The organism is Staphylococcus roterodami (assembly GCA_022493055.1).
GTDB classification, from domain to species: domain Bacteria; phylum Bacillota; class Bacilli; order Staphylococcales; family Staphylococcaceae; genus Staphylococcus; species Staphylococcus singaporensis.
Genome location: CP092781.1, coordinates 979,315 through 1,036,985, shown reverse-complemented (window position 1 = coordinate 1,036,985; position 57,671 = coordinate 979,315). Strand labels below are relative to the sequence as shown.

The 57,671-nt window shown below is 31.8% G+C and carries 56 protein-coding genes, 1 pseudogene and 1 riboswitch (2 of these 58 only partly in view); of the genes and pseudogenes, 25 read left to right on the top strand and 32 right to left on the bottom strand.

The window, feature by feature from the left end:
- The 3 genes from ML436_05150 to ML436_05140 form a co-directional block, all read right to left on the bottom strand.
- A protein-coding gene (locus ML436_05150; GenBank protein UMT79120.1) for a TrkA family potassium uptake protein crosses the window boundary here: on the bottom strand, window positions 1-127 show its start. The gene continues 536 nt to the left of window position 1, outside the view; the window shows 127 of its 663 coding nt (coding positions 1-127); its start codon is at window positions 125-127; its stop codon lies off the left edge, out of view.
- Window positions 128-258: 131 nt separating this feature from the next.
- On the bottom strand, window positions 259-1,278 hold the full coding sequence (locus ML436_05145) for a cytochrome d ubiquinol oxidase subunit II (protein UMT79119.1): 1,020 nt from the start codon (window positions 1,276-1,278) through the stop codon (window positions 259-261).
- Entirely contained in the window at window positions 1,275-2,636 is a 1,362-nt protein-coding gene (locus tag ML436_05140; protein UMT79118.1) for a cytochrome ubiquinol oxidase subunit I, read from the bottom strand. Before ML436_05140 ends, ML436_05145 begins: the two co-directional genes overlap by 4 nt.
- A 193-nt stretch (window positions 2,637-2,829) precedes the next feature.
- Between ML436_05140 and ML436_05135 the strand changes: the two genes are divergently transcribed.
- Together ML436_05135 and ML436_05130 are read left to right on the top strand one after the other, a co-directional pair.
- Window positions 2,830-3,063: a glutaredoxin family protein gene (locus ML436_05135; GenBank protein UMT79117.1), complete on the top strand. Its 234-nt coding sequence runs from the start codon at window positions 2,830-2,832 to the stop codon at window positions 3,061-3,063.
- A gap of 131 nt (window positions 3,064-3,194) precedes the next feature.
- Window positions 3,195-3,263: pseudogene (locus tag ML436_05130) on the top strand (hypothetical protein).
- On the opposite strand, the gene ML436_05125 reads toward ML436_05130, so the two are convergent.
- The 6 genes from ML436_05125 to ML436_05100 form a co-directional block, all read right to left on the bottom strand.
- Window positions 3,241-4,557: an ISL3 family transposase gene (locus tag ML436_05125; GenBank protein ID UMT79116.1), complete on the bottom strand. Its 1,317-nt coding sequence runs from the start codon at window positions 4,555-4,557 to the stop codon at window positions 3,241-3,243. The pseudogene ML436_05130 and the gene ML436_05125 overlap by 23 nt on opposite strands.
- Before the next feature lie 234 nt (window positions 4,558-4,791).
- On the bottom strand, window positions 4,792-6,510 hold the full coding sequence (gene ptsP / locus ML436_05120) for a phosphoenolpyruvate--protein phosphotransferase (protein ID UMT79115.1): 1,719 nt from the start codon (window positions 6,508-6,510) through the stop codon (window positions 4,792-4,794).
- A 2-nt stretch (window positions 6,511-6,512) separates the two neighbouring features.
- Window positions 6,513-6,779, bottom strand: a complete 267-nt coding sequence (locus tag ML436_05115; protein ID UMT79114.1) for a phosphocarrier protein HPr — start codon at window positions 6,777-6,779, stop codon at window positions 6,513-6,515.
- A gap of 153 nt (window positions 6,780-6,932) precedes the next feature.
- Window positions 6,933-7,475: a DUF697 domain-containing protein gene (locus ML436_05110; GenBank protein UMT79113.1), complete on the bottom strand. Its 543-nt coding sequence runs from the start codon at window positions 7,473-7,475 to the stop codon at window positions 6,933-6,935.
- A gap of 53 nt (window positions 7,476-7,528) precedes the next feature.
- Complete coding sequence (locus ML436_05105; protein ID UMT79112.1) at window positions 7,529-8,701, bottom strand: class I SAM-dependent rRNA methyltransferase; 1,173 nt, start codon at window positions 8,699-8,701, stop codon at window positions 7,529-7,531.
- Window positions 8,702-9,104: 403 nt separating this feature from the next.
- Entirely contained in the window at window positions 9,105-10,394 is a 1,290-nt protein-coding gene (locus ML436_05100; GenBank protein ID UMT79111.1) for a hypothetical protein, read from the bottom strand.
- A gap of 152 nt (window positions 10,395-10,546) precedes the next feature.
- On the opposite strand from ML436_05100, the gene graF reads away from it, so the two are divergent.
- The 4 genes from graF to ML436_05080 all read left to right on the top strand — a co-directional run bounded on the left by graF (window position 10,547) and on the right by ML436_05080 (window position 14,065).
- On the top strand, window positions 10,547-10,681 hold the full coding sequence (gene graF, locus ML436_05095) for a glycopeptide resistance-associated protein GraF (protein ID UMT79110.1): 135 nt from the start codon (window positions 10,547-10,549) through the stop codon (window positions 10,679-10,681).
- A gap of 417 nt (window positions 10,682-11,098) precedes the next feature.
- A riboswitch (TPP riboswitch) is annotated at window positions 11,099-11,199 on the top strand.
- Window positions 11,200-11,275: 76 nt separating this feature from the next.
- Window positions 11,276-11,851 carry an ECF transporter S component gene (locus ML436_05090; GenBank protein UMT79109.1) on the top strand — a complete coding sequence of 192 codons (576 nt, stop codon included), beginning with the start codon at window positions 11,276-11,278 and terminating at the stop codon, window positions 11,849-11,851.
- A gap of 14 nt (window positions 11,852-11,865) precedes the next feature.
- Window positions 11,866-13,266, top strand: coding sequence for an energy-coupling factor ABC transporter ATP-binding protein (locus ML436_05085; GenBank protein UMT79108.1), 1,401 nt, complete (start codon window positions 11,866-11,868; stop codon window positions 13,264-13,266).
- On the top strand, window positions 13,259-14,065 hold the full coding sequence (locus ML436_05080; protein UMT79107.1) for an energy-coupling factor transporter transmembrane protein EcfT: 807 nt from the start codon (window positions 13,259-13,261) through the stop codon (window positions 14,063-14,065). Before ML436_05085 ends, ML436_05080 begins: the two co-directional genes overlap by 8 nt.
- Window positions 14,066-14,285: 220 nt before the next feature.
- Here the strand turns inward: ML436_05080 and purD are convergent, their stop codons facing one another.
- Genes purD through purE form a run of 11 tightly spaced genes read right to left on the bottom strand, consistent with a single transcriptional unit; the run spans window position 14,286 to window position 25,509 of the window.
- Window positions 14,286-15,524: a phosphoribosylamine--glycine ligase gene (purD, locus tag ML436_05075; protein ID UMT79106.1), complete on the bottom strand. Its 1,239-nt coding sequence runs from the start codon at window positions 15,522-15,524 to the stop codon at window positions 14,286-14,288.
- 22 nt (window positions 15,525-15,546) lie between these two features.
- On the bottom strand, window positions 15,547-17,025 hold the full coding sequence (purH, locus tag ML436_05070) for a bifunctional phosphoribosylaminoimidazolecarboxamide formyltransferase/IMP cyclohydrolase (GenBank protein UMT79489.1): 1,479 nt from the start codon (window positions 17,023-17,025) through the stop codon (window positions 15,547-15,549).
- 14 nt (window positions 17,026-17,039) lie between these two features.
- Window positions 17,040-17,606, bottom strand: coding sequence for a phosphoribosylglycinamide formyltransferase (gene purN / locus ML436_05065; GenBank protein UMT79105.1), 567 nt, complete (start codon window positions 17,604-17,606; stop codon window positions 17,040-17,042).
- A gap of 2 nt (window positions 17,607-17,608) precedes the next feature.
- A complete protein-coding gene (purM, locus tag ML436_05060) occupies window positions 17,609-18,637 on the bottom strand; it encodes a phosphoribosylformylglycinamidine cyclo-ligase (GenBank protein ID UMT79104.1) in 1,029 nt (342 codons plus the stop codon).
- Complete coding sequence (gene purF / locus ML436_05055) at window positions 18,630-20,114, bottom strand: amidophosphoribosyltransferase (GenBank protein ID UMT79103.1); 1,485 nt, start codon at window positions 20,112-20,114, stop codon at window positions 18,630-18,632. Before purF ends, purM begins: the two co-directional genes overlap by 8 nt.
- Entirely contained in the window at window positions 20,093-22,282 is a 2,190-nt protein-coding gene (gene purL / locus ML436_05050; protein ID UMT79102.1) for a phosphoribosylformylglycinamidine synthase subunit PurL, read from the bottom strand. The genes purF and purL overlap by 22 nt, the downstream gene beginning before the upstream one ends.
- Window positions 22,275-22,946, bottom strand: coding sequence for a phosphoribosylformylglycinamidine synthase I (gene purQ / locus ML436_05045; GenBank protein ID UMT79101.1), 672 nt, complete (start codon window positions 22,944-22,946; stop codon window positions 22,275-22,277). The genes purL and purQ overlap by 8 nt, the downstream gene beginning before the upstream one ends.
- 1 nt (window position 22,947) lies before the next feature.
- Window positions 22,948-23,208, bottom strand: a complete 261-nt coding sequence (purS, locus tag ML436_05040; GenBank protein ID UMT79100.1) for a phosphoribosylformylglycinamidine synthase subunit PurS — start codon at window positions 23,206-23,208, stop codon at window positions 22,948-22,950.
- On the bottom strand, window positions 23,208-23,912 hold the full coding sequence (locus ML436_05035) for a phosphoribosylaminoimidazolesuccinocarboxamide synthase (protein UMT79099.1): 705 nt from the start codon (window positions 23,910-23,912) through the stop codon (window positions 23,208-23,210). Before ML436_05035 ends, purS begins: the two co-directional genes overlap by 1 nt.
- 3 nt (window positions 23,913-23,915) lie before the next feature.
- On the bottom strand, window positions 23,916-25,040 hold the full coding sequence (gene purK / locus ML436_05030; GenBank protein UMT79098.1) for a 5-(carboxyamino)imidazole ribonucleotide synthase: 1,125 nt from the start codon (window positions 25,038-25,040) through the stop codon (window positions 23,916-23,918).
- Complete coding sequence (purE, locus tag ML436_05025; GenBank protein ID UMT79097.1) at window positions 25,027-25,509, bottom strand: 5-(carboxyamino)imidazole ribonucleotide mutase; 483 nt, start codon at window positions 25,507-25,509, stop codon at window positions 25,027-25,029. Before purE ends, purK begins: the two co-directional genes overlap by 14 nt.
- Before the next feature lie 199 nt (window positions 25,510-25,708).
- Between purE and folD the strand changes: the two genes are divergently transcribed.
- From folD to qoxD, 6 genes are all read left to right on the top strand, one after another.
- On the top strand, window positions 25,709-26,569 hold the full coding sequence (folD, locus tag ML436_05020) for a bifunctional methylenetetrahydrofolate dehydrogenase/methenyltetrahydrofolate cyclohydrolase FolD (GenBank protein ID UMT79096.1): 861 nt from the start codon (window positions 25,709-25,711) through the stop codon (window positions 26,567-26,569).
- 404 nt (window positions 26,570-26,973) lie between these two features.
- Window positions 26,974-27,291 carry a DUF5011 domain-containing protein gene (locus ML436_05015; GenBank protein UMT79095.1) on the top strand — a complete coding sequence of 106 codons (318 nt, stop codon included), beginning with the start codon at window positions 26,974-26,976 and terminating at the stop codon, window positions 27,289-27,291.
- Between the two features lie 612 nt (window positions 27,292-27,903).
- Entirely contained in the window at window positions 27,904-29,004 is a 1,101-nt protein-coding gene (gene qoxA, locus ML436_05010) for a cytochrome aa3 quinol oxidase subunit II (GenBank protein ID UMT79094.1), read from the top strand.
- A complete protein-coding gene (gene qoxB, locus ML436_05005; protein UMT79093.1) occupies window positions 29,004-30,992 on the top strand; it encodes a cytochrome aa3 quinol oxidase subunit I in 1,989 nt (662 codons plus the stop codon). Before qoxA ends, qoxB begins: the two co-directional genes overlap by 1 nt.
- A complete protein-coding gene (gene qoxC / locus ML436_05000) occupies window positions 30,982-31,587 on the top strand; it encodes a cytochrome aa3 quinol oxidase subunit III (protein UMT79092.1) in 606 nt (201 codons plus the stop codon). The genes qoxB and qoxC overlap by 11 nt, the downstream gene beginning before the upstream one ends.
- Window positions 31,588-31,595: 8 nt before the next feature.
- Window positions 31,596-31,874, top strand: coding sequence for a cytochrome aa3 quinol oxidase subunit IV (gene qoxD, locus ML436_04995; GenBank protein UMT79091.1), 279 nt, complete (start codon window positions 31,596-31,598; stop codon window positions 31,872-31,874).
- Window positions 31,875-32,326: 452 nt separating this feature from the next.
- On the opposite strand, the gene fmtA is transcribed toward qoxD, so the two are convergent.
- On the bottom strand, window positions 32,327-33,520 hold the full coding sequence (gene fmtA, locus ML436_04990; GenBank protein UMT79090.1) for a teichoic acid D-Ala esterase FmtA: 1,194 nt from the start codon (window positions 33,518-33,520) through the stop codon (window positions 32,327-32,329).
- Window positions 33,521-33,961: 441 nt separating this feature from the next.
- On the opposite strand from fmtA, the gene ML436_04985 reads away from it, so the two are divergent.
- The 4 genes from ML436_04985 to ML436_04970 all read left to right on the top strand — a co-directional run bounded on the left by ML436_04985 (window position 33,962) and on the right by ML436_04970 (window position 40,264).
- A complete protein-coding gene (locus tag ML436_04985; protein ID UMT79089.1) occupies window positions 33,962-35,167 on the top strand; it encodes a polyisoprenyl-teichoic acid--peptidoglycan teichoic acid transferase in 1,206 nt (401 codons plus the stop codon).
- Between the two features lie 54 nt (window positions 35,168-35,221).
- Window positions 35,222-35,692, top strand: coding sequence for an osmotic stress response protein (locus ML436_04980; GenBank protein UMT79088.1), 471 nt, complete (start codon window positions 35,222-35,224; stop codon window positions 35,690-35,692).
- 152 nt (window positions 35,693-35,844) lie between these two features.
- Complete coding sequence (locus ML436_04975; protein UMT79087.1) at window positions 35,845-36,282, top strand: GNAT family N-acetyltransferase; 438 nt, start codon at window positions 35,845-35,847, stop codon at window positions 36,280-36,282.
- A 226-nt stretch (window positions 36,283-36,508) separates the two neighbouring features.
- Window positions 36,509-40,264, top strand: a complete 3,756-nt coding sequence (locus ML436_04970; GenBank protein UMT79086.1) for a glucosaminidase domain-containing protein — start codon at window positions 36,509-36,511, stop codon at window positions 40,262-40,264.
- Window positions 40,265-40,698: 434 nt separating this feature from the next.
- Here the strand turns inward: ML436_04970 and ML436_04965 are convergent, their stop codons facing one another.
- The gene (locus tag ML436_04965; GenBank protein UMT79085.1) at window positions 40,699-41,118 is read right to left on the bottom strand and encodes a MarR family transcriptional regulator; all 420 of its coding nucleotides are present in this window, start codon (window positions 41,116-41,118) and stop codon (window positions 40,699-40,701) included.
- Window positions 41,119-41,270: 152 nt separating this feature from the next.
- Between ML436_04965 and ML436_04960 the strand changes: the two genes are divergently transcribed.
- From ML436_04960 to ML436_04940, 5 genes are all read left to right on the top strand, one after another.
- Window positions 41,271-42,281, top strand: coding sequence for an acyltransferase family protein (locus ML436_04960; protein ID UMT79084.1), 1,011 nt, complete (start codon window positions 41,271-41,273; stop codon window positions 42,279-42,281).
- Between the two features lie 195 nt (window positions 42,282-42,476).
- Window positions 42,477-43,631: an aminotransferase class I/II-fold pyridoxal phosphate-dependent enzyme gene (locus ML436_04955; protein ID UMT79083.1), complete on the top strand. Its 1,155-nt coding sequence runs from the start codon at window positions 42,477-42,479 to the stop codon at window positions 43,629-43,631.
- 531 nt (window positions 43,632-44,162) lie between these two features.
- A complete protein-coding gene (gene sspA / locus ML436_04950; protein ID UMT79082.1) occupies window positions 44,163-45,203 on the top strand; it encodes a Glu-specific serine endopeptidase SspA in 1,041 nt (346 codons plus the stop codon).
- Between the two features lie 82 nt (window positions 45,204-45,285).
- The gene (locus ML436_04945; protein ID UMT79081.1) at window positions 45,286-46,476 is read left to right on the top strand and encodes a cysteine protease staphopain; all 1,191 of its coding nucleotides are present in this window, start codon (window positions 45,286-45,288) and stop codon (window positions 46,474-46,476) included.
- Window positions 46,477-46,513: 37 nt separating this feature from the next.
- Window positions 46,514-46,843: a cysteine protease inhibitor staphostatin B gene (locus ML436_04940; protein ID UMT79080.1), complete on the top strand. Its 330-nt coding sequence runs from the start codon at window positions 46,514-46,516 to the stop codon at window positions 46,841-46,843.
- A gap of 182 nt (window positions 46,844-47,025) precedes the next feature.
- Here ML436_04940 and menB read toward each other — a convergent pair whose 3' ends face one another.
- From menB to ML436_04915, 5 genes are read right to left on the bottom strand one after another with little or no spacing between them, the layout of a single operon-like run.
- Window positions 47,026-47,847 (bottom strand): 1,4-dihydroxy-2-naphthoyl-CoA synthase, encoded by an 822-nt coding sequence (gene menB, locus ML436_04935; protein ID UMT79079.1) that lies wholly within the window; start codon window positions 47,845-47,847, stop codon window positions 47,026-47,028.
- The gene (gene menH, locus ML436_04930; GenBank protein UMT79078.1) at window positions 47,840-48,643 is read right to left on the bottom strand and encodes a 2-succinyl-6-hydroxy-2,4-cyclohexadiene-1-carboxylate synthase; all 804 of its coding nucleotides are present in this window, start codon (window positions 48,641-48,643) and stop codon (window positions 47,840-47,842) included. Before menH ends, menB begins: the two co-directional genes overlap by 8 nt.
- Window positions 48,630-50,303, bottom strand: coding sequence for a 2-succinyl-5-enolpyruvyl-6-hydroxy-3-cyclohexene-1-carboxylic-acid synthase (menD, locus tag ML436_04925; GenBank protein ID UMT79077.1), 1,674 nt, complete (start codon window positions 50,301-50,303; stop codon window positions 48,630-48,632). The genes menH and menD overlap by 14 nt, the downstream gene beginning before the upstream one ends.
- Window positions 50,290-51,612 (bottom strand): isochorismate synthase MenF, encoded by a 1,323-nt coding sequence (locus ML436_04920; GenBank protein UMT79488.1) that lies wholly within the window; start codon window positions 51,610-51,612, stop codon window positions 50,290-50,292. Before ML436_04920 ends, menD begins: the two co-directional genes overlap by 14 nt.
- Entirely contained in the window at window positions 51,605-51,682 is a 78-nt protein-coding gene (locus tag ML436_04915; protein UMT79487.1) for a hypothetical protein, read from the bottom strand. The genes ML436_04920 and ML436_04915 overlap by 8 nt, the downstream gene beginning before the upstream one ends.
- A gap of 150 nt (window positions 51,683-51,832) precedes the next feature.
- Between ML436_04915 and ML436_04910 the strand changes: the two genes are divergently transcribed.
- Entirely contained in the window at window positions 51,833-52,771 is a 939-nt protein-coding gene (locus tag ML436_04910; protein ID UMT79076.1) for a 1,4-dihydroxy-2-naphthoate polyprenyltransferase, read from the top strand.
- Window positions 52,772-52,823: 52 nt separating this feature from the next.
- On the opposite strand, the gene ML436_04905 is transcribed toward ML436_04910, so the two are convergent.
- Window positions 52,824-53,375 (bottom strand): GNAT family N-acetyltransferase, encoded by a 552-nt coding sequence (locus ML436_04905; GenBank protein ID UMT79075.1) that lies wholly within the window; start codon window positions 53,373-53,375, stop codon window positions 52,824-52,826.
- Window positions 53,376-53,539: 164 nt separating this feature from the next.
- On the opposite strand from ML436_04905, the gene ML436_04900 reads away from it, so the two are divergent.
- Window positions 53,540-53,752, top strand: a complete 213-nt coding sequence (locus tag ML436_04900; GenBank protein UMT79074.1) for a TM2 domain-containing protein — start codon at window positions 53,540-53,542, stop codon at window positions 53,750-53,752.
- A gap of 244 nt (window positions 53,753-53,996) precedes the next feature.
- Here the strand turns inward: ML436_04900 and ML436_04895 are convergent, their stop codons facing one another.
- Window positions 53,997-54,956 (bottom strand): Fe(3+) dicitrate ABC transporter substrate-binding protein, encoded by a 960-nt coding sequence (locus ML436_04895; GenBank protein UMT79073.1) that lies wholly within the window; start codon window positions 54,954-54,956, stop codon window positions 53,997-53,999.
- 464 nt (window positions 54,957-55,420) lie between these two features.
- Between ML436_04895 and ML436_04890 the strand changes: the two genes are divergently transcribed.
- Window positions 55,421-55,777, top strand: coding sequence for a DoxX family protein (locus ML436_04890; protein ID UMT79072.1), 357 nt, complete (start codon window positions 55,421-55,423; stop codon window positions 55,775-55,777).
- 271 nt (window positions 55,778-56,048) lie between these two features.
- On the top strand, window positions 56,049-56,339 hold the full coding sequence (locus ML436_04885) for a hypothetical protein (GenBank protein UMT79071.1): 291 nt from the start codon (window positions 56,049-56,051) through the stop codon (window positions 56,337-56,339).
- An 88-nt stretch (window positions 56,340-56,427) separates the two neighbouring features.
- On the opposite strand, the gene ML436_04880 is transcribed toward ML436_04885, so the two are convergent.
- The 3 genes in view from ML436_04880 to ML436_04870 are tightly spaced (at most 2 nt apart) and all read right to left on the bottom strand, a layout consistent with a single transcriptional unit that may run on beyond the window.
- Window positions 56,428-57,069 (bottom strand): ABC transporter ATP-binding protein, encoded by a 642-nt coding sequence (locus ML436_04880; protein UMT79070.1) that lies wholly within the window; start codon window positions 57,067-57,069, stop codon window positions 56,428-56,430.
- A complete protein-coding gene (locus ML436_04875) occupies window positions 57,066-57,386 on the bottom strand; it encodes a YxeA family protein (protein ID UMT79069.1) in 321 nt (106 codons plus the stop codon). The genes ML436_04880 and ML436_04875 overlap by 4 nt, the downstream gene beginning before the upstream one ends.
- 2 nt (window positions 57,387-57,388) lie before the next feature.
- Window positions 57,389-57,671: the end of a bacteriocin-associated integral membrane family protein gene (locus ML436_04870; protein ID UMT79068.1), read on the bottom strand. The gene runs 1,682 nt beyond the window's last position; only the last 283 of its 1,965 coding nucleotides appear in the window; its start codon lies off the right edge, out of view; it ends in the stop codon at window positions 57,389-57,391.

Sequence of the window (57,671 nt, the reverse complement as noted above, 5' to 3'; positions counted from 1 at the left end):
CACTATATTCATTCACTCTATTTTCATCATAGTCAATAGCCATTACATCCATGTCTAATGCATTCAATTCGCGAACTATACTACCGCCAAATCGGCCAAGTCCAATGACAACATACTCTTTACCCATATTCGCCCTCCATCAAATTTTATTCATTAATTTTTAAATAAATTAAATCCGAACTAATATAAATGAGAACCCCAACAAATTAATCTAATTGCAAGAGCGCAAGTAAACGAATGTTGGGGTTACATCACAATTTATGATTTCTTTCCTTCAACATATTCTTTGTCGAAAACAAATAACCTTAATAATAATATTAACGATGGAAGTAATAAAAGTAAACCTAAAATAAAGACAATTACTAATGTCCAACCCATTTCAGGATTAACGTATGCATCTGTAATTTTTACAAACGGATATAGTAAGTATGGCAACTTACTTATACCATAACCAAAGAATGCGAACATCATCTGTAAAATAACAAATACAAATGCCCAACCATGATGTTTTTTCAAATATGTTAAAAGTGATGCTAAAGCAAAGAATACAAAACTTATAGCAAACATCCACCAATATTCAAAAACTGCTGAGTAAAAATGTTCTGCATTTTGAATTCTTAATGATAAAAATACAAATAAACAAATAATAATCATAGGTGGCCCTAAAAATATATGCCACTGTCTAGTTAAAAGATATGCTGGTTCATCGCTAGCTTTTTTCGCATAATATGTTAAAAATCCTGATGAAATATACAATACTGAAATAATTGCTAAAAAGACTACAGACCATGCAAATGGACTTAATAATAACTGAATCCAATCTAAATCAATCACATTATTTTTTACATTGATATAGCCACCTTCAGTAATAGTTAATGCTGTAGATAAGGAAGCTGGAATAAGCAATCCACTTAACCCATACATCATCATCCATGTTAATTTAGTATCTTGACCATAATTTTCAAAAGCGTAAAAGCTATTTCTTAATGAAATCATGATTAGAGCAATAGATCCTGGAATTAATAACACTGTACCTAAATATTTAATTGATTCCGGAAAAAATCCAACAAAACCAACAAAAAAGAAAACAAAGAATACATTCGTAACTTCCCATACTGGATTTAAGTAACGTGATATTAAATGATTAATTTTCTTTTCATCACCTGTTATTTTAGAATGCAATGCGAAGAAACCTGCTCCAAAATCTATAGAAGCAATAATGATATAGCAAAATAAAAACAACCATAAAACAGTTATACCAATAAATGCGTAAATCATTTTTCAACTTCTCCTCCTTGCTTCTTGGCTAAACGATCAACGTCTTCAAATACCGGCTTATTTTTAAACATACGAATCAAAACATAAGCGCATGTGTACATTAAAATGATATATAAAATGCCAAATAATATTGTAACAAAGGTTATACCGCCTGCTTGTGTTGCTGCTTCTGCTACGCGCATGTAACCACGTACAATCCATGGTTGTCTACCCATTTCAGTTAAGAACCATCCAAACTCAATCGCCAACATAGACGCAGGACCTGTTAGAAGTATTCCATAAAGCAACCATTTATGCGTTGAGAATTTTCTTAGCTTTTTAAAAATTAGCGTTAACACATAGATTCCTGAAATGACAAAACATAATATCCCCATCGCAACCATCAAATCAAAGAAATAATGGACAATTAAAGGTGGATGTAAACTTTTAGGGAAATCATTTAACCCTTGTACTTTTGTTTTAACACTATTATCTGCAAGAAAACTTAATAGCCCAGGCAATTCAATGGCACCTTTGACTTGATGTGTCTTCTCATCTAATACACCAAAAAGTAATAATTTGGCATGTGATGAAGTATCGAAATGCCATTCATATGCTGCTAATTTTTCAGGTTGGAATTTGTGCAAGAATTTTGCTGATAAATCTCCTGCCAGCATAGACAGTAATGTTGAAAAGAATCCAACAATCATGGACATTTTCAAAGCTTTTTTATGGTAGCCCGTATCCTTTGGCTGACGATTTCGTAATAATTTGAAAGCTGCAATTGATGCAATAACAAATGCCATTGTCATACCAGCTGTTGTAATTACGTGAAAAGAGCGCACAATAAATGATGGATTGAACATTGCTTCTAATGGCTGTACATTAACCATTTTCCCGTTTTTCAATTCAAATCCTGCCGGTGTATTCATAAATGAATTCACTGATGTGATAAAGAACGCTGAGAATGACCCACCAATGATTACCGGTATACTAATTATGAAATGTGTCCATTTATTTTTAAAACGATCCCATGTATATAAATATATACTTAAGAATATTGCTTCAAAGAAGAATGCAAATGTTTCCATAAATAATGGAAGCGCGATAACATGACCACCCATTTCCATAAATGTAGGCCAAATTAATGATAATTGAAGTCCTATAATTGTACCTGTAACAACTCCCACTGCTACAGTAATTGTATATGCTTTAGCCCATCGCTTAGCCATAGCTATATATTGTAAATCATTTTTGCGAATACCTAAAAATTCTGCAATTGCGAACATTAAAGGCATACCAACACCAATTGTTGCAAAAATGATATGAACTGCTAATGTCATGGCTGTCAAAAACCGACTGATCTCAACTGTATCCATATAAAAACATCACCTTTTTCTTTTTTTGATGACAACACAATGAACTTAATTATAATTGCTATAACGCGCATATTTGAAACATTATGCGCTATGAAATTGTGTATAATTTATGTCAGTTCACAATGTGTTCACAAATTTGTATTTCAAAGTATAATTGTGTATATTAATTTAGAAAAATGAAGGAGCGTTTCATATGACAAATATTATCATTTATACCCAAAATGAATGTCCACCTTGTACTTTTATAAAAAATTATTTAACAGAACATCAAGTGGCATTTGAAGAAAAAAACATCAACAATAATAAGTACCGAATTGAGATGATGGATTATGATGCATTTTCAACACCATTTATTTTATTAGATGGTAAACCAATGTATCATGTCGATTTAGAAGAAATAAACAGAGTGTTAAATATTCAACATTAAAGCTTCTATTTATAGCTTAAGCTTGTTTATTTAAAAATCTAGATCAGCCTTAAGATAAAATTTTCTTCGCTCTCAAACATCTGAAATTACTTAGCCTGAATCAACATCAACTATTTAAGTCTAATTTAAGAAAAATGGCTCTATGTCAAATTGGACTGATGAGTTCAATATCGGAAGTTAGGCAACTAAACATTGCTTAACTTCCTTTTTACTTTTTGGAGCGTAAAGTTTTGAACATAATAATATTCGATTGCGCAAATGATTGTAACTTCCATAACCAAAAGATGTACGTTTAATTAATTTTATTTTGTTATTTATACCTTCTAAAGGACCATTTGATAAATTGTAATAATCAAATGTATTTTTTATAAAGTCTACATGTTTGTTAAGTGTCTTAATTGCTCGTTGGACAACTGAATGCGTTTGGGATAATGGCATATGTTTTAATTCGTGAATAAAGCCTTCATAATCATTATGTTTAAGTTTGAATCGTAGCTGATTGATATATTGGTAGGCGTCATTTAACGAATCATCTTGATCTAATAAATACTTGACGATACCCTTTTGTGTCTTCCATTCCTTAAATAAAGCTACTTTACGATATTCAAATGCCTCTAAATCTTCTCCAGGTTTTAATAGTAATTTCGCATATCTTTTAAACTTATTATATAACGGTTGATTCGTCGTTCTTAATTCATTCATAACAGCGACTCGAATACCATTTAAAGCACGATTTAATAATTGAACAATATGGAATCGATCGATAACTATTTTAGCGTTCGGAAACATCTCTTTAATCAATGTCATATAGCCTTCATGCATATCAATGGAAACAGTCTTTACACGTTTTCTAGCTTTAAGTGAAAAACGATAAAAATACTTTTTCAACTCACTTAATCTACGATCTTCAACAATATCAATAATATGATGCGTTTGTGCATCAGCGTATATAAAACTCATTTTCCCAGAAACATTTTTAACACTTTTAAATTCATCCATCATGATATGTTCAGGAAGTGCAGAATACGGCGATTGATGAAGCGATTGAGCGGCCTCATCAATGATACGAGAAACTGTAGTAGCTGACACAGAGCAGGATTTCGCTATAGATTTTTCAGAACGAATTTCTGCTGCTTTATTAAGTACAGCTGATCGTGTTTTTTTTGATATAAAACAGTATTTATCAACTTCAGGTGTTTCGGCTGTAAAGTATCGTTCGCACGTTTTACATTTAAAACGTTGCTTACGCAACATGATATAAGTTGGATATTCGGAGATTTTAGGCATAGTGATTCTAGAAGTCTTAGATCCATTTTTGATTAAATTACCATTAATGTTTTTACAATTGCAGTTTGGGCACACCTCAGGTGTATAGATTAGTTTTGCGTAATAAAAGAAACACTTTCTCCCTTTATACTCAATTTTCTCAAGTTTACCGTCAAAAACAATATTTTTATCTTTAAAATCAAAGGTATTTAGTATAACATTATTCATAGGCGCATTATCTCCTTTAGTTATTTGTTTAGGCACTTTTAATTATAGAGATAATTGCGCTTTTTTTATATTCAAAATCAAAAAATCGGACAGATGAAAAGTAAAAAACTTTTCCATCAGTCCGATTTATTATAGAACCAGAAAAATATAAAGCAAAAAATCCGAAGTTTTCATATTCAAAGTATGAAAGCTTCGGATTTAATTTTGAAACTATCTTAATTAAGATAGCATTTTTTATTTTGCGTAATTGTTAACTAATTCAATCACTTCTTCTTGCGTTGCACAGTCAACTGCACGGTTTGCAAGTTCAGTCATTTCATTTTTACTTAAACCATTGATTTGTCTTCTAGCTTTAAGAATAGATGTTGCACTCATTGAGAACTCGTCTAATCCTAAACCTAATAACAATGGAATAGCTGTTTCATCGCCAGCCATTTCACCACACATACCAGTCCATTTACCTTCTTTATGTGACGCTTCGATAACTTGTTTAACTAAACGTAAAATTGAAGGATTATATGGTTGGTATAAATAAGATACACGCTCTGACATACGGTCTGCAGCTAGTGTATATTGAATTAAATCATTTGTACCAATACTGAAGAAATCAACTTCTTTAGCAAAGACATCAGCTAATGCTGCCGTTGCTGGTATTTCTACCATAATTCCTAATTCTATATCATCTGAAACATCATGACCTTCATTTTTAAGGTTTTCTTTTTCTTCTAATAATATAGCTTTAGCTTCTCTAAATTCATTGATTGTTGCTACCATTGGGAACATGATATTTAATTTACCGTATACTGATGCACGTAATAATGCTCGTAGTTGAGGTCTGAAAATATCTTGTTGTGCAAGACAAAGACGAATTGCTCTATAACCCAAGAATGGATTCATCTCTTCTGGTAAGTTTAAGTAAGAAAGTTCTTTATCTCCACCAATATCTAAAGTACGAACAACAACGCGTTTTCCGTCCATTGCTTCTAATACTTCTTTATAAGCTTCGAATTGTTCTTCTTCTGTTGGCATTTGGTCACGACCCATATATAAGAACTCAGTTCTATATAAGCCAATACCTTGTGCACCATTTTCAATAACACCTGGTAAATCATTAGGTGTACCAATATTTGCTGCAAGTTCAGCATGAACACCGTCAACTGTAACAGTGTCAGCATCACGTAGTTTTTGTAACTCTTTTTTGTCAGCAAAATAACGTTCACGTTTATCTTGATAAGCGATTAACTCATCTTCAGTTGGATTAATAATAACATCACCATTTAATCCATCAACGATAATCATGTCGCCTTGTTTAACTTCTTGTGTGATTGATTTTGTACCAACAATTGCTGGAATTTCTAAAGAACGACTCATAATTGCAGAGTGGCTAGTTCTTCCACCAATATTTGTAGCAAAACCTTGCACAAATTCTTTATTTAATTGAGCAGTATCAGAAGGTGTCAAGTCATTCCCTACAATAACAACGCTTTCATCAATCATGCTCGGATTTGGTAATTCCACACCTAAAATGTGTGATAATACACGTTTAGAAACGTCGCGAATATCTGCTGCACGCTCTTTCATGTATTCATTATCCATTGATTCAAAAATTGTTACAAATTGTGTTGTTACATCTGTTAATGCAGTTGCAGCATTAGCATTTTCATTTTTAATCTTATCTTGAATTGGTTGAATTAATTCAGGGTCATCTAAAACTAATAAATGTGCATCAAAGATTGCGGCTTTATCAGCACCTAGTTGAACCTCTGCATTATTTCTAATTTTAGTTAACTCAACTTTAGAAGCTTCGATAGCGCTATTGAACTTGGCAACTTCTCCTTCAACATCAGTGACTTTTTCATTTTTGTCGAATGTTAAGTCTGGCTCAACTAATAAGTAAGCTTTAGCAATTGCAACACCATCAGATGCAGCAATACCTTTAATTAATTTAGACATGATTATTTAGTCAATCCTTCTTTTGATAAGACGTCACTGATTGCTTGAATGGCGTCAGATTCATCACTACCGTCAGCATAAATTGTAATTTCAGCATCTTTACCAACACCAAGGCTCATAACACCCATGATTGATTTTAAGTTAACTTTTTTACCGTTATATTCTAATTGAATATCAGAATCAAATTTTGAAGCTGTTTGTACTAACATAGTTGCTGGTCTAGCGTGAATACCAGTCTCGTCGATGATTACATATGAATTTTGTTCCATAATTACATTTCTCCTTCGTATAGTTAGAATCTTCAATATCATTACAATACTAACTTAGTTTTATACCTTAACTTTACCAAAACCATGCTTTAAATTCAATTCGTTTAAAACCGGTTTCAGTAAAATTTGCAAATTGCAAAACTATTATAGCACCTACATGACATTTTTAATAACATTTTCGCATTTTTGTATGTGATCTTTTCCAATTTTATTCATAAAGTAGTAACTTATTGATGCTGAAACAGCTTGCCCTACAATTGGAAACCATTTTGTTTGTTTAGCTGCTGTACGTTTCGCAACATCTCTTATCACTATTTTTAAAAATGCACTTGAAATTCTCTTTCCAATAAATTGACTACCTTGAATTGCTGCCGCAGACATAATTCGTTCTTTAACATCATCGCCAAGACTATTAACTTGTTTATGGTCTAAACCATAAATTTTATTCACATCTTCGATAATGTCTTTCATAAGTTTTAAATCTACACCAAAGTCAAGCCCCGGAATTGGCACAACACTCATAGTAGAAGACATTAAAGACTTTCTTTTTACAATAGCTTCAGCACGTTCGCGTCTTTCTCTTAACTCTTTAATTGTTGACGGCATAGCGCCCTTTTCATTAACATTTTCTATTTTAAAAACTGAATTACCAATTTTATTAGTCAAATTTGATGTTAAATTATTTTTAAATCCCATAGTATTATCACCCTTCTTTTTATCAATAAAATACTATACCCCTTTTACAATATTTAATGTCTAATATTTACAAATACTGCTTTTAGATATTTTGACGGTTTGTAATGTGGATGTGTTTTAAAATCTTTTGGTAATCCCATGACCTCAGTTAATTCAAATTCCACACCGCTGTCTTCCAGTGTTTTTTTAATGGTATTTTTAAATTGTTTCAAAGGGTATACGCTTGCATTTGTACATAGCAATAAAGTCCCTTCAGAAGATAAAATATTTAAAGCACCATGAATTAATTTGTCGTAGTCTTTTTGCACTGAAAATGTACGCTTTTTACTACGTGCGAAGCTAGGTGGATCAATTACAATCGTGTCATAGCTGTGTCCATGACGCGCTGCGTATTTAAAGAAATCAAAGGTATCCATCACATAAATATATTGAGATTTAGGATCAATAGCATTTAATCCAAAATTTTCTTCAGTTAAACTTCGAGACCGATTTGCCAAATCTACACTTGTAGTCGATGTTGCTTCACTTGCTGCAATTACTGAAAAAGCACCAGTATAACTAAATAAATTTAGTACATGTCGTTCTGAAGCATATTGATCTCGTAATTTTTTACGAACTTCTTTTTGATCTAAAAAGATACCCGTCATTAAACCATCTTCAAGGTCTACATTATAGAACGTAAAGTTTTCTTCGATAACAATTGGAAAATCTGGTGCATCACCTTCAACAAATCCACCACTATACTCACTGTCTTTAAATCTTACTTTTTCATAAATAGATTTATAATTAAACACCTTTCTAACTGCTTCAAGAATTGCATATTTAAATTTATATATGCCTTTGGAATACCATTGAATTAAAAGATGTCCATCATAATAATCAATTGTTAATCCACCAATACCATCACCTTCAGCATTAAATAATCTAAAAGCATTCGTACCATCGATATTAAAGTAATATTGACGTTCTTCTATTGCGTCATTAAATAATTTAGTGAAAAATGCAATATCAATCTCCTGAGACTTATCATATGAAAGAACCCAACCTAATCCTTTGTGCTGTCTTCCAACATAAGCAGTTGCAACATATTGCGATTTATCTGTCACAATTTGGAAAATGTCTCCTTCTTTCAAGTGGTCATGAGAATATATATCCTCTTCATCTATCAATGGGTATCCATTGAAATATTTTGTTTCTTTACCTTTATTTAAAGTTGCTAACTTCATCTGACAACTTCCTTTCTATGTTTCGTTGTAGTTTTTCATATTTATAGACCAATTAATATTGTTCAATTTCGTCGTCATTAATTATTAAACTCAATATTGATTTTAACAAATTCATAATTCGAATGATATACAGGTGAATAATTGATATGAGTATGTTGCATATAACTTCAATCTTAAAAGCATCTAATCAAGTGATTGCTATTTAGGCACTTGAAAAACATTTTATAGTTAGTAAAATATATCATTACTATTTTTAAAATTACGCCTTTTCAATTAATAAAAAAGCACTATCTATAAACATCATTGAAATGTAACGAATTTAGTTAGTTTTTATTCTAACTAATAGCGTACACATCATATTGTTTAGTAGATAGTACTTTTAAATTCATGTCATTATTTATGGTCATTCTCGTAATTGCATTGAATAAGATATAATAATTGCCAATAACATTAAAAGTAATGTTGGTGTAATGAAAACTGAAAGAAGTAATCCATGAATCATTATATTAATAAATTCAGTTAACAACTTGAAGAACAATATACTTCCCATAAACAGTTGTAAATAATAAAAATTACCTTTCAAATGGAATGTTAATGTTGTAGCGATATAAGCAATGATGATAAATAACAAAATTAATAAAGTAACCCATTCGATGACATATTGTGTTTGAGACAACTTCCAATCACCAGACACAAATAATGCATTACGGTTATTAAATTCTAAAAATGTAAATAAGAAAATAACAGCACCACAAAATAGTTCAACATACATAGGTTTAACCCATTTTGGTTTTCTCATCCAATTTGGAATATCATCTTCCTGAATATCGATAATTTCATTAACTTTCGCTTTGAATTTATCTCTTTTAGCTCTAATTTTATCTAAATCGACACTTCTTCTTGTCTTACGTGCATATTCTGTAGTCTTATCTTGGAGTTGTTTCAAGTGAATTTTAGTTTGATTCGTAACATTTCCTTTACTCGTTCTTGATAATTCTGGCTCTTCTTCTCCTAATTCTTGTTTCGTTAATGGTAAAGCACGACGCAAGAATAAGAAATTCCAAATAGCCATTTGACCAAGTAACCACATAATAATAAAGAAAGCATTGACACTTAATATATCAATTGATTCTATCTCGTTAGCATCAATTCTGCCATATAATGCAATTTGTGTAATTAAATAACTTATACCATAACTTACGATAATCCACATGTAATGATTTTTAACATTTTCTTGATTCAATTCATCTTTATAAACGATATAACCAATATGAATCGTAAATGGAATAATAAAAATCACTGCAAAGAATCCATATACTTGAGTCATTAATATAAGTGTAATAATAAAGTACATGATACCGATAACTAAGAAAAAGATAGAAATATCATAGTCATACTTAATTGTTCTATATAATGTATGACCAATCAACATAACTAAAATACCGAATATAATTATCACAATTGCACTAACTATAGGGAAATTACCTATAAATCGACTCATTACTTTTACAATTTCGCTGAAAAATGCATTCAGAAATTCCCACACGTTATGAACATGTGTATCAACTTTTTTGCCACCTGTTAATTGTTTAATTAATGGCAAGTTGATTAAAATAATGAGACCAGTGAAGAGTGAAACGATACCGATTAAATAGCTAAAAATAATTTCGGCGTGTTTCCTAAGAAAAGACATTATGTTCACCTCAAAATCATTATATATTAATCTAATGTTGTTGTCTTTATATAAATGAATAAATAGTGCTATAGACTTAGAAAAGTTTATAAAAAGCATAACTGGGTAAAAACCATATGTAAATCATTATCCAACTTTGGGAGGAATTAATCATGACAAATGAAGATAAAAATAAAAAAGCTGCAGAAAAAGCTAAAGAAGTAGAAGAAAAATTAAAAGATAAAAAAGAAGAAAACACAGACGATATTAATCAAACAAAACAAGATATACAAGATACATTAAATTAAAGTTAAAGCCCCTAACATTCTTTAGTTGTTAGGGGCTTGCATGTGTGCTTAGAAAGCATTCCTACTCTTTCCCTTTCAACCTTTTTTGTAGGGGCTTATGTGAAATGAAACATGGCAATCGTCTGTACTCCTCACCTCTCGTTATTTTTAAAATTTCAAGAGGCTATTATGTAGTTAAGTATCATACATGTTTTATTTCTTTCTCATTACTTTATTACAAGCGCCTAATACAAGCATTTCCTTACTCTCAATACCAACTTTTCGTAATTTACACTTATATTCAATTATTTTCAAACATCACATTTCAACATACTAGCAAAACAAATATTATTATTTTGAAAATAAATTTAACTAGATTCAATTCGTCAGAGGTATTGACATTATTTTGCAAACGTCTTACAGTATAATTAAATAAATCGCACACACTAGGGGTGTTTTATACTGAGATGAGGCTTGCCCTCAAACCCTTCGAACCTGATCTAGTTTGAACTAGCGTAGGAAAGTGTTACTATACATATGCTTTAATGATATATATTGTGAACGCACAACTTTCCTATGGATGGTTGTGCGTTTTTTTATTAGGAGGATGTAAAAATGTCAAAAGGTTTAAAGCTATCTGAAATTCTAGTAACCGTACTTATTTCAGTAGTATTCGCAGTTATTTACAATTTATGGTGGTTTGTATACAATGGCGTACAAGCTACAGGACTTCACCTCGAGCAACTCACAAATGGGGTTTGGTTCATGGCAGCAATTGTCTGCTATTTAATCATTCCTAAACCAGGTATTGCACTCTTAGCTGAATTTGCTGCTGGTGCAGGTGAAACTATCATTATGGGCCGTTTCGATATTCCAACTATCGTTTACGCTTTTATTCAAGGTTTAGCTTGTGAACTTGTCTTTGCAATTTTTAAATACCAATCTCGTTCAGTTATGGTAGCTATGTTAGCAGGATTTTGTACTGCAATTGCAGCTTTCCCTATTGATTATTACTATGGCTACTTAAATGAAGTTGCAGGTTGGAATTTAACTTTATTCATCGTATTTAGACTAATTAGTGGCGCAGTTGTCGCGGGTGTATTCTCTTATCTTTTAGTAAAAGCATTAGATAAGACAGGAGTTACAAGATTATTTAGACCTGCTTCTAAAGAAGACTACGACAACTTATAAAAGGAGCATGCAAAGTGTTAAAGGTTAGTGATTTACGACTAAAATATCCGAATGGTCAGCGAAAGATTTTCGATCATCTAAACATCACCATTCAGGATAAAGAAAAAGTACTTTTATTAGGACCTTCTGGATGTGGTAAAAGCACCCTTCTCAATGTATTGAGTGGTATTGTTCCTAATTTAATCGAACTACCTATGAAATATGATGAATTAATTATCGATCCCTTAAGTGGCGTAATTTTCCAAGATCCAGATAGTCAATTTTGTATGCCAAAAGTTTACGAAGAACTAGCTTTCGTTTTAGAAAATAGACAAGTACCGCGTCAAGATATGGATCAGTTAATTATTGATGCTTTAAATATGGTTAACTTGAATGTTACATCTGCAACATACGTTAAAGATTTAAGCGGTGGAATGAAGCAAAAGCTTGCAATTGTTGAAACAATTCTTCAGCAATCAAAAACATTATTTTTAGATGAACCAACTGCAATGCTAGATGTTCAAGCAACAAAAGACTTGTGGTCCAAGTTAATTGAATTATGGGAAGATCAAACAGTTGTCATAGTTGAACATAAAGTGAATCACATATGGCAACATGTCGATCGTGTAATTCTAATGGATTATGCCGGTAATATTATTGCTGATGCAAACCCTAATACAATACTAAATGAATACGATAGTTTATTAACTGAGTATGGTGTCTGGCATCCTAATGCTTGGGACTATGCACCAAAGCCTATCGCCTTCCCAGCATCAAAAGATAATTTATTACACTTTAACGAAGGAAATATCATTCGAGGCAAATCTACATTATTTACTTTTTCAGATTTAAAAATAGATAAAGGTGAATGGATTACGATTACAGGAGCAAATGGTAGTGGGAAAACTACATTACTTGAATCAATTATGCAATTAATTAAATATCAAGGTAGTGTGCATTTTCAGAATCAGCGTTTAACTAAAATTAAACATGCTGCCCAAAATATGTATCTTGTTTATCAAAATCCTGAATTACAGTTCATTACAAATTCAGTTTACGAAGAAATTAATATTCACTTTAATCATCTTTCTAAGAATGAAAGTGATAATGAAACGATGCATCTTTTAAAATTATTGAATTTAGAAGATGTCAAAGACCAACATCCATTTGAATTATCTATCGGTCAAAAGCGACGTCTTAGTGTTGCTACAGCATTAAGTTCAAAAGCAGATATCATTTTTTTAGATGAACCCACATTTGGACTTGATAGTCATAATACATTCGAATTGATTAAACTTTTCCAACAACGCGTTCAAATCGGTCAAAGTATTGTGATGGTAACACATGATAATGAAATAATTGCACGCTATCCATCAAAAAGACTTAAAATTTCGGATGGTAAATTGCTAGATTGTGATGGTGATATTAATGTATGAACAATGGAAAATTAGACATTCATTCGTTGATGATGTCAATATTATAACGAAGCTTTTTCTAGGCATCTTACTATTTTTCTTCATTATATTTGTGCATAATTTTGATTTTATGCTTTATACCACCATCTTATTATTAGTATTTTTACTTCTATTTAATGGTACTCAGTTTAAAATCACAGCAATATTTATAGCTATAAGTGTTGGCTTTGCATTACTATCTTCCCTTTTCATGATTTTATACGGAAATGGAAGCCATACCATATTGAAATTTGGTTTTATCCATATTACGACAGAAAGTTTAATACGTGGTTTACATGTCTCTTTAAGAACGATTGCTATGTCTTTCTTCGGAATATTAATTGCATTAACATCACAAGTTGTTATGATTTTTTATAGTTTAATGCAACATTTAAAAGTTAAATCGAAAGTTGCATACGCATTTATGGCTGCTATAAGAATGTTACCTTTAATGATAAGTTCTTTGATACAATTACGCAGATCCTTAAAAATGCGCTATCAAATGATAGATGCATCAAACTATAGAGGACTTAATAGGTTTAAACATTTAATCATACCTTTGTTAAGCCAAAACATAAGAAAGGCACATCAATTATCGGTAGCAATGGAGTCGAAAGGATTCAAAGATGGTCCTCGGACTTATTATTACAATGTACCTTTCTCATATAAAGACATTGTCTTTATCATAGTTTTAATTGCCATTATTACAATGGCATACTATTGTTCAATGACATTTCCTATTACGGGTATTGATGATGTTCGTCTAGGTCGTGTCGGTTAAATTTTATCCATAATTGTATAGATATAAAGTTAGAAATTCATTTGTATAGAAAAGAAACCATTTATTCCATAATACTTCAAAGAAAGGGCCACAAACATGTTATATTGTTCATCCAAACATGTTGTGGCCCCTCTTTGAAATTGTATATTAAAATACCGCCACACATTGTAGCATTACGCATTATACAATGTGTGGCGGTATTCATATGGTGTTATTTACATTACAATGCTTTATTCGCGATGTCGTGACGATAGAATAAATGGTCACTTTTAATATGTGATACTTTATCATATGCATCTCGTTGTGCTTCTGCAACATTGTCACCTTTTCCTACGGCAAGTATGACTCTACCACCCGATGTCACGAATGTATCTCCTTGCTTTCGCAATCCACTAATAAAATAGTTTTCATTAAAGTCAAAACCACTTACTTCATGTCCTTTTTCATACGCATCTGGATACCCTTTTGAAGCTAACATAACTCCAACAATTGATTCATTTTTCCATTTAAATTGAATTTCTTTACCTTCATCTAAATCAATAATATGTTGCATTAAGTCACTTTCCATACGACTTAATAATACTTGCGCTTCAGGATCTCCAAAACGAGCATTAAATTCAATTACTTTTGGGCCATCCTTTGTTAAAATAGCACCAATATATAAGACACCAAAGAAATGATAACCTTCATTTAACATTGCTTGAGCAATCGGTTGAGCAATTGTCTCATTAGTCAATTTCAACACATCATCACTTATATGTGGAACTGGACAATAAGCACCCATGCCACCTGTATTTGGTCCTTCATCGTTATCATATGCACGCTTATGATCTTGTGCAATACAATCAAATGGCACTGCTAAATTTCCATTGACAAAGGTCATTAATGAAAATTCTTCACCTTCTAAGAAAGTTTCGAATACTACCGTACCTTCTTCTGCTTCACCATACATGATTTCTATTGCACTTCTTGCTGCTTCAATTGTATCCACAATGATTACACCTTTACCAGCAGCTAAACCGTCTTTTTTAATGACAACTGGTAATTCACAGTCTTCAATATATAATAATGCATCTTTTTTACAATCAACTTCTTTATAATCTGCTGTCGGAATATCATATTTTTCCATTATTTTTTTAGCAAATAATTTTGACCCCTCAATTTGTGCTGCTTGTTTGTTTGGACCAAATACTTTGAAACCATGTTGACGTAAAATATCTGCCAAACCATCAATCAATGGTTGTTCTGGACCTATAACTACCCAATCAATATTTTGATTTTTTGCAAATTCAAGTATCGCTTGGTGATCTGATTCAGCAATTTCAGTATGTACTTCAGCAACAGGTGACATTGCCTCGTTACCAGGAATTACAAAAACTTGTTTTACAAGGTCTGATTGATTAAGTTTATATGCTAGTGCATGCTCACGACCACCAGCACCTATTACTAATACATTCATTTAATGTTACGCCCCTTTAAAATTAATGTTTAAAGTGTCGAGTGCCTGTAATAACCATTGCAATACCATGTTTATTTGCCATATCAATTGATTCTTGGTCTTTAATAGAACCACCTGGTTGAATAATTGCTTTAATGCCATATTGAGCTGCAAGTTCAACTGTGTCAACCATAGGGAAAAATCCATCCGATACTAATGCAACACTATCATTTATTTCAATTGCTCTTTCTAACGCAATTTTAGCTGCACCAACACGATTCATTTGTCCTGCACCAATACCAACAGTTTGTTTATTATTGCTTAAAATAATCGCATTACTTTTCACTGAAGGTACGACTTTCCATCCAAGTAACATTGCTTCCCATTGTTCATCTGTTGGCTCAACATCTGTCACAATTTTCATTTCTTCTTTCGGCACAACATAATTATCTTTATCTTGAACTAAATATCCACCAGATACAGAAACAAACTCCTCTTCATTACTATCCAAAGTCATATCGATTTCTAACAATCTTACATTTTTCTTTTGAGTCAAAATATTTAAAGCTTCATCTGTAAATTTAGGTGCAATAATAACTTCTAAAAAGATACTGTGTAGTTGCTCTGCTAATTTTGATGTTACAGTTCTGTTTAATGCAACAATCCCACCAAAAATTGATTGACTATCCGCTTCGTAAGCATGTTGAAAAGCTTGTTCAATAGTATCGCCAATACCAACACCACAAGGATTCATATGCTTAACTGCAACTGCTGCCGGCGTATCAAATTTTTTAACTAAGGCTAACGTCGCATCTGCATCTTTAATATTGTTATAACTTAATTGTTTCCCATGTAATTGTTTAGCGCCTGCAATCGTGTGCTTTGCATTTGAAGTTCTTACAAAATATGCTGATTGTTGAGGGTTTTCACCATATCTTAATGTTTCTTTGTCCCCTTTAAAGAAACGTACAATTGCTGCATCATAGTCTGCAGTATGTTCATATACTTTAATCATTAATGATTTTCTAAATTCTTCATCTAATGAATCATTTTTTAAGCGTTCCAACACTTCGTTATAATCAGAAGGATGCACAATTGTAGTCACATATTTATAATTTTTAGCTGCAGCACGCAACATAGTTGGTCCACCGATATCTATATTTTCAATTGCTTCATCCGTTGTTACGTCGGGATTTGCGACAGTTTCTTGGAAAGGATATAAATTAACAACAACCATATCTATTAAATCAATTTGTTGTTCTGATATTTCATTCAAATGCTGTTGTTTATTTCTATCCGCTAAAATACCTCCGTGAACAGCTGGGTGTAATGTCTTCACACGTCCGTCCATGATTTCGGGAAAATGAGTTAATTCTGAAACAGAATGAACGGGTATATTTGCTTCATCTAATATACGTTTCGTTCCTCCAGTAGAATATAATTCATAATCTAATTGAGTTAACGCTTTAGCAAATTCTACAATACCTGTTTTATTTGATACGCTTAAAATAGCTTTCTTCATCACAAATATACTCCTTATTTTACAATTTTAGCTATAACACTTGGATATAATTCATATTCCAATCGCTTAACTTTCTCTTCTAATTGTTCTTTCGATTCGTCCGGTCTAATATCACATTGTCTTTGTTCTATAATTTCTCCAGTATCCATGCCACTATCAACATAATGAACTGTTGAACCTGTGATTAAATCACCACTTTGATAAGCTTGTCCTATTGCGTCAATCCCCTTATATTTCGGCAATAGTGATGGATGTATATTTAAAATTTTCCCTTCATATGAAGCTAATAAGTCTGGACCAATTAATCGCATATAACCAGCTAAAATAATCCACTCCACATGATCTTTGTTTAATAATGTTACTAAATGTTGCTCATAATGCGCCTTTGAACTGAATTGTTTTGGTTCATTTACATATACAGGAACTTGATGTCTCTTTGCTCTTTCTATACAAAAAGCATCTTGATGATCCGTATATAAAGCTGTAATTTCGATATTTTCTAATTTGCCTGATTCGACATGTTCAACGATATTTTCAAAGTTACTTCCTGAACCTGATGCAAAAATTGCAATCTTAACCATTGTTATACCCCCAACAACTCAATTGCTGTATCTTCGTTCTTTACAATTTGACCAATTTGATATGCTTCGATACCTTCTTCTTTTAAAATATCCAAAGCACGTGACGCGTCTTTTTCATCTACAATGACTGTATAACCGATACCCATATTGAATATGTTATACATTTCTGTTGTTTCAATTTCACCTTGTTGTTGTAACCAATCAAATATTTTTGGTGTTGGGAACGATGTTACATCAATTTGTGTAGCATATCCTTCAGGTAATGCACGTGGTATATTTTCATAAAAACCACCACCAGTAATATGGTTCATTGCTTTAATAGAGATGCGCTTTTTCAAAGCAAGTACAGGTCTAACATATAATCTTGTTGGTTCCAAAAATACATCGATAAATGGTCTACTATCAAATTCAGTAGATAAATCAATACCTGACTTTTGAATTAATTTACGTACTAAGCTGTATCCATTTGAGTGAATACCACTAGAAGCAAGACCAATAATTACTTGCCCTTCTTTCACTTGTGAACCATCGATATAATCAGCTTTTTCTACTGCACCAACTGCAAATCCTGCTACATCATACTCGCCCTCGTGATACATTTCTCCCATTTCAGCAGTTTCTCCACCAATTAATGCGGTATTCGTTTCTACACATGCATCACTAATTCCTTTTACTATTTGTTCAATTATTTCTGGCACAACTTTGTTCGTAGCAATGTAATCTAAAAAGTATAATGGTTCAGCACCCGTTGTTAAAATATCATTGACACACATCGCAACTGCATCGATACCGATTGAATCATGTTTGCCATTATCTATCGCTAACTTCAATTTCGTACCAACACCGTCGGTACCGGAAACTAATACTGGTGCAGTCATATTTAATTCTGACAAATCAAAAGTAGCACCAAATCCTCCTAAACCACCAATAACTTCTTTACGCATCGTACGTTTAACATGACTCGACATTCTTTCTACCGCTTCATAACCAGCATGGATATTTACACCAGATTGTTCATATGCTTTAGACATTTAAATTTCCCTCGCTATCAAAAAAGTGTTTGTTTTTAGAAATATATTGTTTCTGTCTCTCACTTAAATGTGCTTTATAATTCGCTTCATAATCATACAGTCCTGCAGGGTAATCACCAGTAAAACTTTCTACACATAAGCCACTATATGGAGCATCATAATCTAAACCGATTGATTCGATTAAACCATTTACTGTTAGATATGATAAAGAATCAGCACCTATATAATCCTTTATTTCTTCAGGTGATTTACTTGCAGAAATTAATTCAGCTGTCGTTGAGACATCGATACCATAAAAACTTGGAAACATAAATTCTGGAGATGCAATACGTACGTGAACTTTATTTGCACCGGAATCCTTTAACATTTTTACAATGCGACGAATTGTCGTTCCTCTTACAATCGAGTCGTCAACAAGTATAATATTTTTACCGTCTACAATATCTTTCACTGCAGATAATTTCACTCTTACACCTTGTTCACGTAATTCTTGAGTCGGTTGAATAAATGTTCTGGCAACATATTGATTTTTTACAAGACCCATTTCATATGGCAAACCAATTTCTTCTGCATATCCACTAGCAGCTGATAATGAAGAATTCGGCACACCAATTACCATATCTGCATCAACAGGACTTTCTTGAGCTAACTTTTTACCTGATGCTTTTCGAACTGCATGAACATTTTTGCCAGCAATAGTTGAATCTGGTCTCGCAAAATAAATGTATTCCATGGCAGAAATAGCAGTTGTCGTATGATGTGTATAAGATTTAACAGTAATACCATCGTCATTAATTACAACATATTCACCAGCATGAATATCTTGGACATATTCCGCTCCCAATACATCAATCGCACATGTTTCACTAGCAAGAATATACGTATTGTCTTTCATCTTACCTACAACAAGCGGTCTAATGGCATTTGGATCAACAGCACCATATAATGCATCTTTCGTTAAAATAGCGAAAGTAAAACCACCTTTGACTTTGCGGAGACTTTCTTTCAATGCTTCTTCAAAAGTGGGTGCCTTACTACGACGAATCAAATGCATGATTACTTCAGTATCTGAAGATGAATGGAAAATGGCACCTTGTTTTTCCAAATTTCGACGTAACGATTGAGCATTAATAAGATTTCCATTATGACAAATACCTACACTCATATCGTAAAAGTGATATAGAAATGGCTGAATATTTTCAATACCTTTATTACCTGATGTTGCGTAACGAACATGGCCGATTGCATGTTCATATCCTTTTAATTGTTCCATTTGATGATCTTTAATTGCTTCGGTTAACAATCCAAGCCCACGTTCACCTTTTAATTCATCTTGATTAGAAACAACAATACCTGCACCTTCTTGTCCACGATGTTGCAAACTGTGCAGTCCCATATAAGTTAATTGTGCTGCTTCAGGATGATTCCAAATACCAAATACGCCACATTCTTCGTTTAATCCTGAGTAGTTAAACATTGAGCAATAGCCCCTTCCCATATTTCTTTAATATCTGAAACATTTTCACTAACTTCAGTAAATGGCGTTGTAACTTTGAAATTATCACTATCAGTTAATCGACCAATTTCAACTGCATGATCAATATTTAATGTTTCTCCTGCTTTAACAGATACAATATAACGCCCTTGTGTTTCACTAAATAACTGAGCATTTGTTAAATCAATAGAAGTATTAAGCCCAATTCCGTAATGAGCACTTATTTTGGCTAACGTTAACAATAAGCCACCTTTACCAACTGTTTGTACATGAGAAAGTTTACCTTCACGAATGGCTGCTTTAATCGCTTCACCTTTAGCAACTTCAGAACTTAAATCAAGTGCTTCGAATTCGTGATTTACTTTACCGAAAATTAACTTTTCAAGTTGGCTACCACCAAAGTCATCTTTAGTATCACCAATTAAATATAATTTATCACCAACCTGTGGCTCGAAATCATTTAAATAATCAACATTTTCAATTAAACCAACCATTCCAACGACTGGCGTTGGGAAAATAGAAGTCCCTTTCGTTTCGTTATATAATGAAACATTTCCAGAAACAACAGGTGTTTTAAGTATGTCGCAAGCTTCTGCCATACCTTTAGTTGAATCGATTAGTTGTTGATAAATTTCTTTCTTTTCAGGGGAACCATAATTCAAGCAGTCTGTCATTGCTAATGGTGTTGCTCCTACGGCAATTAAATTACGATATGCTTCTGCTACAACCATCTTTCCACCTTCATATGGATTGTTATATACGTATCGTGCTTCTCCATCAATTGTTGAGGCAATAGCTTTATTAGTACCTTCTACACGAACAACAGAAGCTTGAAGTCCTGGCTTAATAATTGTGTTTGCACCAACTTGTTGATCATATTGATCATATAAATAATGTTTTGATGCAAGTGTTGGATGTTGTAACAATTTAAAGAATGTATCTTTAACATCGATTTGGCTATAGTCATTTTTTGAAGTATTGTAGTCTTTTTCTTCTCCTTCTAAAATATATACAGGCGCTTCATCAGCAAGAGGTTCAACAGGAATATCAGCAAAAACTTCATCTTCATATGTTAAAACAAAACGATTGGTATCTGTAACTTCACCAATTACAGCACTATCTAGTTCATGTTTATCAAATAAATCTAGAAACTTCTGTTCTGTTCCTTTTTCAACAACTAGTAACATACGTTCTTGTGTTTCAGACAACATCATTTCATATGGTGAGATACCTGGTTCACGAGTTGGGACTTGATCCAATCGTAAGTGCAATCCACTGCCACCTTTTGCGGCCATTTCAGAAGATGATGATGTTAAACCAGCTGCACCCATATCTTGAATACCAACTAACTCATCAAAAGTGATAGCTTCAAGCGTAGCTTCCATTAATTTTTTCCCTACAAATGGGTCTCCTATTTGAACAGATGGACGTTTACTTTCACTTTCTTCAGTTAATTCTTCAGAAGCAAAAGTAGCTCCATGGATACCATCACGACCTGTTTTTAAACCAACATAGATAACTGAATTGCCGATACCTTTTGCTGTACCTTTTTGAATCATGTCATGATCTATAACACCAACGCACATTGCATTAACTAGTGGATTGCCATCGTATCGTTCATCAAATTCAATTTCACCAGCTGTTGTTGGTATGCCGATACAGTTACCATAGCCACCAATACCTTTAACAACACCTTTAAGTAATCGTTGGTTCTGCTTATTATCTAATTCTCCAAATCTAAGACTGTTTAATAAGTTAATTGGTCTCGCACCGATTGACACGATGTCACGAATAATTCCACCTACACCTGTAGCCGCACCTTGATATGGTTCGATTGCAGATGGATGATTATGAGATTCGACTTTAAATACCACTGCCTGATTATCACCAATATCGACAACTCCAGCACCTTCACCTGGTCCCATTAATACATGTTCACCTGTCGTAGGAAATTGCTTTAAAAATGGTTTAGAATGTTTATAAGAACAATGTTCACTCCACATTACAGAAAAAATACCAGTTTCTGTAAAATTTGGTTGTCTGCCTAAAATGTCACAAACCTTTTCATATTCTTGATCACTTAATCCCATATCTTGATATACTTTTTCAAGTTTAATTTCCTCTACACTTGGTTCGATAAATTTAGACATGTTGTTCCCTCCAACTTTTTACCATTGCTTCAAATAATTTAACGCCACTGTCAGTACCTAATAACTTTTCTAATGCTCTTTCAGGATGTGGCATCATACCACATACATTTCCTTCTTTATTTATAATTCCAGCAATATCAGCATAAGAACCATTCGGATTATTCACATATTTCAGAATAATTTGATTGTTATCAATTAATTGTTTATACATTTCATCTGTACAATAATAATGTCCTTCTCCATGGGCAACGGGGTATATTACTTTTTCACCTTGCTCGTAAAGATTTGTAAATGATGTTTGATTATTTACAATTTCCAACTCTTCATTTCTACTAATAAATAAATGAGAATCGTTGTGCAGTAAAGCACCAGGTAATAAACCAATCTCTGTTAATATCTGAAACCCATTACAAACACCTAATACAGGCTTTCCTTCTTCTGCTAAACGTTTAACTTCAGAAATAATTGGCGCTACACTAGCCATCGCTCCAGATCTTAAGTAATCTCCAAATGAGAAACCTCCAGGAATAAGAACACCGTCATATCCTTTTAATGATTTCTCTCTATAATCTACATAATCCGCTTCAACACCACTTTTAATAGCAGCATTATACATATCTCTATCGCAATTGGAACCCGGAAAAACAAGAACTGCAAACTTCATCTTATGCATTCTCCTTTTCATCAATCACTTTATAGCTATACTCTTCGATTACTGTATTAGCAAATAATTTCTCACTTAGAGTAGTAATGATATTATGAACTTTTTCATCACTTACCTCATCAACCGTCATATATAATACTTTTCCTACACGAATATCATTTACTTGCGAATAACCTAGGTCATGTACTGCTCTATTAAGTGTTTGACCTTGTGTATCTAATACTTGTGGCTGTAATGTGATATGTAGTTCAATTGTTTTCATTATTTTAAATCCTCCAATTTATTTAAAAATATTTGATATGTTTCTATTAATGAACCAGTATTATTTCTATATACATCTTTATCAAAATTTACATTTGTATCTTTATCCCAAATACGACATGTATCAGGAGATATTTCATCTGCTAATAAAATTTTACCTGTTTCAGTTTTTCCAAACTCAATCTTAAAATCCACTAATTTTAAATTCATTTCTTTCATTAATTGTGTCAACACTTCATTGATTGCTAATGCTTTCGTCTTTAATATTTTAATGTCCTCATCATTTACAATATTTAATAATTTGATATGATCATCAGTAATCAAAGGATCATTTAAATCATCATTTTTATAGAAAAATTCTACAAGCGGCTCTTTAAATATTTGTCCATTTTCTAAACCTAGACGTTTAGTAATAGAACCACTCGCAATATTACGAACAACCACTTCTAAAGGAATGATTTTCACCGATTCTACGAGTTGCTCTGTATCGGATAACTGCTTTATAAAATGGCTTTCAATGCCATTTTCTTGCAAATATTTAAATATGATTGACGTAATTTGATTATTTAATCGCCCTTTACCAACCATAGTATCTTTTTTCGCACCATTGCCTGCAGTTACTTCATCTTTATATTCAACTCTCAATTCATGATTATTATTTGTTGAGAAAATACGTTTTGCTTTTCCTTCATATAAAAGTGTCATGATTTAATTTCTCCCCTCAAATTTAGCGTACATATCTTTTTCAGTTTGATTAATATCATTAGTTAATACTGTCATATGTCCCATCTTTCTATTATCTTTACGTTCATTTTTACCATAAACGTGTAAATGCCATTCTGGGTGTTTTGTAAATTCTTCTTCTAACAAATTTAAATCTTTTCCTAACAAGTTCATCATTACTGCTGGTTTTAATAATTCAATCTCATTTGGTAATGATTGACCAGTAACTGCTAAAATATGTGTATCAAACTGTGAATAGTCACATGCTTCAATCGAATAATGTCCGGAATTATGTGGTCTTGGCGCAATTTCATTTACATAAAGTTGATTATTTCTATCTATAAAGAACTCAACTGTAAACGTGCCAATAAAATGAATTGCTTTTATAATTTTTTCAACTTGTTCTTTCGCTTCTTCGGTTTTATCAATACGCGCTGGAACAATAGTTTTAAATAATATTTGATTTCTATGTTCATTTTCTTGTAAAGGGAAATAAGTAATTTGATTGTTGATTCCTCTTGTAACAGTAAGAGATACTTCTTTTTGAATATCAAGATATTTTTCAGCGACACATTCATTTTTATCAATTAATGCATAAACATCTTGTAAACCTGCTTGATTTTCTACTAAAATTTGACCTTTGCCATCGTACCCACCAAATCTTGTTTTTACTATGAATGGATAACCTAACGTTGCAATTGCTTTATCAATATCATCAGGTTGTTTAATTGATACAAAAGGAACTACTTGGGTACCTGCATTTAACAATGTTTCTTTTTCAGTTAAGCGGTCTTGTAATAACTGTATGGCTTGGTACCCTTGTGGAATATTATATTTTTCAGTCATTAATTTTAATTTTTCGGCTGAAATATTTTCGAATTCATAAGTAATCACATCACAATTGTTACCTAATTGATTAAGTGCTTCTTCATCATCATAATTCGCGTGTATAAATGAATGTGCAACATATCTACACGGACAATCTTCATTCGGATCTAACACAATCACTTTGTATCCCATTTTCTGAGCTGATTGTGCCATCATCTTGCCAAGTTGACCTCCACCGATAATTCCAATAGTCGCGCCAAATTTTAATTTATTGAAGATCATTTTGCATATCCTCCACTTTTTGAATTAATGATGCTTCATACTGATCAAGTTTTTTAGCTAACTTTTCATTTTGAATGCTTAGCATTCTCGCTGCAAGTATCCCAGCATTTTTAGCACCCGCCTTACCTATTGCCGTTGTAGCAACCGGAATACCTCCTGGCATTTGTACAATTGATAGTAAAGAATCTAAACCTTTTAAACTTTTAGTCTCAATCGGAACGCCAATGACTGGTAATGTTGTTAAAGATGCGACCATTCCTGGTAAATGCGCTGCACCACCAGCACCTGCAATTATAATATCAATGCCTTTTTGTCTTGCTTCGGAAGCAAATTTTACCATCATTTTTGGCGTACGATGTGCTGACACCACTTGTTTTTCGTACGGAATTCCAAAATAATCCAACATGCTACAGCTTTCTTGCATAACTTTCCAGTCGGAAGAACTGCCCATAATGACTGCTACTTTCACTTTGTACACCCTTTCAAAAGTTTGAATTGTGAATTACTTTAGTTGTATATTATAGATATAGCATAACAAGCAATTTCTGCTTTTTCAATCAAAAATCGAACTTTATTTTAAATTTTTGTTTGAATTTACGTCTTTTGCTATGTAAATTAGAAATATAATAATACAAAGTTAGGATATTTTATTAGGAGGAGAAATTTTTATGGTTGCTAAAATTTTAGATGGCAAACAAATTGCCAAAGACTACAGACAAGGGTTGCAAGATCAAGTTGAAGCGCTAAAAGAAAAAGGTTTTACACCTAAATTATCAGTTATACTTGTAGGTAACGATGGCGCTAGTCAAAGTTATGTTCGATCAAAAAAGAAAGCCGCTGAAAAAATTGGAATGATTTCAGAAATCGTACATTTAGAAGAAACAGCTACTGAAGAAGAAGTATTAAACGAACTGAATAGATTAAATAATGATGACTCTGTAAGTGGAATCTTGGTACAAGTACCACTACCAAAACAGGTTAGCGAACAAAAAGTATTAGAAGCAATTAACCCAGACAAAGATGTTGATGGTTTCCACCCAATAAATATTGGAAAATTATATATCGATGAGCAAACCTTCGTTCCATGTACGCCTTTAGGAATTATGGAAATATTAAAACACGCTGATATAGATTTAGAAGGCAAAAATGCTGTTGTAATTGGTCGTAGTCATATAGTTGGACAACCAGTTTCTAAGTTATTACTTCAAAAAAATGCATCTGTTACTATCTTACATTCGCGCTCAAAAGATATGGCTTCATATTTAAAAGATGCGGACGTTATTGTCAGTGCAGTGGGTAAACCTGGTTTAGTTACAAAAGATGTTGTTAAAGAAGGTGCCGTTATTATAGATGTAGGTAATACACCTGATGAAAATGGTAAATTAAAAGGCGATGTTGATTACGAAGCAGTTAAAGAAATTGCTGGTGCCATCACACCGGTTCCTGGTGGAGTTGGTCCCCTAACTATTACAATGGTTTTAAATAATACATTACTTGCTGAAAAGATGCGTAGAGGTATTGATGCATAAATTGATTTTAAAACGAATGAGATAAACATATATTTTTATATGCTCTCGTTCGTTTTTCTATGTGAATTTGCGACAATATTTACAAGATAAATATTAAGAAAGCAATTCAACATTTAGTAAATCCAAACGTGTTAGCAGTTATATTTGTTTAATAAATTGGCTACGAAATATTTATTCAGTACCTCGAATTAAGTTAACTTTATTTTCAAATTATACTTTGTATATTGTTTTTACAATTGTGACAGATTTTCAAAACAATAATTATTTCTTCATTAATTATAAATTTATATTTAAATTTCATTCTTTATACGGTAAGATTAGGACTATAGTATGATGTGTAAATAATAAAATTTAAGGTATAGTAAAGTTAACTCAGAAATGACTTATCATTCGGAGGTTACATTATGAATAAACTATTACAGTCATTATCAGCCCTTGGTGTTTCTGCTACGCTAGTAACACCAAATTTAAGTGCAGAAGCAACTACGAACCATACACCGCAAATTAAAGGCGCAAATGATATCGTTATTAAGAAAGGTCAAGATTATAACCTTCTAAACGGCATAAGTGCATTTGATAAAGAAGATGGAGATTTAACTGACAAAATCAAAGTTGATGGTCAAATTGATACAACTAAATCTGGTAAGTATCAAATTAAATATCATGTCACAGACTCAGATGGCGCAATTGAGACTTCCACAAGAAGTATCGAAGTTAAATAATTCTATAAATAAAAGGTAGCAAATCATTCAATTTGCTACCTTTTTATTTTTAAAGTTGCTAAACATTCACCCATTTCAAAACATTATTTTAATCATTCAACTTTTTATAATTCATAATGTTGTAAATAAGATGATTTTTTTCTCACTAATTTATCACCATTTCATTTAAGTAGGTTTTGCAATATATATATCCATTTAAAATGGTCATATATTTTTATATACAATTGCCCTTTCACTTTGCTCAGTTTCAAATTTGTGAAGGGCAATTTTGTTATTACTAAAAAAATAACCATCCAAAAATAAGTACATGATTGTCTTATTGAAGTACACTTATTTGATAATTCTCAACTTTTTTTATTTTCTTTCAATTAACCTCTAAATGACACTCATTCTCAGATTCCCTCTTAAATATGAAGCTTTTTTTCAAAAATCCTTCTAGTCACAAAATGTACACATAATTTTAACAAATGTGTGAACCCCCGTCATACCTTGATTTCTCTACATTTTTGATACAATTTTATTAATTTTTTTCCCATAAGGCCTTGTAAATATTGTGTAATAACTTAAAATTAATGTTAAGCCCTACATTTGTAGTATTAGGAGGTCAAAAAAGTGTCAAAATTTAAGTCTTTGCTTCTATTATTTGGCACACTAATTTTACTTAGTGGTTGTTCAAATATAGAAATTTTCAACGCAAAAGGGCCAGTAGCAAGTAGCCAGAAGTTCTTGATCATTTATTCAATTATCTTCATGCTTGTTATTTGTTTCGTTGTACTTGGCATGTTCGCCATTTTTATTTACAAGTATAGTTATAATAAGAATGCCGAATCTGGTAAGATGCACCATAATGCCATCATTGAAACAATATGGTTTGTAATACCTATCTTAATCGTTGCTGCTTTAGCTATTCCTACAGTTAAAACATTATACGATTACGAAAAACCACCGAAGAGTGAGAAAGATCCAATGGTTGTATACGCAGTTAGTGCCGGATACAAATGGTTCTTTGCTTATCCAGATGAACATATAGAGACTGTTAATACTTTAACAATCCCTAAAGATCGTCCAGTTGTATTTAAGCTTCAAGCAATGGATACAATGACTAGTTTCTGGATTCCACAATTAGGTGGTCAAAAATATGCCATGACTGGCATGACAATGAATTGGACGTTAGAAGCATCTCAAACTGGTACATTCAGAGGTCGTAACTCTAACTTCAATGGTGAAGGATTCTCACGCCAAACATTTAAAGTAAATGCTGTTAGTCAAAAAGACTACGACAAATGGGTGAAAGAAGTTAAAGGTAAGAAAACGTTAGATCAAGATACATTTGATAAACAATTATTACCTAGCACTGCTAACAAACCTTTAGAATTTAATGGTACACATATGGCGTTTGTAGATCCTGCAGCCGACCCAGAATACATCTTCTATGCATATAAACGTTTCAATTTCAAATTGAAAGATCCAAACTTCACTAGTGAAGAAGATATGTACAAAGATGTATCAGACAAACCATTAATACCTGCTCGTAAAGCTCAAATTACAAATGCGAACTACAAACGACATGGTATGAAATTGATGATTCTTGGAAATGACGAACCATATAACAATGAGTTCAAGAAAGATGAATCGAAAAATGCGAAAGAAATGAAGAAAATTTCTAAAGATGCGCAAGATCAAGACAATGATGATCATGGAGGTGGACATTAATGAATTTTCCATGGGATCAATTACTAGTTAAAGGTAACTGGATGATTACAATGGCACAAATTGGTGCCCCATTCTTAGTTATTGGTTTAATTGCAGTAATTACTTACTTTAAATTATGGAAATATCTTTACAGAGAATGGTTCACGTCTGTAGACCATAAGAAAATCGGTGTTATGTATTTAATCTGTGCCGTATTAATGTTCGTCCGTGGTGGTATTGATGCGTTACTTATTCGTGCGCAATTAACAGTACCAGATAACAAGTTTTTAGAATCAAACCACTATAACGAAATTTTTAGTACGCATGGTGTAATCATGATTATCTTCATGGCAATGCCATTTATCTTTGGTTTATGGAATATCGTAGTTCCATTACAAATTGGAGCACGTGATGTTGCATTCCCAGTTTTAAACAACGTAAGTTTCTGGCTATTCTTTGCAGGTATGATTTTATTCAACCTGTCATTTATTATTGGTGGTTCACCAGCAGCTGGTTGGACAAACTATGCGCCACTAGCAGGTGAATTCAGTCCTGGTCCAGGTGTTAACTATTACTTAATAGCTATACAAATTTCAGGGCTTGGTACCCTAGCTACCGGTATCAACTTCTTTGTAACAATTTTAAGATGTAAAACACCAACTATGAAGTTTATGCAAATGCCAATGTTCACAGTAACAACATTTATTACTACATTAATTGTTATTCTTGCTTTCCCTCCTTTAACAGTAGCGTTAGCATTAATGACAACTGATAGAATATTTGACACTGCATTCTTCACAGTTGCAAATGGCGGTATGCCAATGCTTTGGGCTAACTTCTTCTGGGTATGGGGGCACCCTGAAGTTTATATCGTTATCCTACCAGCATTTGGTATTTACTCAGAAATTATTCCGACATTCGCTCGTAAGCGTTTATTCGGACATCAAAGTATGGTATGGGCAACTGCCGGTATCGCGTTCCTTAGTTTCTTAGTTTGGGTTCACCATTTCTTCACAATGGGTAATGGTGCGTTAATCAACTCATTCTTCTCAATTTCAACAATGCTGATTGGTATTCCAACCGGTGTGAAATTGTTTAACTGGTTATTAACATTATATAAAGGTCGTATTACATTTGAGTCACCAATGCTGTTCTCATTAGCATTTATACCAAACTTCCTATTAGGTGGTGTTACTGGTGTAATGTTAGCGATGGCATCAGCTGACTATCAATATCACAATACGTATTTCTTAGTAGCTCACTTCCACTATACATTGGTTACTGGTGTTGTATTTGCCTGCCTAGCTGGTTTAATCTTCTGGTATCCTAAGATGATGGGTTACAAATTAAACGAAACATTAAACAAATGGTGCTTCTGGTTCTTCATGATTGGATTTAACGTTTGTTTCTTACCACAATTCATTCTTGGATTAGATGGTATGCCACGTCGTTTATACACTTACATGCCATCAGATGGTTGGTTCTTATTGAACTTTATTTCAACTATCGGTGCATTACTAATGGCAATCGGATTCTTATTCCTAGTTGTTAGTATCGTATATAGTCACATCAAATCTCCACGTGAAGCTACTGGAGATAACTGGGATGGCCTTGGTCGTACTTTAGAATGGACTACTGCTTCAGCAATTCCACCTAAATATAACTTTGCTATCACACCAGATTGGAATGACTACGACACATTTGTTGATATGAAAGAACATGGTCGTCATTACTTAGACAACCATAATTACAAAGACATTCATATGCCAAACAATACACCAGTTGGTTTCTGGATCGGTATCTTTATGACTATCGGCGGTTTCTTCTTAATTTTCGAAACTGTTATTCCAGCGTTATTATGCTTATTCGGTATTTTTGGTACTATGATTTATCGCAGTTTCCAAGTCGATCATGGATACCACATTCCTGCTGCTGAAGTTGCTGAAACTGAAGCTCGATTAAGAGAAGCGCGTATTAAAGAAAGGGAGGCTGTAAGTCATGAGTCATGATACAAACACTATTGATTCACGCACACATGAAGGCGAATTAAATAAGCTTGGCTTTTGGATTTTCATTACAGCCGAATTTGCGTTATTCGGTACCCTATTTGCAACACTATTAACTTTGCAACACGGTGGCGATTATGCAGGTAAAATGACTACTGAGTTATTTGAATTGCCTCTTGTTTTAATAATGACGTTTGCATTATTATTCAGTTCTTACACTTGTGGTATTGCAATCTACTACATGCGTCAAGAGAAGCAAAAGTTAATGATGTTCTGGATGATCATCACGTTACTTTTAGGTTTAGTCTTTGTTGGATTCGAAATTTACGAATTCGCACACTATGCATCAGAGGGCGTTAACCCAACTATCGGCTCATACTGGTCTAGTTTCTTCATCCTATTAGGAACACATGGTTGTCACGTATCGTTAGGTATCGTTTGGGCCATTTGTTTATTAATCCAAATCCAACGACGCGGATTAGATAAGTACAATGCGCCAAAATTATTTATCGTAAGTTTATACTGGCACTTTTTAGATGTTGTTTGGGTATTCATCTTTACTGCCGTATATATGATAGGGATGGTGTATAGCGGATGAGTACAATAATGAAACATACAGTCGGATTTATCGCATCTATCGTATTAACGCTTTTAGCAGTTTACGTAACACTATACACATCATTAACATTCCATGCGAAGTTGACAATTATCTTTGGCTTTGCATTCGTTCAAGCAGGACTTCAATTATTAATGTTCATGCATTTAACTGAAGGTAAAGATGGACGTTTACAAACTTTCAAAGTTATCTTTGCTCTTGTCATTACACTATGTTTCGTAATCGGAACATACTGGGTTATGCAAGGCGGTCACTCTTCTCACTTATAAACAACATTTAAATAATGTAAAGTTTAACCAGCTAACACTATGTTAGCTGGTTTTTTATATTACTATTCAATTTAGTAGAAATGTCAACGTGATATAAAGCACTTTCTAGATTACTCTATTTAATAAATTACTGCCTTTCATTAAAAATATCTAATATATTCCAAATTTTTATTATGTTCATTTACAGATGATTTTTATCTTTGTAAAAATATAATTGGTCACCTACAGGTTTTATGTTTATCCTCAACCTACTTTCTTCTCCATTCATACAGCTACCCAAATTTAAATAATCAAAATTGTACATTGTAAAAGCATCATTTTAATCTGAAAGTCATTAATTTAAAATCCCCTTCTTTATTTTCAAATCAAAAAAGAAGATATAATATGCAGTATGATCATTTCAGGTTTAACTTTCCCTTAATGTCATTTCGCATATTATACCTTCCATAATTTTATTGAACTATAACGCCCTTTGTATTGTAAGGTTTATTTTGTTTTAAAATATTATTATATATGTGCTTGATTTGAACTTCATTATTACCCTTAACATTTCGAGCAAGTACTACAACATATTTATCATTATAATACACTGTGAACACTTGACCGAAGAATCCACCATTTAGACGATTTAATGTTGGTTTAACATAAAAACCATAGCGATATTCATCTGGATATTGTTTCGTACCAAACTCATGTAATAATGGATTAGTTATTTTAGGATTAAATAGTTTATTTTGTTGTATTTGTGTAATTAATTTCCCCATATCTGATGGAGTCATATATAAATTACCTGCACCATAGTATTGCTGTAATATATTAGGCTTTAAGAATGATAACCCTGTAGTGTTATACGAATAACCTTTAGCTAAGTATTGTTTGAATGGTTTTTCATCGTAAAATGCTGAATGTTCTAATTTTAATGGGTCACTAATTTTTGTATAATAGTTTTCTGCATAAGATTTTCCAGTAACTTCCTCTATTACTTTAGCTAGTACTAAATAATTCCCATCATTGTACATATGTTTTTTGTACTTCTTAGGATCAATACCTCGCTTTTGAATCGCTCTAACTGCTTGATCTAAGTTCTTATAGTCTTTAGAAGATTTATATTTGTATAATCCACTTTGATGTAACATCAAATCTTTCAAAGGTATTGGTTTTGATGTTTTGAACCAAGGAATATATTTACTAACAGGATCATTAATGTTTATTTTATGTTCTTCTTCTAATTGTTTTAACAATAAGCCCGTTGAAAATTTTTGAGCAGAACCTATTAAAAACATCGTATTTGGTGTGTTTTTAATACCTTTTTCAAAATCTTGATAGCCATAACCTTTACTCATCTTCAATTTACCATTTTCATAAATGGCTACTGATCCATTGAACAATGAACTTTGTAAATACTGATCAATTTTCTTATATTTAGGGTCTTTGCTATTGTAAACGGTCTTTAACTTAGAAGGTGCAGCTTTATCCTTATCTCGATCTACCAAATATTTTTCATTATCAGATAACTTTGTTTCTTTATGAATTGGCTCGAGCGAACTCGTTTTAGTCTCCCAATGATGGAAAACTAATGCCAAACTAATAATGATGAACAATAGTACACACGCATGTATAACTAATTTTACTTTATTAAATTTCATTTGATAATTGCCTCACAATGTTTTCGTTTTTATTTGTAAATAGTTTCCATATAAACTAGCTTAGTTATATCAAAGCTTTATAATTAAAAACTGTCGTTTACACTTAAAACTATTTAGTAATATTTTTTCAATTAAGCTCTTATTACAACAAAATTAATTATACCTTATCGCATTGTATAAATCACTTGAATTTATATTACGCCTTTAATTTTTTTAGACATCATACTAAAGTCGCATTATATTTTTAAAAATGCTTTTTGTTTTAACAAAACATTCAAATTACAAGCAACTTTGTCATAACATTTGTAATTTTTACTATAAAGTACTACAATTTAAGGCTATAATGTACTAGTAATGATGTTGTATTTTTAACGTTCAACTAATTATATTTTAAAATAATGATTATGATTTAACAAAAAATTTAATATAGGAGCATCAATCATGAATAAATTTTTAAAATACTTTTTGATCCTTCTAGCATTGGTTCTAATTGTTGTTCCAATAGTCTATGCTACGTTACTTTTTAAAACGTCTCAAGACGCATTCGAATCTTCTCAAGATAGTAAAAATGCTAATCGTCAATCCAATTTACGTGACAAAAAAGTAAATCCTGAAGAACAGCCTATCTCGATTCTATTTTTAGGTATCGATGATAATGATGGCAGAAGAAAGAAAGGGCAAGATGCTGAACACTCAAGATCAGATGCTATGATTTTAACTACTTTTAATCAATCTAAACATCAAATTAGAATGCTTAGTATTCCCCGTGATACAATTAGTTACATTCCAAAAGTTGGATACTATGACAAAATCACACATGCCCATGCATATGGTGGCCCAATTGCCTCAATGGATTCTGTTGAAGCTACAATGAATGTTCCTGTTGATTATTATGTAAGAGTCAATATGAAAGCATTTGTAGAGGCTGTAAACGAGCTTGGTGGCATTTACTATGATGTGCCATATGACTTAAATGAACCTAACACAGATGATACTGGAAAGATTAAAATTAAAAAAGGTTACCAAAAATTAAATGGTGATGAAGCTTTGGCAGTTGCTAGAACGAGACACCATGATTCAGATTTAAAACGTGGTCAACGACAAATGGAATTAATTAAGATTTTATTCCAAAAAGCACAAGAAGTTGATTCTATCGACAAATTAGATAATGTAATTCAAATTGTTGGTAAAAATGCTAAACATAATTTAACGAACTCTGAAATTAAAGCTTTAGCAAAAATGTATTTAACAAACGATGTTAAAATCAAAACTGCACAATTAAAAGGTAAAGATGATATGTTGAATGGCATTTACTACTATCATCCTAGCGTTGAAAGTATTCAAAAATATGCAAACTTACTTCGTGAAGATTTAGAACTATCACCTATTAATGATAAAAATGATTTCTTAGATCAACGTGTTATTAACCATTACGGTTCTTTAATTCCATTAACTCCTTTAGATAGTAGTTTGTTGAGAAAAGAACAAAATGATACGACTGATAAAGATAAAGATAAGTCTTCTGACGATAATAGTGACTCTAATAGCCAACAACAAACTGCAACAGATCAAAATACAAATCAAAACCAAAATAATGCGCAACAAACACCACAGACTACAAATAATCAAAATGGCGTAACAAATTAACATTAATTAGATATTAATCTTGAACATAAACTATTTATGAAAGGAGCATCATATATGAGTCGAAAAACATATGAAAAAATCGCTAATATAAATGGTATGTTTAATGTGTTAGAACAACAAATTATTCATAGTCAAGATATGGCTCATTTTAGGAGTGAATTTTTTTACGTCAATCATGAGCATCGCGAAAATTATGAAGCACTCTTAATTTATTATAAAGATAGTATTGAGAACCCTATTGTAGATGGTGCATGTTATATATTAGCATTACCCGAAATTTTTAATAGTGTCGATGTTTTTGAATCAGAATTACCATTTTCATGGGTTTATGATGAAAACGGCATTACTGAAACAATGAAATCACTAAGTATTCCATTACAATATTTAGTTGCAGCTGCTCTTGAAGTTACAGATGTAAATATATTTAGACCTTCAGGATTTACTATGGGAATGAATAACTGGAATATTGCCCAAATGCGAATTTTTTGGCAGTACACAGCTATCATTAGAAAAGAAGCAATGTAATCAATTATTTTTACTAGCTATAAAGATGATTAACTTGAATCATTTTTATAGCTTTTTTTATTTGTTTTTAAAAAGAAATATCATCCCCTTCTAGATATGGTATGATGTATAAATTAATTTAAATGTTTGTGTTATAAATTTGGAGGTATTAGATGTTTAAAAAAGTTATTAATCAACAAATGTTAGAAGACTGTTTTGCGATTAGAAAAAAAGTGTTTGTTGAAGAACAAGGTGTACCTGAAGAAAATGAAATAGATGACTATGAATCAATTTCTATTCATTTAATTGGTTATGACCAAGATAATCAACCCATTGCTACAGCACGTATTAGACCTATTGATGAAAAAGTTGTAAAAATAGAACGAGTTGCTGTAATTAAATCTTATCGTGGTGCAGGTATTGGTAGAAAACTTATGCAGGCTGTTGATTCTTTGGCAAAGGATGAAGGTTATGAGAATGTAACAATGCATGCACAATGTCATGCTATTCCATTTTATGAAAGTTTAAACTTTAAAAAGCGAGGTAATATATTTCTTGAGGAAGGCATTGAACATGTCGAAATGATGAAAAAATTAACCCCATTTAATTAAAAAAAGTTGTATCTATTTTAGAAACATTTGTAATAAACCAATTCTTAAATTGACATCAATTTTATTTATACTATCACGTCACCATTGAGATTCTTAATTTATTTCATGTTTTTAAAGGAAAAATGTAAATTAAAAGTATATTACAAATTGGTTAAATACGCACCGGTCTTTAAAACAGGTACTATAATGTTATTAAAATTAATAAATGTTAGGAGTAATAAATAGAATGGCGAAAAAATTCAATTACAAACTACCATCAATGGTTGCATTAACACTTGTTGGTTCTGCAGTCACTGCACATCAAGTACAAGCAGCTGAAACTACACAAGATCAAACTGCTAATAAAAATGTCTTAGATAGTAATAAAGTTAAAGCAACAACAGAACAAGCAAAAGCTGAGGTAAAAAATCCAACGCAAAACATCTCAGGCACACAAGTATACCAAGACCCTGCAATTGTCCAACCGAAAGCAGCAAGCAAAACAACAAATACACAAGTAAATACAAAAGTTGATACTGCACAAGTAAATGGTGACACTACTGCAACTAAATCAACTACGACAAACAAAGTACAACCTGTTGCTAAATCAACAAGTACTACAACGCCTAAAGCTAATGCGAATGTTACAAGTGCTGGTTACAGTTTAGTGGATGATGAAGATGATAATACAGCAAATTCTCAAATCAACCCAGAATTAATTAAATCTGCAGCAAAACCTGCAGCACTTACAACTCAATATAAAGCAGCAGCGCCAAAAGCAACTACAACAGCAACACCTAAAGTAACGACATTTAGTGCTACTGCACAACCAAGAACAGCTGCTGCAGCACCAAAGACGTCTTTACCTAAATATAAACCTCAGGTAAATTCATCAATTAATGATTATATTCGTAAAAATAATTTAAAAGCACCTAAAATCGAAGAAGATTACACATCTTACTTCCCTAAATATGCTTATCGTAATGGTGTTGGTCGTCCAGAAGGTATCGTTGTCCACGATACAGCTAACGATAACTCGACAATTAATGGTGAAATCAGTTATATGAAAAACAATTATCAAAATGCATTTGTTCATGCATTTGTTGATGGTAATCGTATTGTAGAAACTGCACCAACAGATTATTTATCTTGGGGAGTAGGCGCTGTTGGTAACCCTAGATTCATCAATGTTGAAATCGTGCATACGCATGACTACGCTTCATTCGCACGTTCAATGAACAACTATGCAGATTATGCAGCAACTCAATTACAATACTACGGTTTAAAACCAGATAGTGCAGAATATGATGGAAAAGGTACAGTGTGGACACACTATGCTGTAAGTAAATATTTAGGTGGTACTGACCACGCTGACCCACATGGTTACTTAAGAAGTCATAATTATAGTTACGATCAATTATATGACCTAATTAATGAAAAGTATTTAATTAAAATGGGCAAAGTGGCACCTTGGGGTACACAATCAACAACACCCCCTACTACACCAACTAAGCCATCTACACCGTCAACACCTTCAACAGGTAAATTGACAGTAGCTGCAAACAATGGTGTTGCTCAAATTAAACCAACAAACAGTGGCTTATACACAACTGTTTATGACAAAACAGGTAAAGCAACAAGTGAAGTTCAAAAAACATTTGCAGTATCTAAAACAGCAACTTTAGGAAATCAAAAATTCTACCTAGTTCAAGATTATAATACTGGCAATAAATTCGGTTGGGTTAAAGAAGGCGATGTTGTATATAACACAGCTAAAACACCTGTTAGTGTAAATCAATCTTATACAATAAAACCTGCAACTAACCTTTACACAGTACCTTGGGGTACATCTAAACAAGTTGCTGGTAGTGTTACTGGAACTGGCAACCAAACGTTTAAAGCAACTAAACAACAACAAATCGACAAATCAATTTATTTATATGGATCTGTTAATGGTAAATCTGGTTGGGTAAGCAAGTATTATTTAGCTGATATCGCTAAACCGACACCTGCACCAACACCTAAACCTACTACGCCTACAACTAATAATAAATTAACAGTTTCAGCTTTAAATGGTGTTGCTCAAATAAATTCTAAAAATAATGGTTTATTCACAACAGTTTATGATAAAACTGGTAAACCAACAACAGAAGTTCAAAAAACATTTGCAGTCACAAAAGAAGCTACATTGGGTGGAAATAAATTCTACTTAGTTAAAGACTATAATAGTCCAACATTAATTGGTTGGGTTAAGCAAGGCGATGTAGTTTATAACAATGCAAAATCACCTGAAAGTGTAATGCAAACATATACAGTTAAACCTGGTACTAAGTTATACTCAGTGCCTTGGGGTACTTATAAACAAGAAGCAGGTTCAGTGACTGGCACTGGAAACCAAACATTTAAAGCTACTAAACAACAGCAAATTGATAAATCAATCTATTTATACGGTTCTGTTAATGGTAAAAATGGTTGGATTAGTAAAGCGTACTTAGCTACACCAGTTGCACCTAAAAAAGCTGTTGCACAACCTAAAACAGCTGTAAAAGCTTATGCTGTTGTTAAACCACAAGCAACGCAAACAACTCAAACTGTTAGCAAAATTGCTCAAGTTAAAGCGAACAACACAGGTATTCGTGCTTCTGTTTATGAAAAAACAGCTAAAAGTGGCGCTAAATACGCTGACCGTACATTCTATGTAACAAAACAACGTGCGCATGGTAATGAAACATATGTACTTTTAAATAATTCAAGTCATAACATTCCATTAGGTTGGTTCAATGTAAAAGACTTAAATATGCAAAACTTAGGTACAGAAGTTAAAACTACTCAAAAATACACTGTAAACAAATCAAATAGTGGCTTATCAATGGTACCTTGGGGTACTAAAAACCAAGTCATTTTACCAAGCAATAATATTGCACAAGGTACATTTAATGCAGCGAAACAAGTATCAGTTGGAAACGATGTTTATTTATACGGTACAATCAATAACCGTACTGGTTGGGTAAATGTTAAAGATTTAACAGCTCCTACTGCTGTTAAACCTACAAATTCTGAAGCAACAGATTACAATTACACATATGTAATTAAAAATGGTAATGGTTACTATTATGTAACACCAAATGCTGATAATGCAAAATATTCATTAAAAGCATTCAACGAACAACCATTTGCTGTTGTTAAACAACAAGTCATTAATGGACAAACTTGGTACTATGGTAAATTGGCAAACGGTAAATTAGCATGGATTAAATCAACTGATTTAGCTAAAGAATTGATTAAATATAACCAAACAGGTATGACATTAAACCAAGTTGCACAATTACAAGCTGGTTTACAATATAAACCACAAGTACAACGTGTTCCAGGTAAATGGACAGATGCTAATTTTAACGATGTAAAATATGCTATGGATACAAAACGTTTAGCTCAAGATCCTGCACTTAAATATCAATTTTTACGCTTAGATCAACCACAAAATATTTCTGTAGATAAAATCAATCAGTTCTTAAAAGGTAAAGGCGTATTAGAAAATCAAGGTGCCGCGTTCAATAAAGCAGCTCAAATGTACGGTATCAATGAAGTTTACCTAATTTCACATGCTCTATTAGAAACTGGTAATGGTACTTCTCAATTAGCAAAAGGTGCAGATGTAGTTAACAATAAAGTTGTAACAAATACTGCAACAAAATTCCATAACGTATTTGGTATCGCAGCGTATGATAACGATCCATTACGTGAAGGTATCAAATATGCAAAACAATCTGGTTGGGACACAGTTTCTAAAGCAATCATTGGTGGCGCTAAATTCATTGGCAACTCATATGTAAAAGCTGGTCAAAATACACTTTACAAAATGAGATGGAACCCTGCACATCCAGGTACACACCAATATGCTACAGACGTAGATTGGGCAAACATCAACGCTAAAATCATCAAAGGCTATTACGATAAAATGGGCGAAGTCGGCAAATACTTCGACATCCCACAATATAAATAAACCACAACAAATATAGGATCAAAAGTCATCCCCCCCCACTTACTAATGTGAGCAGAGGCCGGATGACCTTTGATCCTTTTTTATACTTCAATATAGAAAGACTTAACTCCACAAATGACCATAAATCGGTTGTGAAATTGCCGACAATCAAACAAAGGCAACAAGCAAACAGATTTTATCCTCATAAACATATTAAAATAAATCAAAATTTATATCTTTTACAAATGATGCATAAAAAATATCGACATTAGCGTCTGCACCAATGTCAATAAACAACACAATAGCATCCTCATACAGTACATACACAAGCAAAAAAGGCGGTGATTGTTAATCATCCATCAATTTTAACAATCACCGCCATTTTCGCTCGTAATAACTTATTCAATTTATAATGTTTTCCCTGTCTACTTGATTATGTATATGCCTTAGTCATATTACAATGAAATACGTCGTTGGTTTAACTTATCAAGAAGTTGATTCAAGTTATCTAATTCTCCTTCTGATAAACATTGGCATCTTGCTTCGATCAATTCACAGCGTGCTTTATTTATTTGAGAAATTAAATCTCGTGCCTGGTTTGTTAAGATTAATTCCTTGCATCTAAGATCTTCACTAGATTGTTGACTCGTAATGTACCCTTTTAATACTAATTTCTTAATCCATCTTGAAACTATAGATTGTTCTCTGCTAATCTTCATTGTCAAATCATACTGTGATAAACGGTCGAAGTTGTATAATATTCGGAGAAGTTCTAACTGTTCTGATGTAATATCCGTACGTTGCCCAAATCGTCTATTCACTAAGTTTAAGTCGTTATTCGTCAGTGTAATAAGTTTTTCAAGTTGTTTATACATGTTGTTCTACTCCACTACATTTTATTTATAATATTATATGCTTTTTTTATAAATTTTACAATACTAATCGACACAATAGACAAATTTGTTGCATAACTAATACAAAATATAATAAATTAGTAAGAGTCTCATTGACATAAAGGAGAAAAAATATGACTTCATTAAAAGAGAGAGATTACTTTTTTGACAACGCAAGAGCAATTTTAATACTATTAGTCGTATTTGGACATATGTTACAACCTTATACAAGTGGAGATAAATTTTTATCTGCTTTATATTTAGTTATTTACAGTTTCCATATGCCAACATTTTTATTTATATCTGGTTATTTTGCTAAAAATATTGATAAACCTTATTATTTAGAAAAAATTGCAAAACGATTACTTGTACCTTATATGATATTCTTTGCATTCTTTTCAATATACTATTTTCTAACAGGTAAAAGTGATGAGTTACAACTCGATCCATTCAATCCAGTATTTGCACTATGGTTTTTAATTACTTTATTTTTCTTCCATGTTATTTTAGTTATCGTAAGAAGATTTAGTCCATATAAAGTATTAACTGTTTCAATTATAATTTCTATTGCTGCTGGGTTTTCGGAAAACATTGATAGTTACTTAAGCATTTCACGAACAATTGTGTTCTTCCCAATTTTTTATATTGGTTTTATTTTCACTAAAAAGCAAACAAATATATTCAAAAGTAAGAAGCTTATACCAGTATCTATCATTACGTTTATCATGTTTTACGTAATTTATGTGATTCATCCTATTAATGCCGATTGGTTACTAGGAAGTTCACCATATACTTCCCTTGAACATGAAGGACAAAGTATTTTTAGTCCATTTAAAAGACTCATATTATACGCTATTATTTTAATTGCAATGACTGCATTTTTAAATTTAATTCCTGAAAAGAAACATTTTTACACATATATTGGTAGTCGTACGCTTTATATTTATTTATTGCACGGTCTAATTATTGGTATTGTCAGAGGATTTGAATGGTATCCATTTGATAAACCTATATCTATGATGACTTATATATATTTGATTAGTATTTCTGTAATGATTGTATATATCTTGTCGACAAACTTTATTTGTAAGTGGACGAATCCAATTATTAATTTACAAAAACCATCACAATTTAAAGATTCTTAATTATCTAATGTCTAAATACATTAACTGTAACAACTTCATTCATTTTGAAAAGTAGTTACCACTGTGTATTTAGACATTTTTCTTTTTTCAAATAAAGCTAAAGTAATTTACCCTTTTCTGCTTTAAAAGTATGTTATGATATTATTAATTTCTAAATTTTTAGACAATATATGATTTATATTTGAGGTGTCACAAATGAAACTTTCTCTAAATTCTAATTCTAAATATTTAAGAGCACCAAGTATTCGCCAATTTTCAAATCGTATGAAAGATCTTGACGACTGTATTAATTTGACTATTGGCCAACCTGATTTTGCAATGCCAGACGTGGTTAAACAAGCTTATATAAATGCAATTGAAAATAATAAAACAACGTATTCACATAATAAAGGTTTGTTAGAAACACGTGAAGCAATCAGTCAATACTTCAAAAATCGCTATCAATTTTATTATAATCCGGAAGAAGTTATTGTTACGAACGGTGCAAGTGAAGCATTAGATACATCTTTACGTTCAATCATTGAACCTGGCGATGAAATTCTAATACCTGGTCCAATTTATGCTGGCTATATTCCATTGATTGAAGTGTTAGGTGGAATTCCTATTTATATTGATACAACAGCAACTCAATTCAAAATTACACCGGATGCCATAAAAAGACATATAACACCTAAGACAAAAGCCATTCTATTAAACTATCCTACAAATCCAACTGGTGTTGTATTGAAACGAAATGAAGTAGAAGAACTAGTAAATGTATTAAAGCAATATCCAATATTTATTATTAGCGATGAAATTTATGCGGAAAATACATTTAGTGGAAAGCATGTATCATTTGCCGAATTTGAAGATATTCGTGACCAATTGTTGCTAATTGGAGGCCTAAGTAAGTCTCATTCAGCCACAGGCATACGCATTGGCTTTTTATTAGGTCCAGAATATATAATAGAAAAATTAACATTTATGCATGCATATAATTGCATTTGCGCAAATGTACCTGCTCAAATGGCCTGTATAGCTGCACTTAAGGAAGGAATAGAATCACCTAAATACATGAACGAAGCTTACATTGAACGTAGAAATTACTTAGTATCTGAATTAACTAAATTAGGTTTTGAGATTACCGCTCAACCTGAAGGTGCTTTTTATATTTTTCCAAGCATTAAACATTTAACAGATGATGATTTCAAATTCTGTGTTGATTTATTAGAAAGTGCACATTTAGCTATTGTTCCTGGTTCTGCATTTACCGAAGCTGGTAAAGGATTTGTAAGAATTTCTTATGCTTATGATATGGATGTTTTAAGAGAAGGTATGAATAGACTCGCACAATTTTTGAATACTAAATAAATTAATTATAGGAACTGGACGTTATGTTTTGAATATCAAAATGTTACGTTCAGTTTTCTTTTGCCAATTTATTTATACCTTTCAATTTTTTTACTTTTACATCTACTGTTTATTATCAGTTGTATATTTTCCACTTATTATAGACTTTATTAAGACTTTAAAAATAATGTGCCCTCAAAAGTTGGACTATAAATTTGACTTTATGGGGTAAACCTCAACACAAAATCACATCTCCCATTTCAATTTATAATATTTAAAGTATTTCAAATCTTCGTATCTATATTCCCCTATTGCTTTGATTTTTACACAACTCCATTCATATTTTTTTGATTGGTAAAATGCAAACAATTAATGAACCTACTAATTTCACTCAATCAGATAAAGCGTAATACAATTCAATTATAATTTCCTTAAAGTTTTTGTAAACACTAATCTTTACAAAAACTTTTTAATTTTTTTATATATTCTTATTGACTTAAAAAATTTTAGTGTTATATTTATCTTGTAAATAAATTTTTTGGAGGTTTTTAAATGAAAGGTAAATTTTTGAAAGTTAGTTCTTTATTAGTTGCAACTTTGACAACAGTGACTCTTGTTAATTCCCCATCAGCAAATGCGTTAGCTTCTAATTCCCTAGATTCTCATGCAAAACAGACACAATCAAATAAGCAACAATCACCTAAGATTCAAAAAGGTAATAATTTGAAACCAATTGAACAACGCGAACATGCAAATGTTATCTTACCAAATAATGATCGTCATCAAATTGAAGATACGACTAATGGACATTATGCACCTGTTACTTTTATTCAAGTTGAAGCACCTACTGGAACATTTATTGCCTCAGGTGTAGTAGTAGGTAAAGATACACTTTTAACAAATAAACACGTTGTAGATGCTACGCATGGTAACCCTCAAGCTTTAACAGCATTCCCTTCTGCAAAAAGCCAAGATAATTATCCAAATGGTGGTTTCAGAGCTGAACAAATAACTAAATATACTGGTGAAGGTGATTTAGCTATTGTTAAATTCTCTCCTAATGACAAGAACCAACATATCGGTGAAGTAGTTAAACCAGCGACAATGAGCAATAATGCAGAAACACAAGTTAACCAACCAATTACTGTAACTGGTTATCCTGGAGATAAACCTGTTGCGACTATGTGGGAAAGTAAAGGGAAAATCACTTACTTAAAAGGCGAAGCAATGCAATATGACTTAAGTACTACTGGCGGTAACTCTGGATCACCAGTATTTAACGACAAAAATGAAGTTATCGGAATTCATTGGGGTGGCGTGCCAAATGAATTTAACGGCGCAGTATTTATTAATGAAAACGTACGTAACTTCTTAAAAGAAAATATTCAAGATATTCACTTTGCAGATGATAATAACAATCCTGATCAACCAAATAATCCAGATAATCCTAATAATCCAGATCAACCAAACAACCCTGACCAACCTAATAACCCAGATCAACCTAATAACCCAGACAATCCAAACAACCCTGACCAACCTAATAACCCTGATAATGGCGATAACAATAACTCAGACAATCCAGATGCAGCATAAATTAAATATTGATTAGTACTGATAATAATAGAAGTAAAGACTTTCCAACGCATACAATTTTGACTCTAATGGAGGTTATTATATGAATAATTCATGTAAAACTAGAATATTCAATATTATAAGCATTGCTCTTATTTCCTTGCTTATTTTATCACTCGGCGCATTTGCTAATAACAATAATGCAAAAGCAGATTCACAATCAAAACAATTAGAAATAAAAGTCAAGAGTGATAAAGTACCACAAAAAGTTGACGACTTAGCACATCAACAATTTGCTGGATATGCAAAAGCATTAGATAAACAAAACAAAGCTCAAGCTGGCAAATATGAACTCGGCGAAGCTTTTAAAATATATAAATTTAATGGCGAAGAAGATAATAGTTACTATTATCCGATTATTAAAGATGGTAAAATTGTTTACATTTTAACACTAAGCCCTAAAAATAAAGATGATTTAAACAAATCAAAAGATGATATGAATTACAGTGTTAAAATTTCAAACTTTATCGCTAAAGATTTAAACCAAATTAAAGATAAAAACACTAATATCACAGTTCTTACTGATGAAAAAGGTTTTTACTTTGAAGAAGAAGGCAAAGTTAGACTAGTTAAAGCTACACCGCTACCTAATAATATAAAAGAAAAAGAAAGCAGTAAAACTGTTTCACCAAAATTGAAACAAGAGTTGAAAGCTACTGTTACCCCAACTAAAATTGAAGAAAGTGCAACACTTCAAAATGAGCAAGCAGATCAAGTTCAATATGAAAACACTTTAAAAAACTTCAAAATTAGAGAACAACAATTTGATAATTCTTGGTGTGCTGGATTCAGTATGGCAGCGTTGTTAAATGCCACTAAAAATACAGACACATATAATGCACATGATATTATGCGAACATTATACCCAGATGTAAGTGAAGAAGAACTTGTACATTGTTCAACTTACCCTAACCAAATGATTGAATATGGAAAATCACAAGGTAGAGATATTCACTATCAAGAAGGTATGCCATCTTATAATCAAGTTGATCAACTTACAAAAGATAATGTAGGTATTATGATACTCGCACAAAGCGTTTCTCAAAATCCTAATGATCCACATTTAGGTCATGCTCTTGCAGTTGTAGGTAACGCTAAAATCAATGACCAAGAAAAAATCATCTATTGGAACCCTTGGGATACTGAAGTATCAATTCAAGATGCTGACTCAAGTCTATTACACTTATCATTTAACCGTGATTACAACTGGTACGGTTCAATGATTGGTTATTAAAAAGTGTTACTGATATTGATTAAAGGTAGGTAAAACGATGTATCAATTACAATTTATAAATTTCATTTATGACAAAACAAAATTGACTCACCTTGAACAAAATAATATAAATTTATTCATTGGTAATTGGAGTAATCATCAATTACAAAAAACAATTTGTATTAGTCATGGTGATAATACAAGTCAAAATCAATATCGTGTACTTTTTATTGATACTACACATCAACGTATTAAGTTTTCACCCTTACACCAAGAACAAATCATTTATATTCTAGATTATGATGATTCAGAGCATATATTAATGCAAACTTCATCTCAAGATGGTATTGGGACTTCAAGACCGATATTATATGAACGATTAGTATAAAAATAAATGATTTCACATATATTAGCGGGTTGGAGAGAATTTAATTTCTCACCAACTCGCTTTTATTTATCATTTCTGTCCCTCTTCTTATTCATGCTCACTTACTTTCAAATTTCATTAAAAAAGCCACTTGTAATCGCTATTAAACGACTCAAGTGACTTAAATTTAATTTCAAAATAACTTATGGGAATTTAGGAAATTGATCAAAATCAGGATCACGTTTTTCTTTAAACGCATCGCGACCTTCTTTTGCTTCATCAGTAGTGTAATAAAGTAAAGTTGCATCCCCTGCCATTTGTTGTAATCCAGCTAAACCATCAGTATCAGCATTCATAGCTGCTTTAAGGAAACGTAAAGCTGTTGGTGAATGTTTCATAATTTCTTTACACCATTGAACTGTTTCGTCTTCAACTTGATCCAAAGGTACAACAGTATTAACTAAGCCCATATCCAGTGCTTCTTGTGCATTATATTGACGACATAAGTACCAGATTTCACGTGCTTTTTTATGTCCAACGATTCTTGCTAAATATCCTGAACCGTAACCCGCATCAAATGAACCTACTTTAGGTCCTGTTTGTCCAAAGATTGCATTATCAGCAGCGATAGTTAAATCACATACGACATTAAGTACATTACCGCCACCTACTGCATAACCTTTTACCATTGCAATAACCGGTTTTGGAATGATACGAATTAAACGCTGTAAATCTAATACATTTAAGCGAGGAATTTGGTCTTCTCCTACATAACCACCATGGCCACGTTTCTTCTGATCTCCACCAGAACAGAATGCTAAATCTCCTTCACCTGTTAATACGATAACTGAAACATTTTGATCATCACGTGCACGTGAAAATGCATCAATCATTTCAGCAACCGTTTTTGGTGTAAATGCATTGCGTACCTCAGGACGATTAATCGTCACTTTAGCAATCCCTTCGTAAAATTCATATTTGATTTCATCATATTCTCTAAGTGTTTCCCATTGTCTGTTAGTCATTTTGCTCCTCCTTTAAAAATCCTAATATCATTGTATCAAATTCAACATTATCTTCCACATGAATTGTATGTCCTACTGCAGAAAATAATTTACATTTACTATTCGAAATTAAATTTGCCATTTTTTCAGCGATTTGAACAAACTTTTCATCATACTCACCTGCTAAGATTAAAACTGGCATTTTTAATTCTGCTATTTGTGACCATAAATTAGGCATTTGACCTGTACCATAATCCCTTAATGCTTTAGCCATTTTAACTGGTGATTGAGATAGCCGCTGTTCTCTAATTTGATGTTGCTTTTCCTCAGATAATTGATATTGTGTTTGAAATAACGGTAATTTTTCCCAATCATTTACAAAAACTTCTATACCTGCGATTTCTAATACTTTAGCTCGTGCTTCATCTATATGACGACGCTCTAATTGATCCGCTTCTAACTTAATTCCAGGTGACGTACTCTCTAAAATAAGATTCGCTAATTTAATTCGGCCATGTAATGCATAATATAATGCAACACGTCCACCCATAGAATAACCAAGCATAGAAATCGATTTATCTTTATATTGTTCTAAAATTTGATCTAATGATTCAGTAATATAATCAAAGTTCCAATCAACATCAGCGGATGATTTATCTTCACCATGCCCAGGTAAATCTATAGTCACAACATGACATATATTTGTATAAGTATCTATATGGTCACGATAAGTACGACTATCACTTAGAAATCCATGTAATAATATTAATATTTGAGACGTATCGACTTTCGCTTTATAAAATTTATAATGTAGCATGAATCATTTCACTCAATTTCTTATATAAAATTTGATGCTGCTCATAATTAACTTCTCTATTTGTAATCATTTCATAAATTGTAGAACTGTTATATGATAATTTTTCATTTTTAAAATCTGAAATATGTTTAAATCGCTTAAAGCTAAAATCATATAACTTAGCAGCGTACTCGAAATCTAAACCTGTAGGCGTGCCAAATAAACGTTCAAAATAATCAGATGCACTATCTTTTTGTGGTAAATATGAAAAAATACCACCACCATCATTATTCAACAATACAATATTCATGTGAATATGATTTAATTTGGACATTAATAGTCCATTCATATCATGATAAAAAGATAAATCACCAATTAATAATGTTATACGTTTGTGCACTGCCATTCCAAGAGCAGTTGAAACTATACCATCAATACCATTTGCCCCTCGATTAGCATATACATCAATATTTTTATTTAACAATAAATTATCAATATCTCTAATCGGCATACTATTACTTATAAATAAAGCTTCTTCATTTGACGTCTTGTTAATCAATTCTGCAACAAAAGCACTTTCATCGGTAGCATGTTCAAGGTACTGGTTAATTTCAACACGTGCTTGTCCCTCAAGACGTTGCCATAATTCCAACCAATCTTTTCGGTCAACTATAGTGTCATCCATTAAAGATCTAAAGAAATCATTCGCAGAAATCTCATATGAAATGTCTGGTGCTATAGGAAATACATCGATTTTATCATTATTTTGTACTAAAATCTGAAATGCTTCAGTCTTCTTTAACCATTGATTTAGCTTCTTAGAAATGACAGGTTTACCAACTCGTATAACAAAGTCGACATTTAATTCTAAGCCACTTCTATACAATAAATCATACGTACTAATTACATTTGGATGATCAAATTTTCTTAAGTGACTCAACGGATCTGCTAAAACTGGCAAATCATACATTGTTGAATATGTTAGAATTTGTTCAACTTCTTGATGTTGCAAATCCCCTACAATAATTAGACCTTTCGGCTTACTTAAAATATTTTTTAATGCTGTTGCATTTATACTTTTTTGGTAATGTGGCAAAATCTTTATTTCTGATTTAAGTAAATTCGTCGTCGTTAAGTCTGGTGTCAACGGATCTCTAAATGGTAAATTGAAATGAATTGGCCCTTTATGTGGTCCATATAAATATTGACTAGCAATTTGCATTTGATAATAAATTGCATCAATTGTTTCTTTACAGTCATCAGCTAAAGGCATATCAAATTCATAGCTCACATAATTGTTAAACATATTAACCTGATTAATTGCTTGAGGGGCACCCACACTTCTTAATTCATGTGGTCGGTCACTCGTCAATACAATTAATGGTATTCTACTAATTTGGCTTTCAGCAATAGCCGGTGTATAGTTAGCTGCTGCCGTACCTGATGTACATAAAATAGCAACAGGTCTTTCACTACCTTTGATTAATCCTACTGCAAAAAATGCTGCACTTCTTTCATCAGGATGAATCCATGTTTTAATATTTGGATGTGCTTCAAATGCAAGTGCAAGTGGTGTTGAACGTGATCCCGGACTGATGACTACTTCCCTTACACCATAAGCATAAAGTTCAGATGCAAATGTATATACTTGCTTAGTTAATGCTTCTTTATGATTTCCCATTCATATCGACTCCTAATGCATTCATCATAGGTGAGAACTTAAGATTCGTCTCTGCTAGTTCACTATCTGGATCAGAATCCTTAACAATACCGCACCCAGCAAATAATGTTGCTTGTGTTTTTTTTATGAGCATCGAACGTATAGCTACAATAAACTCACAATCATCATATACATCTATATAACCAACCGGTGCACCGTATAACCCTCTTGTACCAAATTCTTTTTGCTCAATAAAATCAATAGCAAAGGCTTTTGGATAACCACCTAACGCTGGTGTTGGATGTAAATTGTCTATTAAACCGATATATGAATCTTCTTTTAAAGGTGCCTTTATTTCAGTATATAAATGATATAAATGGTCATTTTTAAGAATTTTAGGTGTCTTATCATAATCTAATTCAGTAATATATGGTTCAATATCATGTAAAATACTCTCTACAACAAATCGATGTTCTACTAAGTTTTTATTATCTTTTAAAAAGGCTTCAACATGTTTTCTATCTTCTTCTTCATTGTGTGAACGTTTAATTGTACCTGCAACTGCTTTTGTCGATAATATTCGATTATTAACTTTAAGTAATTGTTCAGGTGTTTGCGAAAAGAATATCGAATCTTGTGATTCTAATAAAAATATATAACTATTTTTTTCTTTAGAAAAAGCCTGTTTTAATATATACGGAATACTAATATCTTTATCAAACTTAATTAATCGCCTACGAGCAAGCACAATTTTTTCTTCTTTATTAATAGACTCAATTGCTTCTTCAACTAGTTGACGCCAATCATCTTTATAAATATCTTCGTTCCGAATAATTTCCCCATTTTGCTCTTCGACATCAATTTCAATTGCATTATTGAAAAATTCAACTAACGCTTTGAATGATTCCATGTCAAAATTTTCACGTTGTACTGTATATGTTAAAAATGTATCCTCGTCCTCTGTAGTAATAAGTACTTCTGGTAATACGAAATGATTTAATCCAAATTCACGCCATTCATCATCAGACTTATGACTCGAAAATTGAAATCCTCCAACAATTCGAAGATGGTGTCTTCGCGATTGTGGATGAATAAATGCAATTTCGTGCTTTAAATTTTCCCATTCTCTAAAAATAGATTGTTTATTTTTAAAATTATTTTTAAATAATTGAATTGCTTTATAACCAAAATATGACGTTCGATTATCATTCAAACGCATATAAAAGCGATCTCCTGCCTGATTGTCAGTGAGATGAAATAATGTGCTCGGGTCTAGCGACTGTGATAATTTCACTTCAACTGAAACCCATTCCTTAGAGCTGTCATATATCTCTTTGACAATATCGTCCTCTGTTACGCCCGTAGCCATCCATTTCACTTCTTTCTTCGTCTTTTTTCACTCATTATTATATTGTATCATTTTTGGATAATTGTGTTACAAGAATTGCTTAAACTTATCTTGCAATTTTTCACGTCAATTGACCTTTGTGCTACTTTCTATTAAAATATCTTTGTTATAAAAAATATGATTTAAAGAGGTTTTGTATTCAATGAGTAATCAATATCAGCAATACTCTACAGTTAAGAAATATTGGCATTTAATGCGCCCTCATACATTAACTGCTTCAGTCGTACCAGTTCTTGTAGGTACCGCAGCATCTAAAATATATTTTCTTGGTAGCGAAGATCATATTAAAATCACTTTATTTGTTGCCATGTTACTTGCGTGCTTACTAATTCAAGCTGCAACAAATATGTTTAACGAATATTACGATTATAAAAAGGGCCTTGATGATCATGAATCAGTAGGCATTGGTGGTGCAATTGTACGTAATGGTATGAGCCCACAACTTGTACTACGCCTAGCCATTGCATTTTATATTATTGCAGCTTTATTAGGAATATTTTTAGCTGTTAACACTTCGTTTTGGTTGTTACCAGTTGGTTTAGTATGTATGGCAGTTGGTTACCTATATACAGGTGGACCTTTCCCAATTTCATGGACGCCTTTTGGTGAGCTATTTTCAGGCGTATTTATGGGTATGTTTATAATTGTTATTGCATTCTTTATTCAAACTGGTAATATTCAAAGTTATGCTATTTGGTTAAGTATTCCAATTGTAATAACAATCGGTTTAATCAATATGGCTAACAATATTCGTGACCGTGTTAAAGATAAAGCTAGCGGTCGTAAAACTTTACCTATATTATTAGGTAAAAAAGCTTCTTTAGCTTTTATGGCAATTATGTATTTTATCGCTTATGCATTTATAGTGCTAACTATTATTGTTAAGCCTGGAGGCTCACTATTTTATTTACTTGCTTTACTATCATTCCCAATGCCTGTAAAGGTTATCAGACGCTTTAAGAAGAATGATACACCAGCAACAATGATGCCTGCAATGGCTGCTGCCGGTAAAACAAATACATTTTTTGGCGTGCTATATGCATTAGGAATATATATTAGTGCTATATTTGCTGGAATTTAAATAATATATTTTCACTCGACATATCGGTTTTAAATTCGATATGTCGATTTTTTTATTTAACAATTAAATGATGGTATTTGTGTTTGTACAGCTCTATATAACCGTCAGATGTAAATCCTACTTTTTGATATAATTTTAATGCTGCTTGGTTATTAATATCGCAATTCAAACTCCATTTCACTTTTTTATTAGATTCAAGTAGTGTCTTCAGTAATTTTGTCGCAATACCCCTTCCTCTGTATGTTTCGAATGTCGCAATTGTTTCAATATACCATTCATCGTCTTTTGCTTCTTTTACAGGTAAAGGCGTCCCATATTGTTGAAACTCATCTGGTAAATCAAGGTGCTCCCATGCTTTTTCATATTCCAATTCATATTTACCATTATAACTAATGATGCAACCAGCTATTTTGCCATCAACTTCATAAACATATATATGCTCATAATATGTACGGTATCTTACATCAACACAGCTTTTTTCAATTGCCGTTAATATTTTATTCTTGGGCACTGCTTTTACAATATCCAATTCCATATCTTCCCAAACCATATAAACTAATTTCGCAATATCAAATTGGTCTTCTGGACGTGCTTGCCGAATCATTTTCATATCATCCCTTTAAATGTTATCAATATTTATTATATAGAAATTATAGCTTATTTTAAAAAGATATACTTGAAATCCCAGAAATTTTGAATTGTCCAATGATAGAAAGATTTATTTTTAAGGAGAGATTAAGTAAAATAATAAATAAGGAGGATTTGCGTATGAAAGTGAATAAAGCTATTTATGTTATAGTTGCATTATTTCTTGGAGGTTTAGGGATTCATAAATTCTATGCTGACAAATTTGGTCAAGGTTTGTTACATTTATTATTTTTCTGGACAGGAATTCCAACAATTGTATCAATCATTCATGCCGTTATCATTATTTTTTCTAAAAAGGCTGATAAAGATGGATATATTGTTTTCCCAAAATAACTTATTAAGGTAATTGGTTTAAAAATCATTTGTAAATGGGTATATAGAAATAAACATTAAGGGAAATGAGGTTTTAAACTATGCGCCAATTCATCAAAAAAATTGCAAAAGCAATTCTAATTGGATATGTCATTAAATTTATTCGACAAAAATGGTCAGGTAAATCATCACATTCTTCAGAAAATCAACATAAATAAAACTTAGTGTCGCTTGTCATTTTAGCGACACTAAGTTTTATTATTTTCTATTTTGTTTTATCAACAATTTTTTCTAAATCATCTGCCATACTTTCACTTGCAATAATCCCTCTTGATTGCATCCACTTGTTCCTATCAACATCATAAACTTTATGATCTTTAACAGCTTGTAAAGAATTCCAGACACTAGGTTCAATAAATTTAGATCTATTTTTATCTGTTTTACCATTAGTTGCTAGTATCATAACTTTAGGATTTAAATTTGCTAGTTCTTCATTATTTAAAAAGATGTATGGACCACCTTTACGCTCACCTATATGAGCAGTTTTATCTTTCGTAACTTCAGGTTTGATACCCATTTTAATTAAAAATTGCCCCATAAATGTATCTTCATTGTTAATAAACATACCAGTATTTGAAATACCAAAGGCAAAAGCAGACTTCAATGAACTGTGTTCGATTTTCTTTCTTACTGCTGCCAAAATTTCTTCATGCTTTTCAAGCCTTTTTTCGCCCTCTTTTTCTTTACCAATTGCCTTTGCTACCGTTTTAAATGAATTTATATTTTCATTGTAATCACCAGTACCACTAACTAACATAATTGTCGGTGCAATTTTATTCAATTCTGCCTTGATTTTTTTGTGTCTACTAACATCTGCAATGATTAAATCAGGCTTCAGTTTGCTTATAACTTCCATATTTGGTTGAGGTCTAGAGCCAACTGATTCATATTTTCCGATTTTATCTCTAACTGTTTTCGTAATATTTTTAGTATTACCATCATCTGCAATACCTACAGGCTTCACATTTAATGAAGCTAAATAATCTGCAAAACTATACTCTAAAACAACAATACATTTAGGGTTCTTCGTAATTTTTTCTGTCCCTAATGCATCTTTAATTGTCACCATTTCCTTTTCTTTTTTATCTTTATCTTTCCCGCATCCTGCTACAATGATTACTATAACGATTAAAGTAATTATCAATCTAATAACTTTCTTACTCACACATTAACCTCCACATTAATATATAGCGCACTATATATTAATTTTATCATTCAATTAAATAAATAGTTAATGATATGGTAATCATTTTTACTTATAAAACATTATAATTAATTCTTCTATATAAATGCATTGCGCTTAATTTTTCATAAAAATAGTTGATATGATTTAGATGTGTATAAACTTTTTAATGTTGTCGATAATATTAAGCATTGTTGTAATCTATCGTTCATACTCATTATCAACTTGTTTAAGTTTCAAAGTTCTGACTATAATGCATAAATTTTTATTTATAAGTACAAAAAGTCACTGCTTACTTAAACACCTTTTTACATCAATTGCTCTACACAAAAGAAGATTTAATAAATATTTAATAATTATTTTTATAAAAAATCTTTACTTTCGAGTTGTTTACAAATATAATTTTGACTATGTTTTAAGTACAAAATTAAATTGGAGGTGAAAACATGAAATTAGGTATGCTTTTAATTAGATGGATGTTAGCAACATCATTCTTAGTACACGGAACTTTGAAATTTGTAGATTTAGATGGAACAATTCATTTCTTAGGTTCATTAGGTTTACCACCTACCATTGCAGTATTAATGTCAATTGGTGAAGTTGTTGGAGGTTTAGCACTTATTATCGGCTTTTTAACGCCTTATGTTAATGTATTTTATATTTGTGTTATGTTGGGCTCAATCTTCACACTTAAACTTACAAGAGGATATGTAAGTGGTTATGAATTCGAAATCATACATATCGTAATGAACTTAGCATGTATTAGTAGTTATAGTTGGAAGAAATGGTTACAATTTTATTAAAGACTATATGAGAGGCGTATCCTCTCTTTTTTTGTGATTTATTTGCTAAAAAAGGTTGAGACATAAAGTTTTTGTGCTCTGGGAAACCGATTAACGGCGTCCCAAATTCTGCTGCTAACGCATCGTCATTGACAAGTTTTAAAATTTTATCGGCCATATTATTGATATTATGGTTTTCAATTAAATTATACATCCACCAAAACCAATTCAATTTAATTTCAAATTCTTCTATCGCACAATTTAATTTTATTGTATGATGTATTTAAAATGATTGTTTTATGCATGTCATTTTAAAATAAAAATTGGAGGTGTAATTTTGACTAGAACTTATAATATTATTGGTATCCTTTCTTGTCTTATATCTTTCATTATTATGGCGTTACCAATGATTTGGTACACTGCTTCAGCATTATGGTTCTTCCCTGGCGCAATCATAATCTTGCTATTATCATTAGTTATTGTTTTTTGTTACATTAAAACGAAAAATCAATTACATTTACTATTACTTGTCTTAAATATTATTATTTTACTTTTTTTCAGTTTGCCGTTGTTACTTTCATAACTTAACAACGTATAGAAAAAGCCAATCACTTGATAATGTTGATCTCAACTTATCGAGTTGATTGGCTTTAAATTTTATCTTTTGGATATCACATAGATGCTACTTTTCTATACTGTTCTAAATCTATTACTTCATCACATTGATTTGCAATTGCCATATCATGTGTTGCTAAAATTAGCACTTTACTTTCATCGACCAAATCAAATAATGTTCGAATAATCATCTGTCCTGTTTTAGGATCTAACGCACCCGTTGGTTCATCAGCTAACATAACAGTCGGATCTTTTAACATCATTCTAATTAAAGCGACACGTTGTTGTTCTCCACCACTTAGTGTATGAACTTTTCTTTTTAAACTGTTTGACAGACCAAACTCTTCTATATAACGTATCTTTAATTGTTCTTTTTCTTTCTTACTTATTTTTTTATATGCTAATCCAATATCTAAATTTTCGTTTACTGTCAGATTATCGATTAATCCATAATTTTGAAATAAATATCCTAATTTATCTCTATAAAAATTAGATTTAAATCGTTCTAATTGACCATTAAAATAGACATGTTGTTTCCCCATTTTTTCAAGTCCAGCAATAGCATTTAATAAAGTAGATTTACCGCATCCACTTTTACCAATAAGTGCATATGATTTTCCACATTGAAATTTCAAATTAAGTTTCTTTAAAATATGTGTATTACCTTTTTGTATGGTTAAATCTTTTAATTCTATCATTCTTGTCTTACCTCTTTTGGTGTATCCTCTTTTTCAACATATGTGATTGATATAACATATTGGCCTTTATGCTTTATTTCGACATACGTTCTACTAGGTGAAAATCCATTAAATGTTAATTTATAATCAAGCTTTTCCCCTCTTTCACTATAAGCCGTAATATTCACATATTGTTGCGTACCTTTTGGCACTTTGGCATAACTATACTCCGTTTTTAAGAAAGGATTAAAACGATCAAGTATAGGATGATGTATAATTGTAAAAGCAATAGTAATAGATAAGATTAATCCTAATAATATTGCAATGATAAATTTCATAGTTAAAACTCCTTGATAACTTCATTAAAACGTCGGCCATGATAGTATAGGCTGCAAATCTGCAATAATATTTGAACGACAAGAATCGTTGCAAATATCAGCATTATATAGTGAGAATGTAAAATTACATTCGTCAATATTCCAACAAAAACAACAATTATATTATTTATTAATAAGTATTTATAATTGGCTCTAAATGTTGAATAGCCATATAGCTTTTTGATTACGAGTAATTTTCGGTGTTGTTCAAAATAATATTTCACATCAAATAAAATAATAATTACT

Bases quoted from the DNA above. Each gene is read 5' to 3' on its own strand.
- ML436_05115 (UMT79114.1), bottom strand. From the start codon at position 6,779: ATGGAACAAAATTCATATGTAATCATCGACGAGACTGGTATTCACGCT.
- purL (UMT79102.1), bottom strand. From the start codon at position 22,282: ATGTCTAAATTTATCGAACCAAGTGTAGAGGAAATTAAACTTGAAAAA.
- ML436_04875 (UMT79069.1), bottom strand. From the start codon at position 57,386: ATGAAATTTATCATTGCAATATTATTAGGATTAATCTTATCTATTACT.
- fmtA (UMT79090.1), bottom strand. From the start codon at position 33,520: ATGAAATTTAATAAAGTAAAATTAGTTATACATGCGTGTGTACTATTG.
- ML436_04940 (UMT79080.1), top strand. From the start codon at position 46,514: ATGTATCAATTACAATTTATAAATTTCATTTATGACAAAACAAAATTG.
- ML436_04965 (UMT79085.1), bottom strand. From the start codon at position 41,118: ATGTATAAACAACTTGAAAAACTTATTACACTGACGAATAACGACTTA.
- ML436_05110 (UMT79113.1), bottom strand. From the start codon at position 7,475: ATGGGATTTAAAAATAATTTAACATCAAATTTGACTAATAAAATTGGT.
- ML436_05080 (UMT79107.1), top strand. From the start codon at position 13,259: ATGTATGAACAATGGAAAATTAGACATTCATTCGTTGATGATGTCAAT.
- ML436_04880 (UMT79070.1), bottom strand. From the start codon at position 57,069: ATGATAGAATTAAAAGATTTAACCATACAAAAAGGTAATACACATATT.
- ML436_05015 (UMT79095.1), top strand. From the start codon at position 26,974: ATGAATAAACTATTACAGTCATTATCAGCCCTTGGTGTTTCTGCTACG.
- qoxC (UMT79092.1), top strand. From the start codon at position 30,982: ATGAGTCATGATACAAACACTATTGATTCACGCACACATGAAGGCGAA.
- ML436_04970 (UMT79086.1), top strand. From the start codon at position 36,509: ATGGCGAAAAAATTCAATTACAAACTACCATCAATGGTTGCATTAACA.
- purM (UMT79104.1), bottom strand. From the start codon at position 18,637: ATGTCTAAAGCATATGAACAATCTGGTGTAAATATCCATGCTGGTTAT.
- ML436_05145 (UMT79119.1), bottom strand. From the start codon at position 1,278: ATGATTTACGCATTTATTGGTATAACTGTTTTATGGTTGTTTTTATTT.
- qoxB (UMT79093.1), top strand. From the start codon at position 29,004: ATGAATTTTCCATGGGATCAATTACTAGTTAAAGGTAACTGGATGATT.
- ML436_04945 (UMT79081.1), top strand. From the start codon at position 45,286: ATGAATAATTCATGTAAAACTAGAATATTCAATATTATAAGCATTGCT.
- ML436_05035 (UMT79099.1), bottom strand. From the start codon at position 23,912: ATGACACTTTTATATGAAGGAAAAGCAAAACGTATTTTCTCAACAAAT.
- ML436_04955 (UMT79083.1), top strand. From the start codon at position 42,477: ATGAAACTTTCTCTAAATTCTAATTCTAAATATTTAAGAGCACCAAGT.
- ML436_05125 (UMT79116.1), bottom strand. From the start codon at position 4,557: ATGAATAATGTTATACTAAATACCTTTGATTTTAAAGATAAAAATATT.
- ML436_04890 (UMT79072.1), top strand. From the start codon at position 55,421: ATGAAATTAGGTATGCTTTTAATTAGATGGATGTTAGCAACATCATTC.
- purF (UMT79103.1), bottom strand. From the start codon at position 20,114: ATGTTTAACTACTCAGGATTAAACGAAGAATGTGGCGTATTTGGTATT.
- ML436_05090 (UMT79109.1), top strand. From the start codon at position 11,276: ATGTCAAAAGGTTTAAAGCTATCTGAAATTCTAGTAACCGTACTTATT.
- ML436_04900 (UMT79074.1), top strand. From the start codon at position 53,540: ATGAAAGTGAATAAAGCTATTTATGTTATAGTTGCATTATTTCTTGGA.
- folD (UMT79096.1), top strand. From the start codon at position 25,709: ATGGTTGCTAAAATTTTAGATGGCAAACAAATTGCCAAAGACTACAGA.
- menH (UMT79078.1), bottom strand. From the start codon at position 48,643: ATGCTACATTATAAATTTTATAAAGCGAAAGTCGATACGTCTCAAATA.
- ML436_04985 (UMT79089.1), top strand. From the start codon at position 33,962: ATGAATAAATTTTTAAAATACTTTTTGATCCTTCTAGCATTGGTTCTA.
- qoxD (UMT79091.1), top strand. From the start codon at position 31,596: ATGAAACATACAGTCGGATTTATCGCATCTATCGTATTAACGCTTTTA.
- purN (UMT79105.1), bottom strand. From the start codon at position 17,606: ATGGTTAAGATTGCAATTTTTGCATCAGGTTCAGGAAGTAACTTTGAA.
- graF (UMT79110.1), top strand. From the start codon at position 10,547: ATGACAAATGAAGATAAAAATAAAAAAGCTGCAGAAAAAGCTAAAGAA.
- purS (UMT79100.1), bottom strand. From the start codon at position 23,208: ATGAAAACAATTGAACTACATATCACATTACAGCCACAAGTATTAGAT.
- purD (UMT79106.1), bottom strand. From the start codon at position 15,524: ATGAATGTATTAGTAATAGGTGCTGGTGGTCGTGAGCATGCACTAGCA.
- purH (UMT79489.1), bottom strand. From the start codon at position 17,025: ATGAAGAAAGCTATTTTAAGCGTATCAAATAAAACAGGTATTGTAGAA.
- ML436_05140 (UMT79118.1), bottom strand. From the start codon at position 2,636: ATGGATACAGTTGAGATCAGTCGGTTTTTGACAGCCATGACATTAGCA.
- purQ (UMT79101.1), bottom strand. From the start codon at position 22,946: ATGAAGTTTGCAGTTCTTGTTTTTCCGGGTTCCAATTGCGATAGAGAT.
- ML436_04905 (UMT79075.1), bottom strand. From the start codon at position 53,375: ATGATTCGGCAAGCACGTCCAGAAGACCAATTTGATATTGCGAAATTA.
- ML436_04980 (UMT79088.1), top strand. From the start codon at position 35,222: ATGAGTCGAAAAACATATGAAAAAATCGCTAATATAAATGGTATGTTT.
- ML436_05135 (UMT79117.1), top strand. From the start codon at position 2,830: ATGACAAATATTATCATTTATACCCAAAATGAATGTCCACCTTGTACT.
- ML436_04975 (UMT79087.1), top strand. From the start codon at position 35,845: ATGTTTAAAAAAGTTATTAATCAACAAATGTTAGAAGACTGTTTTGCG.
- menD (UMT79077.1), bottom strand. From the start codon at position 50,303: ATGGGAAATCATAAAGAAGCATTAACTAAGCAAGTATATACATTTGCA.
- menB (UMT79079.1), bottom strand. From the start codon at position 47,847: ATGACTAACAGACAATGGGAAACACTTAGAGAATATGATGAAATCAAA.
- ML436_04960 (UMT79084.1), top strand. From the start codon at position 41,271: ATGACTTCATTAAAAGAGAGAGATTACTTTTTTGACAACGCAAGAGCA.
- purK (UMT79098.1), bottom strand. From the start codon at position 25,040: ATGATCTTCAATAAATTAAAATTTGGCGCGACTATTGGAATTATCGGT.
- ML436_05105 (UMT79112.1), bottom strand. From the start codon at position 8,701: ATGAAGTTAGCAACTTTAAATAAAGGTAAAGAAACAAAATATTTCAAT.
- ptsP (UMT79115.1), bottom strand. From the start codon at position 6,510: ATGTCTAAATTAATTAAAGGTATTGCTGCATCTGATGGTGTTGCAATT.
- ML436_04910 (UMT79076.1), top strand. From the start codon at position 51,833: ATGAGTAATCAATATCAGCAATACTCTACAGTTAAGAAATATTGGCAT.
- ML436_05100 (UMT79111.1), bottom strand. From the start codon at position 10,394: ATGTCTTTTCTTAGGAAACACGCCGAAATTATTTTTAGCTATTTAATC.
- sspA (UMT79082.1), top strand. From the start codon at position 44,163: ATGAAAGGTAAATTTTTGAAAGTTAGTTCTTTATTAGTTGCAACTTTG.